This window comes from Cupriavidus sp. CER-90 (assembly GCF_057652055.1).
On sequence record NZ_JBYGYM010000002.1, the window covers coordinates 2,952,136 to 3,009,806 of the forward strand.

Sequence of the window (57,671 nt, forward strand, 5' to 3'; positions counted from 1 at the left end):
CCAGCAGACCCCTCGCGGTGATCGGTCATGCCCAGCGCACCGCCACGGAGGAGATGGCGCGCGCCGTTCGCATCGATCTCGGTGCCGATCCACATGATCATGCCCCCGGCCCTGATACGACGGACCAAGCCGTTCCCGCTCCACGCGCACTGAGGATACCGAATCGTCCGTTCTACCCTAGTAACGTACTGGGTGAACACGTACGCCATCGGGAGATCTGCGCCTGGCTCCTTGCAGACCTGGTCCGTGAAATCGCATGTGGTCTTTGCGCATTGCCTTCGGGATGCGTACTGGATGTTCGGCTTCGGCTCGCTGCACGTGTTGATCCTGAAGGGACTTGCCGAGAGCTGGAAGCGCTATTGTCGTCAAATGCCCGTGGCTTGATAGTGCGTGTGACACCCTGTGCAGGGAGCTTTGGCATATCGGAGCTGGAGCAATGGCACGACAGCATGGCAGTGAATGAGGCGAAACTTGTTGTTGTGGTTCAACTTCGAGACGCTATAAGCGACGGCATGGAATGTGGGCATTCAGAAGGTGCCGCAGCGGTGCTGCTTCGCCGCATAGATGCATCGGACCGATCAGCGGACCTTAAGTCAGCGTTGCACATTCATCGACCAGGACGCGGAACGGTGGATTCGATGCCTCGGACAGTGGAACTGGCCGCGAAGTGGGGACGAACTGCCGTGGACCAAGTCGAGACGATATGGATGCAAGGACTTTCGACAGAAGCATGTCATCAGCTCAATAAGATGCTTGGGGACGGCGTAAGGCTAAGGGATCTCGACGCGATGCTGGGGGATTGCGGTGACGCTAGTTCCTGGCTCGCCGCCATTCATGCATTGGAAAACGCTGGGCGCATGGCGCTACCGCAACTTATCGTTGCTCAACATGGGAGCGGCATTATCTCCCTCGTTTGCAGGAATCAAAAATGAGGGAGAAACCGCAAGGGAAGCTCGCGATGCTATATCTCGGCGTCGCTCTATTCATTCTGTATATCGTTGTAGCGTTCACGGCTGGGGCGGTCTTGCTGCGCCATGAAAAACCAGCTGAACAGATAGCGATCATCGAGCTATGCCTGTTCAGTGGTTTTCTGGTCGGGCTGATTTTCTTGAAGCATCTGCAAGCGGTCGTCCTTTTGATAGCCAGATTGAAGTCCACGGTATTTTCGCCGGGGCCAGAGATTTTGACGTCGTCGAACGCGGAAGTGGGCGAAGCATCGGGGCCGACACCGTGGACGGAACTTCGATCCGTGCAAAGGGCCTTGCGAAGGAGGCACGGAAGAGGTTGGCGACGTCGCGCGCCGTGGTTACTCGTGTGTGGCGACGACAAGACCATCAACACAATTGCGCCGGGACTAGATGCAGTCGGCATTGTCGATGCAAAGGAAACGGTTCTAGTCCATGCAACGCCAATCGGTGTTGATGCGATTCTGTGGCGGAAGGAGATCCTGACGGCGCGCCCGCGTCGGCCGATCGATGCACTGGTATATGTGGTTGCCGAGGGTGACGGTCTAGACAAAGAGAGTGATGTGCTACGCAGGTTGGCTACGATGGAGGAAGAATTTCGTTGGAGCTTCCCGGTTGTTCTGCTGTGTCCGTCGGTAGCGCCGGGTCAGTCGGGGCAATGCGAGCTTGCCGGCGTCTTTTTTCGCGGGCCGTTGCAAGATAGTACCGAGGAGGCCAACCATCTGGTTGTCGGTGCGCTGGATTCGCTCGAACGTCGGCAGGCACTTGACGCCATCTATGCGCGGAGCATCATCGACCGATCAGGGGCTGTCAAGCTCTCGGCTGTCGTCGGCTCGATGCGCGGAATGCTTGTGCACGTTTCCAAAATCTGGCAAGCGTCAGACTGGATGAAAGGGCGTTTGAGCGGTGCGGTGTTCGCCCTGGCACGGCAGCCTGGGTCGAGTCATGCGGATTCCGATAACGGCTGGAAGTGTTCGTCTTACTTGTCACAGGTATGGCGGGAGATTGGTGCGCAGTCAAGGGCGTTTTGTGTTCGCCCAATAGGCGTACGTCGAGCAGACGTTTTTCTTGCGATTGCGATCGCAGGTATTTGTGCCTGGACTTCTGTGATGCTTGTCTCAGGCATGCAAAGTTCAAGAAGTGTGAGTACGGCCTCAGGTGCGATGCAAGGCATTCATCGCTCCACAAGTCCTGCGGACAAGCTCCGATCTTTGGTTTTGCTCCAACACCAAATTGATCTTTACGAGCAGCGGATATCTAAGCACTCGAATTGGTTGGCCCGCGCCACCCTCAACCGCGACGCCGAAATCCTTGCTGCGCTACGGAAACCCTACAGCCAAGCTGCTCGTCAGCTTCTGATCACTCCCGTCCAGCACGACCTCGAGGCCTCTCTCGCGGACCTGTCCCAACTTCGGACTACACAACTCGACGACCAGACCACTCGCTGGGCGATGGCGGGGCGCGACACGCTCAAGGCGTATCTGATGATGGCGAATCCCGCGCGCGTCGAGCCCGATTTCCTTGCGGCGCAGATGGCGGCACACTGGACCCCCGGTGCGCGCCTGACGCCGGGTGAAAGGATGGACATGGCCGAGCGCCTGGCCAACTTCTATGCGCGGCACCTGAAAACGAACGAAGCCTGGAAGATTGACGCGCGGACGGATCTGGTCGCCGGCGCCCGCAGGACCTTGCTGGCCGTCATTGGGCAGACCAATGCGCAGGACACGCTCTACCGGGGCATCCTCGACGGTGTCGGCAGCAAGTATCCGGACCTGACGTTGGCGCAACTTGCCGGCGGCACTGATACGCGCGGCCTGTTGCGATCGTCGGCGGTGGTGCCGGGCGTCTTTACGCGACAGGCGTATGAAGGTGATGTCGCGGACGCGATCGATGCGGCCGCCAGGCGGCGGGATATTGCCGCGGACTGGGTGTTGTCCGACGATGGGGTAGACGGTCAGGCTGGCTTCGGCGAGACGGAGGGGCGGGACTCCGCGGGTTCGATGCGTGTCGCGCTGACTGCGCAATACTTCGCCGACTATGCCGAGCAGTGGCAGGCCTTCATGAACGCGTTGCAATGGGAGGCGGCCCCGACGTTGCCGGCGTCGATTGCCCAACTCAAGCAGCTGACCGATGCGCGTCAGTCGCCCGTCGTTGCGTTGATGAAGTCGCTGGCGTACCAGGGCGGGGCCGGGGTGCAGAAGGCTTCGTTGGCCGAGGCGCTGGTGGACAAGACCAAGGCCATCCTTGGCGGGAAGGCAGACGGGGCGAGCGCCGAGAGCGCGAACGGGCCGCTGGATGCGGCGTTTGGGCCGGTGTTGCGACTTGCGGGTCAGCCGGGGCCGGGCGGGCCGGGCGGGTCGAGTGTGCCGGTTGGCAGTGGCGATCTGAGCCTGCAGCGATACTTCGATCGCGCGACGGCGTTGCGCCTGCGCCTGCAGCAGATCACGCAAAGCGGCGATGGCGATGGTCAGGCACGGCAGCTGGCGCAGGCGCTATTTCAGGGCAAGGGGTCGGAACTGGGTGACACCCAGGCCTATGCGCAGTTGATGGCCGCCAGCCTTGGCGCCGAATGGGCCGGCATGGGCGAGGCGCTGTTCGTGCGGCCCGTTGCGCAGGCCGCGCAGGCTGTCCTGCGGCCGGCCCAGGCCAGTTTGAACGAGGCCTGGCGTCAACACATCGCGATGGCCTGGGGGAGGGCATTCGCCGGGCGCTATCCATTTGCGTCGACCGAGAATGACGCGTCGCTGCCTGAACTGGCGCGCTTTCTGCGGCCGCGGGACGGGTTGATCCATGCCTTCCTGGGCAGTCAGCTTGCCGGCGTGCTGGAACTGCAGGGCGACCAATGGGTGCCGGTCGCGGCGGGGGCGGAAGGGCTGACATTCGATCCGAATTTCCTCAAGGGGATCAATGCTCTGCAGCGGATTGGGGCCCGACTGCTGGTGCAAGGCGAACCGCAGTTTCAATTTGCGCTAAAGCCGATCCCGACGCCGGGCCTGACTGACACCCTGATGACCGTGGAAGGCCAGACGCTTCACTATTTCAACCAGCGCGAAGCGTGGCATGCCACACGGTGGCCGGCCAACAATCTTCAGGCGCCGGGCACGCGCCTGCAGTGGCAGACCGAGACGGCCGGGACGAACAAGCACTATGAATTCGACGGACGCTGGGGATGGATCAGGATGCTGGAGCGCGCGGATGTCGAGCCCATCGACAGCGCAACGTTCCAGCTGACATGGCAGGGGGCGCCGGATACGGGCGCTGCGGGCAAGCAGACAGTGACTGCCGACCCCGATAGCCTGACCGCGCGCGAAGCCCATACGCCGGTGTCGGCCGCGATGGCGTATCCCATCCGCTACCAGATGCGGACCGAGGCAGGTCATGGGCCGCTTGAGTTACTGGCCTTGCGAGGCTTTGTGCTGCCGTCTCGGATCTTTGCCGATTCCGGGCGGCATTCGCTGGCGCAGGCCAGTGCGACGGTATCCCACTGACGAATCCGACTCGCCGTATGTTCAATCAACTACTCAAGGCGCTGTTTGGCGCCGACACGCCCTTGGCGCTCGTACCCTCCACGCAGGCGCAATGGGGGCCATGGCTGCAGGACATTCGCCCGGAAATGCCGGTTGGCGACGATCCAGGCTATGAGGACGAATTCCTTGCGATCAAGGACGAGGTGGCCAAGCTGTCTGGCGTCGACGACGCCCTGATCGTGGAGTTGTCCGAGCGGCTGCTGAAAACCCATGCCAAGGATGTACGGCTGGCGGTCTACTACCTGTACGGTCGCATGCGTCGCGATGGCGCGGAGGGCGTAGCGGCAGGATTCGAACTGTTGTCGGCGCTGATCGATCGCTTCGGCAGCCAGCTGCTGCCCGCCCGCGAGGAATCGCGCAAGGCGGCGCTCGAATGGCTGGCGGGCACGACGTTCGCCGACAGGCTGGACCGTGTGCATGGACTGACCGGCGACACCCTGGCGCGTACGCTGTCGGCGCTGGCCTTGATCCAGGCGCGGACCGCGCAATGGTCCGATGCCGGCCGTCCGGCGCTGGAGGGTCTGTGCCGGCGCTTCGAGAGTCGGATCGAAAACCCGTTACCGGCGGCAAGCGACGACCGGCCGGTCAAGCCAGTGGAGGCACCCGAGTCGCTGACATACGGCGCGGTGACGTCGGCACGGGAACTGTTGGACCGTGCCCGCCAGATGGCGCGTTTCCTGCGCGAGCAGCCTGATGGGTATCTGGCCGCTTACCGGCTGATACGGTGTGTGCGCTGGGATGTCCTGGTCGAGGTGCCGCCTCACGATGCCAGTGGGCGCACCCGGCTGGCGGCGCCGCGCGCGGAGTTGCGCGCGCATCTGAAGCGGCTGTCCCTGCAGAAGCAATGGCCGGAATTGCTCGAACGCGTGGAGCAGGCCTTCGCGGAAGGCGCGAACCATTGCTGGCTGGATCTGCAGTGCTACGCGTTTGTTGCCCAGGAGCAGGCCGCCGGGCCATACGCGGCCGTGCGAGACCTGCTGGCCACGGACTGTGCCTTGTTGCTGGAGCGCCTGCCGGGGCTGGACCAGCTGTCTTTCTCCGATGGCACACCGTTCGCGGACGATGCCACACTGGAATGGATCGGTCGCCATGCCACGGTACGTGATCTGGAGCGCGGTGGGCCGATCGCGCCCGCCGTGGTGTCCGAGGCGAGGACCGACTGGACCGAAATGGAGGCGCAGGCGAACGACATGGCCGCGGAGCGGGGCATCGAAGCCGCCTTGTCGTGGTTGCAGGGCTTGCCGGCGCGCGGCGGCGAGCGTGAACGCTTTGTCCGGCAGCTGGTCATGGCAAGGGTTGCCGAACGGGCCGATCGCGCGGATATCGCCGCGCACCTGCTGACCGTACTGGACCAGGACGCGCAGCGGTTCCAGCTGGCGGCCTGGGAACCGGCGCTGGCCTTCGACGTCAAGCAGCAGCGGCTGCGGCTGCTCAAGTCGCGCATTCTGCGCAAGGACGCGAACAAGCCGGTGCTGGCGCATCGCATCGACGTGCTGCTGGGCGAACTGACCGCCATCGACCCGGCACGGACCCTGACCCTGGCATGACGACTACGCTGAAACGATGAGCCAATCCGCCCACGACAATGACATCCTGCGTTACTACGAAGCCGAGATGCGCTATCTGCGCGATGCCGGCAAGGAGTTTGCGCAGGCGTTTCCGGACCGCGCCCGCATGCTCAACATCGATCGCGTCGGGGAGCGCGATCCCCATGTCGAGCGCCTGTTCGAGGGATTCGCGTTCCTGATGGGGCGGCTACGGCAAAAGCTCGACGACGAATTGCCCGAGATGACGGAGGGCCTGGTCAGCATGCTGTGGCCGCATTACCTGCGCATGATCCCGTCGCTTTCGATCCTGGAACTGGCGCCAGAGCCGGCCGGGCTGCATCGCCACGAAGTGCTGCCTGCCGGGCTGGAGGTGCTGTCCGATCCGATTGCCGTGGAGGACGGCCGCGACGGCACGGGCCAGGTCGAGTGCATCTACCGGACCACGCAGGCCGTCGATCTGTATCCGCTGCGCCTGACCGATGCCGGGATCGATACGCGCGAGGACGGACGCTCGGTCGTCCGGTTGCGGATGGCGTTTGAGGGGCCGGCCACGCGGGAGCCGTTCGCGGTGCCGCGCCTGCGGATATACCTGCATGCCGACCGGCCACTGGCGTTGGCGATGCGGGCCGCGCTGACGGCGCCACCGGTAGCGGTCCAGGTACGCGTCCCGGGGTTCCCCGCAGACCGGCCCGGTGCCGCGCAGCCCATGGCGGGGCTGCGCATCGAACCGGCGGGACTGGGTGCGGGCGAACGGCTCTGGCCGAAGCCGGACAATGCGTTCGGCGGCTACCAGCTGCTGCTGGAGTATTTCACGTTCCCCGAGAAGTTCATGTTCGTGGATCTGGTCGGCCTGGACTTGACGGCGATCCCGCCCGGTGTCGATCACTTCGATGTCGAGGTCGTCCAGGAGAAGGCGTTGCCCGCCGACCTGCGGGTATCGGCCGACAACTTCCGGCTGTACTGCACGCCGGTCATCAACCTGTTCGAACTGGAGGCGGACCCCGTTTCCGTGACCCACCGGGAATCCGAGTATCGCGTGCGGGCCACCGAGCGGCACGGCTGGCATGTCGAGGTCTATTCGGTGGACACCGTGCGCGGCTTCGAGGCGGCGACGGGCGGGCGATTCGAGTATGCGCCGTTCGCCGCGTTCCGTCATCGCGGGGGCATGTTACGTCACGAGATGCCGGAACGGTACTTCCACACCCGCGTGCGACGCGGGCCATCGGGCCGCTTCGATACGTGGCTCGTGCTGGGCGGCCATGCGTGGGAACAGCACGACAGCCTGCCCGAGGAGACGCTGTCGCTGTCGGTGACGGGCACCAATGGCATGCTGCCGCGCAAGGCGCTTGGACAGGCCGGCATCCGGCGTATGCGCAGCGGCTTCGCCCACGTCAGCGCGGTCCGGAACCTGACCGCCCCGACCTTGCCGGTCTATCCGCCGACGCGCGACAGGTTCCACTGGCGCGTGCTGTCGCATCTGGCGCCGAACTACCTGTCGCTGCTCGATGCCGAGATGCTGCGCGGGTCGCTGGCGCTCTATGACTGGACCGATGGCGAAATGAACCGGCGCCGGATCGGCGCGATCACCGCTGTGCAGCACCGGCCGCTGCGCAAGCTGGTCAAGGGCGGTTTGCTGCGTGGCGTCGACATCGCGGTCACGGTTGACCGGACCCGCTTTGCCGGCGATGGCGATCTGGCGCTGTTTGGCGACATGCTGAATGCGTTCCTGTCGCTCTACGCCACGCTGAACCTGTATACGCGCCTGACCATCATCGCCCAGCCGGATGGCGCCCGGCTGGTTTGGCCCGATAGCAAGGCCGAAGGAGCGCCATTTTGAGGGAGGTCAAATACGGCACGAAAGCCGGTGGACGGCTGCTGGCTGCGTTGCTGGCCAATGCGCCGCGGATGAATTTCCTGCGCTTTTGCGAACTGATCGAGCTTGCGGCCCCCGCTCGTCCCCCTTTGGGCTCCACGAACCGGCTTGCCGATGATCCGGTGCGGTTCCGGTCCGCGGCGCAGCTTGGCTTTCCGGGGCGCGAGATGGCGGCGGTCGAGCAGGATGCCGGTGGGCTCGGTGACGTGCCCACAGTGCGGACGACCTTTATCGGGCTATACGGCGTGGATGCGTTCATGCCATCGTATTTCGTCGATGAAATCGCGCAGCGTCGCGATGGGGCCGAGCCGCTGGCCGCGTTTCTGGACCTGTTCCATCACCGGATGGTCACGCAGTTCTACCGTGTGGCAAGCAAGTACCGGTATCCGGTTGGCTTCCGGCGCGAGGGGCGCGACAAGATATCGCAATGTCTGTTAAGCCTGGTGGGCCTGGGCATCGGCGAGCCGGACGTACGACGCATCGTAGAAACGCCAAAACTGTTGTCGATGCTGGGCCTCGCCGGCCAGCGCACACGTACGGCCGAGGGGTTGGCTGGCGTATTACGGCACGCGGTGCCGGACGCCTGTATCACGGTGGAGGAGTTTCACCCGGTGTGGGTTCGACTCGATGACCCCCGCGACCAGGACGCGCAGCGCGCCCAGCCGCTTGGCGACCACTGCGTGCTGGGGCGCGGTTTCGTGGATCGGACCAATACCGTTCGCGTCGTGCTGGTGCCGCAGACCGGCGAGGCGGTGCTCGGGCTGCTGCCGGGCGGCGCGATGCATCGTGCGGTGCTGGCGCTGCTGGGCTTCTATCTTGGCTACACGGTCCAGGCGTGCCTGGAAATGCACGTGCGGCCCGCACTGATGCCCGCGCCCCGCCTCAATGCCGGGGATGCCCGGCTGGGCTACTCGATTCAGCTTCAGCCCGTCGAAGACGCGCAGCGGCCCGCTACGGCTGCAGGCAGGCTGACTCGCGTGCAGCTTGGAACGTGGACGGGTCACCGGACCACGCACCATGGCATGCGCCCCTCGCAAGCAATTTCTTAACGTATGGGATAGGAGGCAGGGCACGATGCGATGTCTGAAGCGCAGTGCAATGGTCGCGCTGGCCAGCGCCGGGCTGGTTGGATGCGGAGTGGGGCAGGCGGTCAAGGACGGCACCGTGGACGCGGCGAAATGGGCGTTTACGAGCCAGGTGAAGACCATGAACATCGACCTCGCGGGCCGGTCGTCCGTGAATCCCGACGCCGCCGGCAAGTCGCTGTCGACGGTCGTGCGGTTCTATCAGCTCAAGGACGCGCAGCGGTTCGAGCAATCGAGCTACGAGCAACTGCAGGCCAATGACCTGGAATGGCTGAAGCCGGACCTGCTGGCCACGGGGGACGTGGTGCTGCGCCCGGGCGCGGCCGCCAGCATCAGCGAGCCGATGAAGGACGGCAGCGAATACGTTGGCGTGGTGGCGTTCTTCCGCGACACCGGCGGCGATGCGGTGTGGAAACTCGTCATCCCGCGAAAACAATGGAAGAAAAGCGATCCGGTCAGGATCGAGGTGCGCGGCAATACGCTCGAAATGACTTAGCAGCCGCCGAAACAGTGGGACAATGGCGGCCGATTTCCCCACCCGCACTGCCTCATGACCCCACCCCTGCCCGGGAGCTGGATTCCCGTCCGCAAGGATTTTGTCGATCCGTCCGCCACCCGCTGCCACGCGCGCAGTGCCCTGGGTGGCCGGCACCATGGCTTTCCGGAAGGCCATGCCTGGATTCTGCGCGGTCCCGACGGCCAGGAATACCCATTTGGTCTGGAATGCGCACGCGCCGCGCTTGCCGTGCCGGGCATGCTCGACCAGGTGCCGGACTACACCGAACGCGACGCCGTCAAGCGCGTGGACGCCGCGTTTGCCGATCTGCCGCGCCGCAAGCCCACGGCGGCCGAACTGGAGCTGCAGCGACGCAACTTCGCCACGCGCTATGTGGTGCTGCGGATGGAAAAGGTGGCCGGCGTGCCGCGCGTGCAGCCGACCGTGCGGTTTCCCGCGCTGGAAGACCTGTACCAGCAGATCCTGGCCGGCCGGCCGCTGACGCATGCCCAGGTGCAGCGCGTGCTGGGGATCGAGCGCAGCGCCGCCACGCCGCCCAAGCTCAAGGCGCTGAACCTGCTCGATGTCTACACCGCGCACACCAAGCTGGAATGGCTGACGGCCAGCGCCAATCGGCAGGATCGCATACGTTTTCTGCGCAGCCTGCATGACTGGCTGGCCAGACATCTGGTGCTGTCCGCCGCGCAGATCGAGGCGGCCGGCATCGTCATGCATCCGCATGCGTTCCGTTCCGCCTGGCCGAAGGAAGGCGAGCCCGGCGGGCCGGGCGAACTGTTCTGAAGCCGTCCTGAAGCCGGCCTGAAGCCGTTCCGAGGCCGTTCCAGACCCCGCATGCAAGACGCTGGCATCGGACGGCCGATTGGCGTTACATTGGGCGTACCTTCACCCGGCCTAGGCCAACTCCCCGCCATGCCTGCCAGTCCGATGTCGCCCGTTGCGCGCCAGTTCGCGCGCAGCTATGCCGAAGCCCGCCAGAAGTTTCTCGATGCCGCCCGGGGTTGCGGCGCCACCCTGACCGAATTCCCCCATCCGACCGAAGTTGGCCGTGACGGCGAAGCACTGGCCATGGATGTCGCATGGCTCGGGGCCTCCGACGCGACCCACGTGCTGCTGGTGACATCGGGCACGCACGGCGCCGAAGGCTACTGCGGATCGGGCGCCCAGGTGGCGATGCTGCACGATACCGCGCTGCATGCCGATTGCCGCCGCGCCGGCTGGGCGCTGATGTTCGTGCATGCCGTGAACCCCTATGGGTTCTCGCATCTGCGCCGCGTCAACGAGGACAACGTCGATCTGAATCGCAATTTCATGGATTTCGACCGGCCGCTGCCGTTGAACCCGGCCTATGCCGAAGTGGCGCCGCTGCTGTTGCCGGCGCAATGGCCGCCGTCCTGCGACGCGCAGACGGCGTTGATGACGACCGTGGCCCAGAAGGGGATGGACTGGTATCAGGCCGCGGTCAGCGCGGGACAGTACCAGGACGCCGCCGGCATGTTCTTCGGCGGCCACAAGGCCACATGGAGCAATTACACGCTGCGGCGCATCCTGGCCCGGTTTGGCGCGGGCCGCACGGTGCTGCGCTGGATCGACGTGCATACCGGCCTGGGCCCGTGGGGCTATGGCGAACCGATCTACATGGGGCCGGACGCGCCCGAGCCGCTGGCCAGGACCCGTGCCATCTGGGGCCGCAGCGTCACATCGATCTACGACGGTTCCTCGACCTCGGCCAACCTGACGGGCCTGGCGTGGCAGGCGGTGCCACAGACCCTGCCGTCCATCGACTATGCCGGCATTGCGCTCGAATTCGGCACGCTGCCGCTGGCCGAAGTGCTGGACGCACTGCGCGGCGATCACTGGCTGTACTTGCATCCAGAGGCCGACGAGAACCAGCGCGCCCTGATCAAGCAGACGGTATGGAACGCGTTCTATGGCGATACCGATGACTGGCGCGAGGGCGTGGTGGCGCAGGTGACGGACGCCGTGCGCAAGGCTCTCGCTTCCGCCCCGTAGCCGCCACCTTCAGGCGCGGCGTCCGTCCGTCCCCGGAACATGCCGATGCCCGACCGGACCTAGGCGCCGGGGTCGCTTTCCTCGATCAGCCATTGACGGAACGCACGCGCCGCCGCCGGTTCGGCCCGGTCGCGCGGCCAGACCACGTAGTACCCGCCGCCCAGCGACGCACTGGCGTCGCAGGCGCGCACCAGCAGGCCCGCCGCCAGGCATCGGTCGATCATATGGCGCCACGCCAGCACGATGCCTTGGCCTTCAATGGCCATCTGCACCAGCACGGGGTAGGTATTGGCCACCAGCTCGCGCTCGAAGCGGGTTTCACGCAAGCCGTTGCGCGCGAACCAGGCCGGCCACGACATCCAGATGCGCTGGGCATCCTCCAGCACCAGCAGCGATTCCCTGGGCAGGTCCGACACCTTCAGCGTCCGTCCGCCCAGGTACGACGGCGCGCAGACCGGAAACACTTCCTCGTCATAGAGACGCTGCGCGGCAATGCCGCTGGGCGCGCCTTCGCGCAGGTAATACAGGCCGACATCGAAATCGGTGCCCGACAGCGACGCCAGGCTGTCGTTGACCACCAGCCGCACATGAAAGTCCGGATGCCGCGCCCGGAAGGCCGCCAGGCGCGGCGTGAGCCAGAGCACGGCCACGCCGGAGGAGCAGGCCACGGTCAGCTCGACCTGGCCCTTGCGCTTCATCACATCCTCGGTGGCTTCCGCGCAGCGCACCAGCAGGCGCTGCACCTGCTCGGCGTACTGCTGGCCGCTGACGGTCAGCCGTAACGCGCGCGGCTCGCGCACGAACAGCTTCTTGCCCAGGAACCGCTCAAGCTGGGCCACCTGGCGGCTGATGGCACTTTGCGTGAGATGGAGCTCGGCCGCGGCCTTGGTGAAACTGCCGTGCCGCATCGCGGATTCGAACGCGACCAGGCAGGGCAATGGGGGAAGGGGGGTGATGCGCATCGGGGGCTTGTCATGGGCAGGTGACGATGCCAATGATAGTCGCAAGCCTTGTGCCAGCGGGTGGCAGGATGGGGGTGTCTCGAGAGGCGAGGGGTTCGATTTGTAATGCCGTGCCCTCTCCCCCGGCCCCTCTCCCGCTCTGCGGGAGAGGGGAGACAACCCGCAGGCATCGCAGCCCCAACGGTTTGCTCCCCTCTCCCGCGCGCGGGAGAGGGGCAGGGGGAGAGGGCAAGCCTGTCGTAGCCTCAAGCGTGATGGATCTTGCCCGCCTGCATCACCAGTTCGATGCGCGACGCCGGGCCGGCCAGTACCTCGATGTCCTGCAGCGGGTCGCCATCGACCACCAGCACGTCGGCGATCGCGCCGGCCTTGATCACGCCAAGCTCGCCGTCGCGCTGCAGGATCTCGGCGGCGATCGATGTGGCCGAGCGTACCGCCTCGGCGTTGCCCAGCAGTTCGGCGCGGATGCGAAATTCCTCGGACTGGTACTGGTGCATTTCGCCCAGCAGGTCGGAGCCGAAGCCCATCGGTACGCCGGCTTCGGCGTAGATGGCCAGCGAATCGCGGCCGGCCTGGCGCACCGTCTCGATCTTGGCCACGGAGTCGGCTGGCAGGCCCAGGCGCGCGCCGTCGCGGGCCAGGGCGTCGTAGGTGATCAGCGTCGGCACCACGTAGGCACCGTGCTCGCGCATCACGCGGGCGGCCGCCGCATCGACAAGGTTGCCGTGCTCGATGGTGCGCACGCCGCAGCGAATCGCGCGGGTGATCGCCCGGCCCGTGTAGGCGTGGGCCATCACGTAGGTCTGCGCGGCCTCGGCCTCGGCCACGATGGCGCGGATCTCGTCTTCGCTGTACTGGGTGTTGCCGATGGGGTCGGTGGGCGATGCCACGCCGCCCGACGCCATGATCTTGATCTGCGTGGCGCCTTTCTGGATTTCCTCGCGCACGGCCAGCCGCACGGCGTCCACGCCGTCGGCCACGCGGGCGATGGCGCCGGCCCGGAACGCGCACGAGCACGGCTCCAGCGTGTCCGAGCGCGGGCGGAAGTCGCCGTGGCCGCCGGTCTGCGACAGCGCCTTGCCCGACGGGAAGATGCGCGGGCCGGGGATCAGCCCCGTGGCCACGGCCTGCGACAGGCCCCAGTCGGCGCCGCCGGCATCGCGCACGGTGGTGAAGCCGCGTTCGAGCATGCCGCGCATGATCGGCATGGCGCGGAACGCCACCAGCACGTTCGGCTGCACCGCATTCAGGCCCAGGTTGGCCAGCGATGCCAGCACGTGTACATGCAGGTCGATCAGGCCCGGCATCACGGTCTTGCCGGCGACGTCGATCACGCGGGCCTGGGGCGCGTGGATCGGCGTGGCGCTGACGTCGACGATGCGCTCGCCGTCGATCAGCACATCATGGCGCGGCAGCAGCGCGCCGCGCACGGGGTCGAGGACGTTGCCGCCCTGAAGCAGAGTCTGGGTCATCTTCAATTACTTCGATTGCAGGTAGGCGGGCTCGCGCACCAGGCGCGTGCCGCAGAAGCTGATGGCCGCCGCGATCATCACGTAGATGGCCGGGGCCATGGTGCTGCCGGTGCTGGCGATCAGCCATGTGATGAAGAACGACGCGAAGCCGCCGAAGATCGTCACGGCCAGGTTGTAGGCCACCGACAGGCCGGTGGACAGCACCTTGGCCGGGAACAGTTCGGCAAACGCGGCCAGGATGGGGCCCGTGTAGGCGGCAATGAGCACGCCGAAGACGATCTGGAACACCAGCAGCGAAGCCAGCCCCGGCGCGTGGTTGATGTAGGCGAACATCGGCCAGGCCAGTACGAAGATCAGCGCGGCGGCGCCCGACAGCAGGCCGCGGCGGCCCAGCCGGTCGGCCATCATGCCGACGATGGGCGCGAACACCATGATCGCCATGCCCCCGGCCATGCCGGCGACAAAGCCGGTCGATTGCGGCACCTTGAGCACCTTGACCGCGTAGGTCGGCATGTAGAACAGCAGCACGTAGGTACACACCGTCCACAGGATCACCATCGAGAAGCTGGCGGCGGTCTCGCGCGGATAGTCGCGCAGCACTTCCTTCAGCGGCGAGTCGGTCTTGTCGGTGGTCGCCTGGAACGTGGGCGTCTCTTCAAGGTTGTGACGGATATAGAAGCCGACCGGGCCGATGATCATGCCGATCAGGAACGGCAGGCGCCAGCCCCAGCTGTTGAGCGCCTCGGGGCTCAGCGTGGCGGTGACGAAGGTGCCCACGGCGGCACCCAGCAGCACGGCCACGCCGATGCTGGCCTGGATCCAGCTCGAATAGTAGGCACGCTGGCGTTCGGGCGCGTACTCGGTCAGGAACGCCGTGGCGCCGCCCATCTCGCCGCCGGCCGAGAAACCCTGCATCAGGCGCGCGATGACGATGAGCAGCGGGGCGAACACGCCGATCTGGTCGTAGGTGGGCGCGATGCCGATCAGCGTGGTGCCGGCGGCCATCAGCAGGATGGTCAGCGACAGCGCCGCCTTGCGGCCCACACGGTCGGCGTAGACGCCCAGGATGATGCCGCCCACGGGCCGCATGAAGAACCCGACGCCGAACGTGGCCACGGCCAGCAGCAGCGATGACAGGTCATTTCCGGTGGGGAAGAACAGTTTGGCGATGATCACGGCGAAGAAGCTGTACACCGTGAAGTCGAACCATTCGAGGCCGTTGCCAATCACCGTGGCGATGATGGCGCGGCGGCGTTGACTGGCCCCGATCTGGGGCGCGGTCTCCGCAAAGGCGGGGGCGCTGGCTTGCATGTCTCTCTCTCCCTGTTTGGCAGAACGCTGGGAAGCCCTGTTATGACAGGCTCTGGCCGATGGTAGGGGCGCCGCGGCAAGAGGGAGAAACGATATCTGCGCATGCTGGCATGACGCCAGCGCATGCGTGGCCTGCGCTGGCGTCGGGCTAGGCGGTGCTGTTGACGCGCGTCAGGGCACCCGTCACGCCGTGCGCGCACAGCAGTTCGAGCTGCGTGGCCACGCTGTCGACAAATACCGCCGACTGCGCCAGGTCGCCAAACACCGGTGCAAAGCCGGCAATGGTCCGCACGCGCGTCTGCTCGCGTGTGCGGGCATCGAACAGTGTTTCGGTCCGGCGCGCGGCGTCGGCCATCACGGCGGCCAGCGGCTGCGCCAGCGGGTCTTCGATCGGGAAGGCGTTGCCGGCCTCGTCGTAGCCGCGCAGGAAGTGCAGCCACGCGGCCACACCCAGCGCCAGGCGCGGAAACGGCTGGCCGGCGGCAAGGCGGTCGCGGATCGGCGCCAGCAGCCGCTGCGGGATCTTCTGCGACCCGTCCATGGCGATCTGGCGCGTGCGATGCCCCAGCGCCGGGTTGGTGAAGCGCGGCAGCAGGCTGGCGCGATAGGCGTCCACGTCGAGCCCCGGCAGCGGCGGCAGCGTGGGCTGGGTTTCGCGCGCCATGGCGTCGGAAATGAACGCATGCACGGGGGGCTGGGCGATCACGCGGTCGGTGGTGGCCCAGCCGGCCAGCACGCCCAGGTACGCCATCATCGACTGGCTGCCGTTGACCAGCCGGTGCTTGAGCACCTCGAACGGGCGGGCCTCGGCGACGAACTGGGCGCCGCCGGCTTCCCATGCGGGGCGGCCCGCCGCAAAGCGGTCCTCGATCACCCACTGGAAGAACGGCTCGCCCACCACGGGCCACGCGTCGTACAGGCCCAGCGCCGACGAGACGTGCGCCACGTCGTCGATGGTGGTCTTGGGCACGATGCGGTCCACCATCGTGTTGGGGAACGTGCAGCGCGCCGCTACCCAGTCGTGCAGCGTGGGGTCGATCTCGGCGCAGAAGGCCAGCAGCACGCGGCGCAGCGTATCGCCATTGCTGGCCAGGTTGTCGCACGACAGCAGCGTGACCGGGCCCAGGCCCCGCTGCATGCGCCGCTGCAGCCCCAGCGCCAGGTAGCCGATGGCGGTCACGGGGTGCGATACGGCGGACAGATCCTCGACGATGTCGCGGTCGGCCCGGTTCAACTCGCCGGTGGCGGGGTCGTGGCAATAGCCTTTCTCGGTGACGGTCAGGCTGACGATGCGGGTGTCGCGATGGGCGATGCGGTCCAGCACGATCTCGGGGTCTTCCTCGGCCACCAGCACGCCGAGCACGGCCCCGATGACCTGCAGCGTTTCGGCGGTGGCGCTGCGCAGGGCCAGCGTGTACAGGCCTTCCTGCGGGTTGAGCGCGTCGCGCGTGTCGGGCCGGCGCAGCGACACGCCGATGATGCCCCAGCGCAGTCCGTCTTCCCCCATGGCCGCGATGGCCGCTTCGGTGATCTCGGCCTGGTGGCCGCGATGGAAGGCGCCGATCCCCAGGTGAACGATGCCCGCCCGCAGGGCGTCGCGCGCATAGCCGGGACGCCGCACGTCGGGCGGCAGCGCGCCGAGCCGGGCAGGATGCAGGCGCGGCAGCTGTTCGATATCGCTCATCGTGGTCTCCTTGTCAGGCCTTGCGCGCAACGCCGATCGCCACCCGCCGCGCTACCAGTGCCACAGCGTGCCGTCGTGCGCCAGCCGGTTCACCGGCAGGTAGGCGCGCTGGTACGGGTACTTCGCGGCCAGCGTCTCGTCGATGTCCACGCCGTGGCCCGGTGCGTCGCCGGGGTACATCATGCCGTCCTGAAACGTATACGCGTGCGGGAATACGGCGTCGGTCTCCTCCGTATGGCGCATGTATTCCTGGATGCCGAAGTTGGGCACCCAGATATCGAAATGCAGTGCCGCCCCCATGCAGGCCGGGGACAGGTCGGTCGCGCCATGGCAGCCCGTGCGCACCTGGTGCAGTGCCGCGAAGTCGGCAATACGGCGCAAATGGGTGATGCCGCCGGCATGCACGACCGTGGCTCGAATATAGTCGATCAACTGTTCCTCCAGCAGGGCCTTGCAGTCCCAGATGCTGTTGAAAATCTCGCCCACGGCCAGCGGCGTGACCGTGTGCTGGCGGATCAGCCGGAACGCGCGCTGGTCTTCGGCGGGCGTGGCGTCTTCCATCCAGAACAGCCGGAACGGCTCCAGCGACTTGCCCAGCCGGCCCGCTTCGATCGGCGTCAGCCGGTGGTGCACGTCGTGCAGCAGGTGGATGTCGGGGCCCACGGCTTCGCGCACCTTGTCGAACAGCTTCGGCGTGTGGTCCAGGTAGCGTTCGGTGCTCCAGTCGTGTTCGGAGGGTAGGTTGGCGTCGGCCGGCTCGTAGAACAGCCGGTCGCGCGACACCCCATACACCTTGTTCAGCCCCGGCACGCCGGACTGCGCGCGAATCGCCTTGTAGCCCATTTCCTTGTAGCGCAGCACCTCTTCCACGGTGTGGCCGATGTCGCTGCCGTTGGCGTGGCCGTAGACCATCACCCCGGTCCGGCTCTTGCCGCCCAGCAGCTGGTACAGCGGCAGATTGGCGGCCTTGGCCTTGATGTCCCACAGCGCCGTGTCCACGGCGGCAATCGCACTCATCGTCACCGGGCCGCGCCGCCAGTAGGCGCCGCGGTACAGGTATTGCCAGATGTCCTCGATCTGGTGCGCGTCGCGCCCGATCAGGCATGGGACGACGTGGTCTTCCAGATAGCTGGCCACGGCCAGTTCGCGCCCGTTGAGCGTGGCGTCGCCGATGCCGGTCAGCCCCTCGTCGGTTTCGATCTTGAGCGTGACGAAGTTGCGTCCCGGGCAGCAGACGATAACGCGTGCGTTGGTGATCTTCATGCGGGTCTCCGGCAATGCGGGGGGTGGGTTACATCACGGCGCCAAGCGCCCAGGGCACGAATTCGTTCTGGCCGTAGCCGTGCTGCTCGCTGCGGGTGCGGCGGCCCGACGCGGTTTCCAGCATCAGCCGGAAGATGGCCGCGCCCTTGTCGGCGATGGTCGATTCGCCGTCCAGGATGTCGCCGCAGTTGATGTCGATATCCTCCGACTGGCGTTGCCACAGCGCAGTGTTGGTGGACAGCTTCAGTGACGGCGACGGCGCGCAGCCATAGGCCGACCCCCGGCCCGTGGTGAAGCAGATCAGGTTGGCGCCGCCCGCCACCTGGCCCGTGGCCGACACGGGGTCGTAGCCCGGGGTGTCCATGAAGACCAGCCCGTGCGCGCGCACCGGTTCGGCAAATTCGTAGACATCCACCAGATTGGTGGTGCCGCTCTTGGCCACGGCGCCCAGCGACTTTTCCAGGATGGTGGTCAGCCCGCCGGCCTTGTTGCCGGCGGACGGGTTGTTGTCCATGCTGCCGGCGTTGCGGGCGGTATAGGCCTCCCACCAGCGGATGCGGGCAATCAGCCGGTCGGCCACCGCGGCCGACACCGCGCGGCGCGTCAGCAGGTGCTCGGCGCCGTAGATCTCGGGCGTTTCCGACAGGATCGCCGTGCCACCCTGCGCCACAAGCAGGTCCACGGCCGCCCCAAGCGCCGGATTGGCGGTAATGCCCGAATAGCCGTCGGAGCCGCCGCACTGCAGCCCCACCATCAGGTGGCTGGCCGGCACCGGCTGGCGCGTGACGCGGTGGGCGTCTTCCAGCAGCGCCTGCACCACGCCCACGCCGCGCGCCACGGTCCTGGCCGTGCCGCCGGTGTCCTGGATGTTGAAGCTGTGAAATCGCGGCCCCTCGGCCAGCGCCGACAGGCCGGGCTCGGCCAGCAGCGCATCGATCTGGTTGGTCTCGCAGCCCAGGCCCACCACCAGCACCGCCGCAAAGTTCGGATGGCGGGCGTAGCCGGCCAGGGTGCGGCGCAGCACGCGCAGGTTTTCGCCGTCGCTGTCGGTGGCGCAGCCCGCGCCGTGCGTCAGCGCCACCACGCCATCCACGTTGGGATAGGGCGCCAGCGCCTCGGGGTGAATCTCGCGCCGGAAATGGTCCGCAATGGCGCGTGCCACGGTGGCCGAGCAGTTCACCGAGGTCAGGATGCCGATGTAGTTGCGCGTGGCGATGCGGCCATCGGCCCGCACGATGCCGTCGAACGTGGCCGGGGCGGTGGCCTTCGCCGTGTCGTGGACGTCGCTGCCGGCCGCGTAGTCGCGCGCGAAGTCGCCCATGGCCAGGTTGTGGGTATGCACATGCTGGCCCGGCGCGATGGCCTGCCGCGCGAAGCCGATGATCTGGTTGTAGCGCCGCACGGGGGCGCCTTCGGCAATGGCGCGCACGGCCACCTTGTGGCCCGGCGGCACCAGGCTGGCCACGGTGACGCCCTCCTGGTGCAGCACCGTGCCGGGCAACAGCTGGCGGCACGCGATGACGATATCGTCGGCGGGATGGATCCGGATGACGGCCGGTGCGGACATGCGTGCGCCTCCCGTGGGTCAGTTGGACCAGCCGCCGTCGATCACCTGGGCGGTGCCGGTGGTGAAGGCCGATTCGTCCGATGCCAGATACACGGCCAGCGCGGCGATCTCGGCAGCCGTGCCGATGCGGCCCATCGGCTGGCGCGCAATGAAATCGGCTTCCACCTGCGCCAGCGTGCGGCCGCTGGCGGCGGCCTGGTTGCCGATACGCTGGCGCAGCGACGGCGATTCCACGGTGCCAGGACAGATCGCATTGCAGCGGATGCCGCGCGTGATGTAGTCGGCGGCCACGGCCTTGGTCATGCCGATTACGGCAGCCTTGGAGGCGCCGTAGACAAAGCGGTTGGGCGCGCCCTTGATGCTGCCGGCCACCGAGGCCATGTTGATGATCGACCCGCCGCCCGCGTCGAGCATGGCCGGCAGGAAGGCGCGCATCATGCGATACATGGCGCGGACGTTCAGGTTCATCGAGAAGTCGAAGGCGGCCTCGTCGCAGTCCAGGATGGTGCCGTGGTGGACAAAGCCGGCGCCATTGAACAGCACGTGGATGCGGCCGATCTCGCGTGCGGCGGCGTCCACGGCCGCGCCATCGGTGACGTCGAGCCGCAGCGTCCGGCAGCCGGGCAGGGCGGACAGCGCCGCCAGCGGTTCGGGATTGATGTCGGCGGCGATGACCTGGGCGCCTTCGCGCAGGAACGCTTCGGCCGTGGCCCGGCCTATGCCCTGGCCGGCGGCCGTGACCAGCGCGATCTTGCCGGTGAGTCGTTGCGACATGGATGGCTCCTTATCGGTTCAAGCGGGTTTGTGTTGTCAGTCTTGTCGGCCAGGTCAGGAAACGGTGGCACGCGCCGTGGCGCGGCGGTCGATGGCGGCCCAGTCCCAGTCGATGCCAAGCCCCGGCGACGTGGGCGGCACGGCGTGGCCATCGGCAAACGCCACGCGGCTGTGCGTGATGGCATCGAGCTGCGGGATGTACTCGACCCACGGGGCATTCGGTACCGCCGCGCAGAGCGACACATGCAGCTCCATCAGGAAGTGCGGGCAGATCGGGACGTTGCAGGCCTCGGCCAGGTGCGCCACCTTGAGCGACGGCGTGATGCCGCCCACGCGCGCCACATCGGCCTGCACGACCGAACAGGCACCCTGGCGCAGGTAGTCGGCAAACTGGCCGGCGGAATAGAGCGATTCGCCCACGGCAATCGGCAGGGGCGTGGCGGCGGCAAGCCGGACGTGGCCGGACAGGTCGTCGGCGGGCAGCGGTTCCTCGAACCATGACAGGCCCAGGCCTTCATAGTGGGACGCGCGCCGGATGGCCTCGGCCGACGTGAAGCACTGGTTGGCGTCGATCATCAGCGCGAAATGGTTGCCCACCGCTTCGCGCACCGCGTAAAGACGGTCCAGATCCTCGGCCAGATGCGGCTTGCCAACCTTGAGCTTGACCCCCTGGAAGCCCGCCTGCCTTGCCGCCAGCGTGGCCTGGACCAGTTCGGTGGGCGACAGGTGCAGCCAGCCGCCTTCGGTGGAGTACATCGGCACGCGCGGCTGCGCACCGCCGGCGGCGAGCCACAGCGGCTGGCCGTCGCGGCGGCAGCGCCAGTCCCACAGCGCCGTGTCGATGGCCGCCAGCGCCAGGCTGGTGATGGCGCCCACCGAGGTGGCGTGGGTGCTGAACAGCAGGTCGCGCCAGATCTGCTCGATGCGGGCCGGGTCGCGGCCGATCAGCTGCGGCGCCAGGTGGTCGCGCAGCAGCGCCATGACCGACGAGCCGCCTGTGCCGATCGTATAGCTGTAGCCCGTGCCCTCGCTGCCGTCGTCGCAGCGCACGCGCACCATCGGCGTTTCCTGGGTAACGAACGACTGGATCGCATCGGAGCGCGCAACGGGGGGTGGCAGATCGACCTGCAGCAGTTCAACGTGCGTGATCGTCGTCATTTGCTGCCTACCAGGTTGGGCAGCCACAGCGTGATCTCGGGCACGTAGGTAATGGCGATCAGCGTCAGGAACAGCGGGATCAGCCACGGCAGGATGGCCACCGTGGTGCGCTCCACCGACAGCCTGGCCACGCGCGCCAGCACGAACAGCACCATGCCCAGCGGCGGGTGCAGCAGGCCGATCATCAGGTTCAGGGTCATGATCAGGCCGAAATGGATCGGGTCGATGCCGAGCTTGAGCACGATGGGCAGCAGGATCGGCACCAGGATCGTGATGGCCGCCGTGGTGTCGATAAAGCAGCCGACGATCAGGATCAGCACGTTGGCCAGCAGCAGGAATACCCACTTGTTGTGCGTGAAGCCCAGGATGGCGTCGGTCAGCGCCTGCGCGGCCTGGCTCGTGGTCAGCAGCCAGGCGAAGATCGACGCCGCCGTGACGATGAACAGCACCGACGCGGTGGTTTCCACCGTATCGAGCGTGGCGCGGGCCAGCGCCCGCATCGTCATCGACCGGTAGCGCACCAGGCCCAGGAACAGGGCCCAGATGACCGCGGCCACGGCCGCCTCGGTGGGCGTGAACCAGCCCAGCGTCATGCCGCCGATCAGGATCACGGGCGCCATCAGCGCCATCACGGCCGAGAAGTCGAAGTACCAGTCCAGCGCCAGCAGCACCACCAGGGCAATCATCGCCGCCATGTTGGTCGACACGCCGGCCGACACGGCCAGCCAGATCGCCATCGGAAAGGCCAGCACCACGATGATCTCCACCGTGGCCGAGCCGAGCAGTTTCCACGAGAACGCCGTGTCGCCGCCCCAGCCGCGCCGGTGCGCGATCCACGCCACGGTGGCCATCATGAACAGCGTCAGCACCAGCCCAGGGACGATGCCGGCCAGGAACAGCGAGCCGATGGACACGTTGGCCATCATGCCGTAGATCACGAACGGCAGCGACGGCGGGATGATCGGGCCCAGCGTGGCCGATGCCGCCGTCACGCCCACGGCGAACTCGGTCTCGTAGCCGTGGTCCTTCATCGCCTTGATCTCGATGGTGCCCAGGCCGGCCGCATCGGCAATGGCCGTGCCGCTCATGCCCGAGAAGATCACCGAGCCGATGATGTTGACGTGGCCCAGGCCGCCGCGCATCCAGCCCACCAGCGCCACCGCGAAGTTGTAGATGCGGCCCGTGATGCCGGCCACGTTCATCAGGTTGCCGGCCAGGATGAAGAACGGCACGGCCAGCAGCGGAAAACTCTCCACGCCGGCGATCATGCGCTGGGCCAGGATCACGTCGGGCACGGTGCCGCTGGCCCAGATATAGAACAGCGACGCCAGCGCCATCGACACGGCCACCGGCATGCCCACCAGCATCAGCAGCAGGAACGAAGCAATCAGGATCCACATGCCCGGGCTCCTTAGTCGTCAAACGATTCGAAGGCTTCCGGGCGTTCCAGAATCGAATAGCCGTTTCGCCAGTTTTGCCAGGTCACCTGGATCGAGCGTCCCAGCATCAGCACAAAGCCGAGCAGCGCCGCCCAGTACACATAGTTCTTGTTCCATTCGATGGTGGTCATCGGCTCGTCGCCCACGATGCCGATGTACTTCCAGACCAGCCACGCGGCGTAGCCCAGGAACGCCGTGCGCAGCACGTCGACCAGCGTGGACAGCACGCGCGCCGGGCCATGCGGCAGGTAGCGATAGATCAGGTCCACCTGGATATGCCGGCTCTTGCGCACGCACATCGACGCGCCGATGAAGACCACGCCGATCAGGCAGTAGGTGGCCAGTTCCTCGGTCCAGGCCAGCGAATCGTTCATCACGTAGCGCGTGAAGAACTGCATGAAGACCAGCAGCGTCATGATCCAGAACAGGCCCACGGTGAACCAGTCCTCGGCGGCGTAGCCGGACAGGTCCACCGGTTGCGCATCGGCGGCCTCGAAGGTGTGGACGATTTCCTCGACCGAGGTCATGTGCGGGGCGCCGTCGGCGGGCGGGGTGTCCGTGGCCCGGTCGGGCAAGGCTTGGGAGCGCAATTCCATTGGAAGTCTCCGGTTCCTGTGGTGTTTTTCTCCCCTCCCGCTGGCGGGAGAGGGGCGGGGGAGAGGGCAGGCGTTTCCGATGAGACAGATCGCAATGTGAGCGGCCTTACCCTCTCCCCCAACCCCTCTCCCGTGTACGGGAGAGGGGAGCGGGATTGCGAGTCGGGCTTATTTCACCGCCTGGATCTTTTCCCAGTCCGCCTTGCGATAGCCCTGCGACTCGACGCTGACGTTCTTGAGCACGGCGTCGCGATACTCGGGGATGCTGACCTCTGTCACCGTGATGCCCTTTTGCTTGAACACCGCCACGAGTTCCTTCTCGCGCGCCACCACGTCGGCCGTGGCCTTGGCGGCGGCTTCCTGCGCCACGTCGAGGAACATCTTGCGCTCGGGCTCGGACAGCTTCTTCCAGAGCGCGCCCGAGACAATGGTGTTCAGGTGATCGACGATATGGCCGGTCAGCACGATGTACTTCTGTACCTCGTAGAACTTCTTCGCCTCGATGGTGGTCAGCGGATTCTCCTGGGCTTCCACGGTGCCGTTCTGCAGCGCCAGGTAGACCTCGGCAAACGCGATCGGCGACGTGTTCACGCCGCAAGCCCGGGGCATGGCCAGGTAGGCCGGCACGTCAGGCACGCGCATCTTCAGGCCCTTCATCTCGGCGCAGTGCGAGAACGGCTTGTTCGACGTGGACTGGCGCGTGCCGTAGTACGTGGTGGCCACGATATGGTTGCCGGTCTTCTGCTCGTAGCCCGCCGTCAGTTCCTTGTAGATGTCGCTCTTCGTGTAGGCCAGCAGGTGGTCGGGGCCCCGGAAGATGTACGGGTAGTACGTCACGCCGATGCGCGGGAACGACTTGGCCGCGAAGCTGGAGCCCGAGATGATGATGTCCACCGTGCCCATCGCCAGGCCCTGGTTGATATCGTTCTCCTTGCCCAGTTGCGACGCCGGGAACACGTCGATCTGATACTTGCCGTTGGTGCGCTTCCTGATCTCGTCCGCGGCCCAGACCGACCATTTGTGGAACGGCTCCGAGGTTTCATAGACGTGCGCCCATTTGAGCTTGATCGGGGCAGCCTGCTGGGCCAGCGCGGGGGTGGTCAGGGTGGCGGCGAACAGCAGGGCCGCACCGAGCATGGACGAGAACTGCCGGCGACGTAGCATCATGGGTCTCCTTTTTCGGTGAAAGATCCGCCGGTCTTATAGGGGTGACCAGTCGGCATGCGAGGGCAAAACCTTATCCGGTCAACTGCACCTTGGTACTGCGGGATTTGTCGGCGGCCAGCTGGAACGCCTCGACCGCCTGTGCCAGCGGCAACTGCGCGGACAGCAGCGGCCGCACGTCGAGCCGCCGGCTGGTCAGGTACTGCACCGCCCAGTCGAATTCGCGGCCAAAGCGGAACGCGCCCACGTAGTCGAGTTCGCGCGCCATGATGCTGTTGGCCGGAAAATGCAGCCCTTCGGCCGGCAGGGTACCCACCTGTACGATGCGGCCGCCCCGGCGCGTGGCCGTCAGGCACGTGCCCAGCGCGGCGACGCTGCCGGCGGCTTCCAGGCTCACGTCGGCAATGTCCTGCAGTTCGCTGGCGGGCACCTGCGTGGTCAGGATGGTGCGGTCGGCGCCCACCGCCGCCGCCACGTCGAGCGGCCGCTGGGCGATATCGCACACGATGATCTGCGCCGCGCCGGCCAGGCGCGCGGCCATCACGGTCAGGCTGCCGATGGTGCCGCCGCCGGTCACCAGCACGGTCTTGCCAAGCAGTTCGCCAGCCCGGTTCACGCCGTGCAGCGCCACCGACAGCGGTTCGGCAAAGGCCAGTTCGCCCAGCGAGATATCGGCGTGCACCGGCGTCAACTGCCGCTCATGCATCGGGAAGTGCTGGCGGAACATGCCCTGCACATGCGGAAACACGCTGGCGCTACCCAGGAAGCGCATGTTGCGGCACAGGTTGTCGCGGCCGGCGCGGCAGTAGTCGCACTGGCCGCACGCGTGCGACGGATTGATCGCCACCTTCATGCCCGGCGCCACACGTGTGACGGCGCTGCCCACCGCCTCGACGATGCCGGACGCCTCGTGCCCCGGCGTCAGCGGTTCCTGGATGACGAACGCGCCGACCTTGCCGTGGAAGTAGTAGTGCAGGTCCGACCCGCAGATGCCGGCCGCGCCCAGGCGCACCAGCACATCGTGGGCGCCCGGGGCGGCCGGTTCCACTTCGGTAAAGCGCAGGTCTTCGCTGGCATGGATATGGCAGGTCAGGGACATCACGACTCCTCGCTGTGGACTTTCACGTCTTTGCCATGGCCCGGCCACGCCGCATAGAAGCGGTGATGCGACAGTTCCAGGTGGTCGCACATCGCGGCCCGCGCCGCATCGGGCGAGCCGGAATCGATGGCATTCACCACGGCACGGTGTTCGGCAATGGCGGCGGCCCAGCTTTCGGCGTTCTCGAAATGGTTGCCAAACTGCGCGAACAGCGGGTTATGGCGCTCGTCGAACAGTTCGGCCACCAGGCGCAGCAGCACGGCGTTTTCCGATACCTCGGCAATGCGCAGATGAAACATGCGGTCGCCGCGCACGGGGATATGGCCGCTGCCGGCTTCCTCTTCCATCAGCGCGATCGATTCGGCCAGCGCCTCCAGCAGTGCCGGCGTGCAGTGGCGCGCGGCGCCGGCGGCCATTTCGCCTTCGATCACCTGGCGGGCGCGGATCACGTCCAGCGGCGTCGCCGCCACGATGCCGCCCCCGTGCGCGGCCGGGGGTGTGGCATCGGCCGCGCAGGCATAGATGCCCGATCCCATGCGGACCTCGACCAGGCCTTCCACCTCCAGCGCAATCAGCGCCTCACGTACCGACGGACGCGACACGCCCAGTTGCACCGCCAGGTCGCGCTCGGGCGGCAACCGCGCGCCAACGGGAAACTCCCCGCTTTCGATCAACCGGCGCAGCTGGTCGGCAATCTGGCGGTACAGGCGACGCGGTTCGATCTGCTGAAGCGGCATGGGGTATCCCGGGCAGGCAGCGGACAAATGGTCAAGCGGTCTGACCAATTTCTAGGAGACTTTGCGCGCCGCTTCAAGAAAATGTTATGGCGCGCCGCAGCAGGGCATCGCTCGGGAAAGCGGGAGCTGCCAGGAGAGGCCGCGCGGGCAGATATGACACGGCTGCATGCCAAAACTACCTGCCATCGACGCCCATCTGCGCGATTTCTTCCGTTAGGGCATCCGCCGCACACGCGTCCCAAGTCCCTGAAATCATTGGGGAAAGCCGGCTGGAGCGGCGCGCGGTCGACATCGGGTCGTCATGCGGGCCCTGCATTTGCTACTAAGCTTTCTTGGGACTGCCCTGGTTCTGGGACAGTCTGCCGTGTTCCGTCTGTGAGGAGATCACGATGCAAACAAAGACGTTAATACCCGCTGTACTGGTCGCCGCCGGCCTGCTGTCCGTGCCGCTCGCCCAGGCCCAGCAACAACAACCGATGCCCGGCCAGACCCAGCCGTCGGGTCCCACCCCCATGCCATCCCCCGGCCAGGCAGGCGCGATGCCACCCAATGCGACCCCGATGCCGCCGGCCACCAGCGGCAGGCAGCCGCAAGGCATGTCGAACAAGGGACAAAGCTCTGGCTCCCAAGGCGGCATGTCTCAGGGCGGCATGTCCTCGGGCGGGTCCCAAGGCGGTATGTCGCAGGGCGGCATGTCCTCCGGCCAGTCTGGCTCGGCGCCGATGGGCGCCCAGTCGCCTTACTCGCCCAAGAAGTGGAACAAGGGCGAAAAGCTGCCGGCAGAATTCCGCGACCGGCAGTACGTGATCGACAAGTACAAGGACTACAACCTGCCCGCGCCCAAGAAGGGGTATCACTGGGTAGGCGTCGGCGCCGACTACTATCAGGTGTCGTCGAACGGCACGATCTATTCGGTCGGGCCGGGAAGCTGATCCGGGTAGGAGTTTTCCTAAGAAAAACGCCGCGGGGTCGCGGCGTTTTTTTTGTTTAGCGGTGCGTATCGGCGTCGTCGGCCTCCGCAAAAAACACGGCCTGGACGGCATGTTCGATGGCGTCGAACGTTTCAGGCCGGACCCGTGTGCCAAGCTGCTTGCGCCAGCGATTCGATATCCGGCCTTTTTCACGGAAGCAGCTCGATATCAGCGTGGCCAGATCGTGATTGCGGATGTCGAACTCGGCTTCCACGCGGCTGACAACTTCGTCATAGCCAAGCAGGAATTGCGTTTCCGCCTGCAGGTCATGTTCCAGCGCCTCCTTGACCATGCGCACGCTGAATTCGACGCACTGCGTCGCGTCCCAGTAGCGGTACGGCGTGGCGCCCGCCGAGGTCTGGCAATCGAACTCATGATCGCCGACGGCCCAGACGCGCCACAGCGCACGTACCGGTTTCGAAAAACTCTCCAGCGCCGCCAGATAGTCGGCTTCGTTCCGCTTGATGGCCACCGAGACCGGCAGCAAAAAGCCTTTCGCCATCTTGCCCGAACGGCAAAGTGCGTGATGAATAAGAAACCGCGACAGTCGCCCATTGCCGTCCATGAACGGATGGATGAACACGAACCAGAACGAGACGACGCTGGCCACGATCAGCGGGTCGAGATTGCGCGGAGGCGCGTTGGCAAACGACTCAAGGCCCTGCATCAGCCCCGGCACGTCGTCGGGGTGCGGCGGGACATAGGTAACCGATGCGGCGCCATGGCCGCCGCGCCGCAGCCAGTTTTGCTCGTTGCGGTACTGCACGGCCTGGTCGTACGGATTGGCGATGATGTCGTTCTGCAGCTCGGTCAGGTATTCCTCATCGAGCGGCCGCCGTTCGTGAGCGTGCTGCAGCAGCCGGACGAAGCGTTCGGACTTGTCGAGCGTCGGCCGTTCACGCTCGATTTCGAACGACTTCTCGGTCTCGCTCAGGTAGGCCCAGTTCAGCGCGCGATCGAGAAGGTCTTTGCCCACCGTGGCGATGAACGTATCCATGCGGGCAAAGACGTCCATGTCCAGCACGGCCTGTATGGCATTGGTGCGCTGGACATTGACGCATTGGTCCAGTGAGCCCAGGCCGTTGAACCGAACGCGCCAGCGTGGAAACAGCTGCCCGGGTTCGGCCGTGTAATAGCGTGCGGGATCGAACAGGTCCACATAGGGCACCTTGGTCGATTGCCGTGGCGTCAGGATCTTGCCTGTGAAGTGTTCCCAGAGCAGGGCCGCGATGCGGACGTAGCGGCTGTTTGGCTGTGCGTCGATTTCGGCCTGGAGATCGGCGTGTTCGATCTTTGGAAGGGCGCCAGCCAGGATAGCCAGGTTGACGCCCTCATGCTTGAGCGCAAACAGCACATGCGCCAGTGGCGACGCGCCTTCAGGCGGCGCAACCTTGCGCGGGAACAGCACGGCATCGGCGGTTGCCAATATGCGCGTCGTGGCGCCCGCGCGGGCTTCGCGGACGACGGGAACAGCGGGAAGGTCCAGCTGTTCACGCAGCCGGGCATATCCAACCAATCGCATACTGTGCATGGCGACCCCTTAAAGTGATGTTAGGGGCGCAACTTTTTATTAGGCAGACGAAGAATTTTTATATTTTTCCGCCTACTCGTCTACTTTTTATTAGGCAGTGATGCTTGCATCACTCAAAATGCACGGTGGACCGCCATACGCCACACCAAATTGGCGCTGGCCGAACTTTTTATATATTTCGACCCCAAACCACGCACCAAATCTTGGTGGGTCTGGGGCCCTGGCCCTGACTTGCCCTCAATCCGGCAACGCGTCGTACGTCACCAGAAACACCTGGTCATCGCCCGCGCTGACCGACAGCCAGACGATATCGAGATCGGGGAAGGCCGCTTCCACGTTGTCGTGTTCGTTGCCGATTTCCACCACCAGCACGCCGCCCGGGTTCAGGCGCTTTTTGGCGCCAGCGATGATACGGCGCACCACGTCCATGCCGTCGTCGCCGCCGGCCAGTGCCAGGCGCGGTTCGGCCAGGTACTCGGCCGGCAGTTCGCGCATCGACTGCTCGTTGACATAGGGCGGATTGGTCAGAATCACGTCGTACGTGGCGCCCGAAGGCAGCGGCGCGTACAGGTCGCCCTCGAACAGCGCGATGCGGTTCTCCATCTTGTAGTCCGCCACGTTGCGGCGGGCCACGGCCAGTGCGTCGGACGAAATGTCCACGGCGTCGATGCGCGCATTGGGCCAGACATGCGCGGCGATGATCGGCAGGCAGCCCGAGCCGGTGCACAGTTCCAGCACCGGGCCGATCTGCCCGATGTCGCCCAGCCATGGCTCCAGGCCGTCCTGTAGCAATTCGCCGATAAAGCTGCGCGGCACGATCACGCGCGAATCCACGTAGAAGCGCAGGCCGTGCATGAACGCCTCATGCGTGATGTACGCCGCCGGCACGCGTTCCGTGACGCGGCGGTCGATCACCTTGAGCACGGCGTCGACTTCCTCGGGCAGCAGGCGCGCGTCGAGGAACGGATCGAGCGTGTCCAGCGGCAGGTTCAGCGTGTGCAGCACCAGGTAGGCCGCTTCGTCATAGGCATTGGCGCTGCCGTGGCCGAACGACAGCCGGGCGGCCGTAAATCGGGAAACGGCCAGCCGCAGCAGGTCGCGGACGGTCTTCAGGGGGGAGGGGGTAGCCATGGCGGTGGGTCGTTCCAATGGTAAGTCGATCAGCCGATCAGGCGATCAGGCGTTCCAGCACGCCCCGGTAAACGTTCTTGAGCGGCTCGATGAAGCGCACTTCCACGTGTTCGTCGATCTTGTGGATGCTGGCGTTCGGCGGGCCGAATTCAATGACCTGCGGGCAGATCTTGGCGATGAAGCGGCCGTCGGACGTGCCGCCCGTGGTCGACAGCTCGGTCGTCACCCCGCACTCGGCGGCGATGGCGGCCGCCAGCGCGTCGGAAAGATCGCCGCGCGGCGTCAGGAATGGCTCGCCGCCCAGCGTCCAGTCCAGCGTGTATTCCAGGCCGTGCTGGTCCAGGATCGCATGCACGCGCTGCTTCAGGCCGTCCAACGTGCTGGCCGTCGAGAAGCGGAAATTGAAGTCGATGGTCACGTGGCCCGGAATCACGTTGGTGGCGCCGGTGCCCGCATGGATATTCGACATCTGCCACGTGGTGGGCGGGAAATACTCGTTGCCCTGGTCCCACGTCTCGGCCACCAGCGCGGTCAGCGCCGGCGCGGCCAGGTGGATCGGGTTGCGCGCCAGGTGCGGGTAGGCGATATGGCCCTGCACGCCCTTGACCGTGAGCTTGCCCGACAGCGACCCGCGGCGGCCGTTCTTGACCATGTCGCCCAGCGTATCGACCGAGGTCGGCTCGCCCACCACGCAGTAGTCCAGCCGTTCGCCGCGTGCCTTCAGGGCTTCCACCACCTTCACGGTGCCGTCGTGCGCGGGGCCTTCTTCGTCGCTGGTGATCAGGAACGCGATGGAACCGGCGTGGTCCGGGTGCCGGGCGACGAATTCCTCGCAGGCCACCACGAAGCCGGCAATCGACGTTTTCATGTCGGCCGCGCCACGGCCGTAGAGCTTGCCGTCGCGCTGGGTCGGTTCGAACGGGTCGGACGACCACTGGTCGAGCGGGCCGGTCGGTACCACGTCGGTGTGGCCGGCAAAGGCCAGCAGCTTGCCCGCCGTGCCCTGCGTGCCGCGCCGGACCGCCCACAGGTTGGTCACGCGGAAGCTGTCAGGGCCGCTGACGATGTTCTCGCAGGTAAAGCCAAGCGCGGTCAGGCGCGCTTCCAGCACGGACTGGCAGCCTTCGTCGGCAGGGGTGACCGAGCGGCGGCGCATCAGGTCTTCGGTCAGGGCAAGGGTCGGATTCATGGTGCGGGGGGTGCGACGAATGGTGCGAAATGCGGGTCTTCAGAACAGCGAGGCGTACGTGTCGGCGGAAAACCCCACGCTGACCTTGCCATCGCGATCCAGTACCGGGCGCTTGATCAGCGACGGGCTGGTCTGCATCAGGGCCACGGCGCCAGCTTCGTTGTCCGCCTTGGCCTTGTCGGCGTCGGACAGCGCGCGGTACGTCGTGCCTTTCTTGTTCAGCAGCGTGGCCAGCGGCACGTGCTTGAGCCAGGCGCGCAACATCTGCTCGTCGACGCCTTGCTTCCTGAAATCGTGGAACGTGTAATCGACACCGTTCGATTCCAGCCAGGTGCGGGCCTTCTTGACGGTGTCGCAGTTGGGAATGCCGTAGAGCAGGACGGTCATGGTGCGCGGAATCGGGGTGAAATTAACGGAACAGCAGGTTGATCGCGATGATCAGCCCGCCCAGGCCAAATGCCACGCCAGCCATGGCCACGGCCGTCATCAGGCGCAGCCGGCGGTCCAGCCGCGCGGCCTCGCGGCGCAGCGCCTCGATCGTGATCGCGTGCTGTTCGGCCAGCAGCTTGACCGCCTCGGCCTGCTGCACGGCGGCCGCTTCCAGTTCCGCGATGCGCGCGGCCGGGTCGCGCGGCGGCTCGGCGTCGGGCTGCGTGCTGTCGCTGCCGTCCTTGCGCTTGCCCTTCTTGAGCTTCTCGAGGGTCTTGTTGGCCTGTTCGAGGATGGTGGGCAGCAGGGATAGCACGGTACTGACGGTGGCGGGGTCAAGGGCCATGAATCGCTTGGCAGAGGATGGCATCGGCGGGGATGTAATCCGCCGCCGGGACGCGCCCGGCGGCAGGGTGCGGCGCGAAAGATCCGTCGGATCAGTCGCGCAGCAGGTCGTTCAGGCTGGTCTTGGCGCGGGTTTGGGCGTCCACCTTCTTCACGATCACGGCGCAGTACAGGCTGTACTTGCCATCCTTGGACGGCAGGTTGCCCGCCACCACCACCGAACCGGCGGGCACGCGGCCATAGTGGATCTCGCCCGTTTCGCGGTCGTAGATCTTGGTCGACTGGCCCAGGTACACGCCCATCGAGATCACCGAATTTTCTTCGACGATCACGCCTTCCACGACTTCCGAACGGGCACCGATGAAGCAGTTGTCCTCGATGATGACCGGGTTGGCCTGCAGCGGCTCCAGCACGCCGCCAATGCCCACGCCACCCGACAGGTGAACGTTCTTGCCGATCTGGGCGCACGAACCGACGGTGGCCCAGGTGTCGACCATCGTGCCTTCGTCCACGTAGGCGCCGATGTTCACGTACGACGGCATCAGCACGGCATTCCTGGCGATGAACGAGCCACGGCGGGCCACGGCCGGCGGCACCACGCGGAAGCCGGCCTTGGCGAAGTCGTCCTGGCTCCAGTTGGCGAACTTGGTCGGCACCTTGTCGTAGAACTGGGCAAAGCCGCCGGCGCTCATCGGCGCGTTGTCTTCCAGGCGGAACGACAGCAGCACGGCCTTCTTGACCCACTGGTTGACGATCCAGTCCTGGCCTTGCTTCTCGGCCACGCGCAGCGTGCCGGCGTCCAGCTGCGAGATCACGTTGGCCACGGCTTCGCGGATATCGTTCGGCGCGGACTTCGGCGACAGGCTGGTGCGGTCTTCCCAGGCCTGGTCGATCAGGGCTTGCAGAGCTTGCGTCATGATGGTGTTCTCAGTGGTGATTTGTGTAAGAGGCGGCGCCGGTGGCAGGTGCCCCGGCGCCAGGGCATTCGATCGGTGAAGCAGGGTGAAGCGGGGCGCCGGGTCTGTCAGGCCAGCGACTTGCAGAATTCGACAATCCGGCGCGCACCTTCCAGGCACTCGTCGGGCGTGGCCACCAGCGCCATGCGCACGCGGTTCTTGCCGGGATTGGCACCGTGCGCATCGCGTGCCAGGTAGCTGCCCGGCAGCACGGCCACGTTCTGCTCGGCCAGCAGGCGAACGGCGAACTCGGTGTCGCTCAGGCCCGTGCGCGACACATCGGCCCACAGGTAGAACGCCGCGTCGGGCAGCGCCACGTCCAGCACCTGGGCCAGCAGCGGGGTGACTTCGGCAAACTTGCGCACATAGGCGGCGCGGTTGTCGCGCACGTGTGCCTCGTCGCCCCAGGCGGCCACGCTGGCGGCCTGCACGGCCGGGTTCAGCGCGGCACCGTGGTAGGTCCGGTACAGCAGGAATTTCTTCAGGATGGCCGCGTCGCCGGCCACGAAACCCGAGCGCAGGCCCGGCACGTTCGATCGCTTGGACAGGCTCGAGAACATCACCAGGCGCTCGAAGCCACGACCCAGCTTGTGGGCGGCCTCCAGCGCGCCCAGCGGCGGCGTGGCTTCGTCGAAATAGATCTCGGAATAGCACTCGTCCGACGCAATCACGAACCCGTAGCGGTCCGACAGTTCGAACAGCTGCTTCCAGTCCTCCAGCGACAGCACGGCGCCCGTGGGATTGCCCGGGGAGCATACGTAAAGCAACTGGACCTTCGGCCAGACATCGGCATCGATCTGGTCGAACGCCGGGGCGAAATTGCGCGCCGGATCGCTGTTGGCGAAAACCGGACGGGCACCGGCCAGCAGGGCCGCGCCTTCATAGATCTGATAGAACGGGTTCGGGCACAGCACCAGCGGATCGGGCCGGCTGGCATCGATCACGGTCTGCGCGAAGGCAAACAGCGCCTCGCGCGATCCGCTGACCGGCAGCACCTCGGTGGCGGCATCGACGTTCGGCAGGTGGTAGCGGCGCTCCAGCCAGCCGGCGATGGTCTGGCGCAGCGCGTCGGTGCCGGCCGTGGCCGGGTATGTGGCCAGCCCGGACAGCGACGCGGTCATCGCGTCTTTGATGAACTGCGGCGTCGGATGCTTGGGCTCGCCAATGCCGAAACTGATGGCCGGCTTGTCGGCCGGTTTCACATCGGCCACCAGCACGCGCAGTTTCTCGAAAGGGTAGGTCTGGAGCAGGTCGAGGCGCGGATTCACGGTGGCAGGGCGGCGGGGCGGTTGAAACGCAGAAGTATATCGCGCCGGGCACATGACCGGAAAGCGCGCGCGGGCGCAGGTACCCCGTACAGCCGCCTGTCAATACAGCATCACCCGCGACACCATGGCGACGATGGGCCGGCGCACCAGGTCTTCCAGGCGCGCATGCAGGTGCAGGGGGCGCAACAGCATCTTGACCGTCATCTCGATCGGCAGGTGGCGCCGGATTACGGCGCTGCAGCGCGAATTCAGGGCGCGGACCTCGCGATCCGGCACGTCTTCGCGATTCTGCTCGATGCGCAGCACGTTCCGGAGCGCGATTTCGGCGTCCTCGTTCTTGATTTCCAGCAGCCGGCGCGCCAGGGCGGCCAGCACCTTGGCCCGGCCAAGCCGCTCGTCGTGGCTCAAGTCATTGAAATAACGGAAGAAATGCTTGTAGTGACGCACTTCGTCATTGGCGATGCGGCGCGTCAGGTTGCGCAGCACGGGCTCGTCGCTGGCTTGTTCCAGTGCACGGTAATAGGTGGCGGTGCCGGTTTCCACCACGCAGCGCGCGGCCATTTCCAGTGCCGGCGTACGCTCGAAATTGTCGACGGAACAGGTCTTGCTGTACTCGTCGAAGAAGCGCCGGTACCCGCGTTCCCAGTCGAATTCGGGCCAGACATGCTCGACATAGCGGCGCAGCGCCAGGCCGTGCTGCAGTTCCTCGGATTCCCAGTGCTGCGACAGCCACTTGGCCGCGTCGGGCACGTCGGCGTAGTACTGCGCCAGATTGCCGGCGTAGGTGTCCGACCCGCTCTCGATGAACGAGGCGCCGGTCAGCAGATAGAAGAGCGTGCGATCGTCTCGGACTTTTGCGACGTCGATGGCGTTGTAGTCGATCTCGGCGATGGACCACGGCAGGTCACCCGGCGTCTCGGCCGGTGGGGTTGGGGTCATGCTCAGTCCTCCAAAACTGCTGCGCTGCAGGCAATCAAGCTTCAGACTGGCCGCGTGCGCCATGAGGACAACGGCAGGCATGGCGGAGCGGCGGGCCCGGCGCATGGGGAGTGGGGCCCCGGGATCACGCCGGCATCTCCAGAGACTAGCACTAACCCTAAGAAGTTTCCGGGCGCTTTGCCAGCGTGACGTTTTCATGAAACAACGGCAGGGGCTAGAAAGTGCATGCAGCATCGCCCGCAAGTCTTGGAAATACAACGAATTTTCAAGTCAGGCAACGGCCGCTTCGTGGGGGCGGCAACGGTGGCGAAAACGGCCGGTCAATGGATTGGCGATGGTATGATGAGCGCCAATCTATCGGGTACCGGGGGCAGTTTGCGGCGCAGGCGTCACGTCTTGCCGTGTGCTCCGGCGTGGGCCCGGCGTTTCCCATTTCGTATCGCCCAAACCACACGACAACCGTGCGACTGTCCTCGATCAAACTGGCGGGCTTCAAGTCCTTCGTCGACCCCACCAATTTTCAAGTGCCGGGCCAACTGGTCGGCATCGTAGGTCCTAACGGCTGCGGTAAATCCAACATCATCGACGCGGTGCGCTGGGTGCTCGGCGAATCACGCGCGTCGGAACTGCGTGGCGAATCCATGCAGGACGTGATCTTCAACGGCTCCACCGCGCGCAAGCAGGCGGGCCGGGCCAGCGTGGAGCTGGTGTTCGACAACGCCGAGGGGCGTGCCGCCGGGCAATGGAGCCAGTACGCCGAAGTGGCGGTCAAGCGTGTGCTGACCCGCGACGGCACGTCTTCGTACTACATCAACAACCAGCCGGTGCGGCGCAAGGACATCCAGGACATCTTCCTGGGCACCGGCCTGGGGCCGCGCGCCTACGCCATCATCGGGCAGGGCATGATCTCGCGCATCATCGAGGCCAAGCCCGACGACATGCGGATCTTCCTGGAGGAAGCCGCCGGCGTGTCCAAGTACAAGGAGCGCCGCCGCGAGACCGAAAACCGGCTGGGCGACACGCGCGAGAACCTGACCCGCGTGGAAGACATCCTGCGCGAACTGGGCAACAACCTCGACAAGCTGGAAGGCCAGGCCGAGGTGGCGCAACGCTTCCGGCAACTGCAGTCCGAAGGCGAGGAAAAGCAGCACCTGCTGTGGCTGCTGCGCAAGCGCGAAGCCCAGGCCGAGCAGGAACGCCATGCCCGCGCCATCGAGCAGGCGCAGATCGACCTGGAAGCCCAGACCGCGCAATTGCGCCATGTCGAGGCCGAACTGGAGACCATGCGCGCGGCGCACTATGCCGCATCCGATGGCATGCACGCCGCGCAGGGCGCCCTGTACGAGGCCAACGCGGAAGTCAGCAAGCTCGAAGCCGAAATCCGCTATGTGGTCGAGTCGCGCAACCGGCTGCAGGCGCAGATCGCCGCGCTGACCGCCCAGCGCGAGCAGTGGCAGGGCAAGGCCGACCAGGCCAACGACGACATCGCGCAGGCCGAGGAAGACCTGGCGCTGGCCGAGGCCCGCACGATCGAGGCCCAGGACGCCGTGGCCCAGAAGAGCGAAGAGCTGCCCACCCTGGAAGCCCAGTGGCGCGACGCCCAGCAGAAGCTCAACGACCAGCGCAGCGCCATCATGCAGGCCGAGCAGGCACTGAAGCTCGAAGCCGCGCACCAGCGCAACGCCAACCAGATGCTGCAGCAGCTGGAGCAGCGCAAGGAACGCCTGAAGGCCGAGGAGCAAGGGCTCGACCGGCCCGACGAAGTGCGGCTTGAAGAGCTGCGCATGGACCTGGCCGAGCAGGAAGCCACGCTCGAGGAAGCCCAGGCGTCGCTGATGGATGCCGAGGAAGCGGTGCCGCGCCTGGACGCCGAGCGCCGCGCGGCGCAGGAGCGCGTACAGCGCGAGACGGCCGCGATTGCATCGCTGGACGCCCGCCTGGCCGCGCTGCGCCAGCTACAGGAAAGCGTGCAGACCGATGGCAAGGTCCAGCCCTGGCTGGAGCGCCATGGCTTGGCCGAACTGCCACGCCTGTGGAAGAAGGTCCATATCGAGCCGGGCTGGGAAAACGCGCTCGAATCGGTGCTGCGCGAAAAGCTCGCGGCACTGGAAGTGTCGAACCTGGACTGGGTCAAGGGTTTCCTGTCCGACGCCCCGCCGTCCAAGCTCGCGTTCTACACGCCGCCGCCCGCCGCGCGTCCGGTGGACGCCCCGGCCGGGCTGCGTCCGCTGATGTCGCTGGTGCAGATCACCGAGCCCGGCATCCGCGCGGTGATGCAGGACTGGCTGGCCGACATCTACACGGCCACCGACATGTCGCAGGCCCTGGCGGCACGCGGCACGCTGCCCGAAGGCGCCCAGTTCGTGGTGGCCGAAGGCCATCTGGTGGGCCGCAACGCGATCCAGATCTACGCGGCCGATTCCGAGCAGGCCGGCATGCTGGCCCGCGAGCAGGAGATCGAGAACCTGCAGAAGCAGTCGCGCGCGCAGATGCTGCTGTCCGACGAGGCCAGGTCCAATGCCGTGCGCGCCGAGACCGCGTACACGCATGCCAGCACGACGCTGATCGAGGCGCGGGCACGGGCCGAGCAGGCCACGCGCCGCGTGCATGCGCTGCAGATGGACGTGCTGAAGCTGTCGCAGGCGATGGAGCGGTTTTCGGCGCGTAGCAACCAGATCCGCGAGGAACTGGGCGAAATCGACGCGCAGATCGACGAGCAGCGCGCCATCCGTGCCGAATCCGAAGCCAGCTTCGAGCAGCACGATACAAGCCTGGCCGAACTGCAGGCGGCGCACGAAGACCAGCAGATGGCCTTCGATGCCCTGGATACCCAGCTGACCCACGCGCGGCAGCAGTTGCGCGACCTGGAGCGCGGCGCCCAGGAAGCGGTCTTTGCCGAGCGCAATCTGGCCGGCCGGATCGACGAACTGCGCCGCAATATCCAGATGGCCGCCGACCAGCGCGAGCGCGTGGCGGAATCGCTGGAAAACGCCCGCGCCGAGCTTGAAACGATCAACGAGCAGACCGCCAATACCGGCCTGCAGGAAGCCCTGGAAGTGCGCGCCGAGAAGGAGCAGAAGCTGTCCGCCGCGCGCATCGAGCTCGATGCCCTGTCGGCGCAGCTGCGCCAGTTCGACGAACAGCGCCTGGCGGCCGAACGCAGCCTGCAGCCGCTGCGCGACCGCATCACCGAATGCCAGCTCAAGGAACAGGCCGCCCGCCTGAACCAGGAGCAGTTCACCGAGCAGCTGGCCACGGCCGAGGTCGACGAAGTGGCGCTGGCCGAAAAGCTGACCGGCGACCTCAAGCCGTCGTACCTGCAGGGCGAGGTGACGCGCCTGAACAATGCCATCAACGCACTGGGCCCGGTCAACATGGCCGCGCTGGACGAGCTGGCCGCCGCCCGCGAACGCAAGACGTTCCTCGATGCGCAGTCGGCCGACCTGACCGACGCCATCAACACGCTCGAAGACGCGATCAACAAGATCGACCAGGAAACGCGGGCGCTGCTGCAAGGCACGTTCGACCAGGTCAACCATCACTTCGGCGAGCTGTTCCCGGCGCTGTTTGGGGGTGGCCAGGCCAGGCTGATCATGACCGGCGAGGAAATCCTGGACGCCGGCGTCCAGGTGATGGCGCAGCCGCCGGGCAAGAAGAACTCGACGATTCACCTGCTGTCCGGTGGCGAAAAGGCCCTGACGGCGATTGCGCTGGTGTTCGCGATGTTCCAGCTGAACCCGGCCCCGTTCTGCTTGCTGGACGAGGTGGACGCGCCGCTGGACGACGCCAACACCGAGCGTTACGCCAACATGGTGGCGCGTATGTCCGACAAGACACAGTTCGTATTTATTTCTCACAACAAGATTGCGATGGAGATGGCCCACCAACTGATTGGCGTGACGATGCAGGAGCAGGGTGTCTCGCGGATCGTGGCAGTGGACATGGATGCAGCCGTATCGATGGCGGAGGCCGCTTAAGATGGAACTGCAGAACGCACTGATCATCGCGGGTGTTGTATTGCTGCTGTTGCTGGTGGCCTATAACCGCTGGCAGATCCACAAGGCGCGCCGCGTGCGGCCGCTGATGCCCGAGGATGACCTGCCGCCGATGCGCGAGCCGGTGGTGGGCAAGACCACGCAGCCCGAAACGCAGGCCAAGCTCACGGAAGCGCCGCCCGAGCACGTGAGCCGGCGCGAGCCGACGCTGGGCGAGGCGGGCAAGGGCCTGAAGCGTGACGCGCCGGCCGACGTTGCCATGGCCACCGCCGCCGCCCATGCCGCCGCCAGTTCGGCCGATGCCGACGACATCGTGGCTGACGAGGTGGCCGTGGCAGCCGCCCCGGCTGCCGGGCATGCCGACGCTGACGCCCAAGCCCACACCGAAACGCACGCCGAAGCGCACGCGCAAGCCCATGCCGGGACCGATGCCGACGCACTGGCGGACGCCGGGCGCGAAGCCGGCGGCCAGGTCGCCGGGGAACCCGTCGCCAAGGCGGCCCCGGCGGCCCCCGCGGCCCCGGCCACCGTATCCGTCCCGGACGGCCAGCCCGCCGCCGCCGTCATCGATCCGCTGATCGACTGCATCGTGCCGATGCACCTGGAACGCAAGGCGTCCGGTGATCGCATCCTGCCGCTGACGGGCCGTCTGCGCCGCGCTGGCACGAAGCAGGTGCATATCGAAGGGCTGCGCGTCGAAGCCAATGCCTGGGAGCCGGTCACCGCCGGTCATCAGTACGAAGACCTGCAGGTGGCCGTGCAGCTGGCCAACCGCAGCGGCCCGCTCAATGCGCTGGAATTCTCCGAATTCGTCAACGCGGTGGAAGCGCTGGCCGAGGCGCTGGATGCATCGGCCGACCTGCCCGACATGACCGAGACCGTGGCCAACGCACGCGAACTGGACGGCTTTGCGGCCGGCGCCGACGTGCAGCTCGGCGTCAACGTGATTTCGGACGGCGCGCCGTGGTCGGCCGCCTATGTGCAGACCGTGGCCACGCAGGACGGCCTGGTGCTGTCGCGCGACGGCACGCGGTTCATCCGCTACGAACCGGGCGCCGATGGCGTGCAGAAGCCGCTGTTCACGCTGCAGTTCGGCGACACGAACTTCCTGCGCGACGACCTGACGCTGAACGCGGGCCGCCAGATCACGCTGCTGCTCGACGTGCCGCAGGCCGCGCAGACGATCAAGCCGTTCAAGACGGTTTGCGAGTACGGCTACAGCCTGGCCCAGCGGATGGGCGCCCAGCTGGTGGACGACAATATGCGTCCGCTGACCGAAGCGTCGTTCGTGGCGATCTTCAACCAGCTCGAAAAGCTCTACGAAAAGCTCGAAGCGCGCGGCATGCCGGCCGGATCGCCGGTGGCCCAGCGCCTGTTCAGCGTATAACGACGGAGCCCCCATGACCGCCAAGCATCCAGGCGCGCGGGCTCCGGCCCCCGCGCCCGCCGCCCCGTTGCCGGCCCATGCGTCCCCCGCCGAGCGCGTGCAGTGGCTGCGCGCCGAACTGGAGCGCCACAGCTACCAGTATTACGTGCTCGATGCGCCGACCATTCCCGATGCGGAATATGACGCGCTGTTCAGCGAGCTGCAGGCGCTGGAAACCGAGCATCCCGACCTGCTGACCGACGACTCGCCGACGCAACGCGTGGGCGGGGCGCCGCTGGCCGCGTTCGACACGGTGCGCCACCGCGTGCCCATGCTGTCGCTGAACAACGGCTTCGAGGACGAGGATGTGGTCAGTTTCGACCGCCGCTGCGCACAGGGGCTGGGCAAGGCCGCCGTCGCGGCGCCAGCCGATGACCTGTTCGGTGCCGCCGAAGCGGCCGAAAGCGCTGTCGAATACGCGTGCGAACTGAAGTTCGACGGCCTGGCCATGTCGCTGCGCTACGAGGACGGCAAACTCGTCCAGGCCGCCACGCGCGGCGATGGCGAGACCGGCGAGGATGTGACCGCCAATGTGCGCACCATCAAGGCCATTCCGCTGAAGCTGCGCGGCAAGGCGCCGGCCGTGCTGGAAGTGCGCGGCGAGGTGTTCATGTACCGCGCCGATTTCGACCGTCTCAACGCGCGCCAGGCCGAGGCCGGCGAAAAGACGTTCGTCAATCCGCGCAATGCCGCGGCGGGCAGCCTGCGCCAGCTGGACCCGCGGATCACAGCCAGGCGGCCGCTGTCTTTCTTTGCCTACGGCCTGGGCGAGCTGCAGGGCGCCGACCGTCCGGCCACGCACAGCGTGATGATGGACGGCTTCGCCGCGCTGGGTTTGCCGGTCTGCGACGAACGCCGCGTGGTCAAGGGCGCGCAGGGGCTGCTGTCGTTCTATCGCGATATCGGCGAGCGCCGCGACCAGTTGCCGTACGACATCGACGGCGTGGTCTACAAGGTCAATGCCATCGCCGAGCAGGAACAGCTGGGTTTTGTCTCGCGCGCCCCGCGCTTTGCGCTGGCGCACAAGTTCCCGGCGCAGGAGATGACCACCACGGTCGAGGACATCGAGGTGCAGGTGGGCCGGACCGGCGCCATCACCCCCGTGGCGCGGCTGGCGCCAGTGTTCGTCGGCGGGGTGACGGTCACCAACGCCACGCTGCATAACGAGGACGAGATCCGCCGCAAGGATGTGCATATTGGCGATACGGTGATTGTTCGCCGTGCCGGGGACGTGATTCCCGAGGTGGTGGCCGTGGTGCTGGAACGCCGGCCTGCCGACGCCCGCGCCTTTGTGATGCCTACGGCGTGCCCGGTATGCGGGTCGCATGTGGAAAAGCTCGAGGGCGAGGCCATCGCCCGCTGCACGGGCGGCCTGATCTGCGCGGCGCAGCGCAAGCAGGCGCTGATCCACTTTGCCCAACGGCGCGCGATGGATGTGGATGGCCTGGGCGACAAGATCGTCGAACAGCTGGTGGATATGGGCATCGTCCGCACGCCGGCCGATCTTTACAAGCTGGGCGTGGCCAAGCTGGCCGCGCTGGACCGCATGGCCGACAAGTCGGCCACGAACCTGGTGGCGGCCATCGACAAGTCGCGCGAGACCACGCTGAACCGGTTTATCTTTGCGCTGGGCATCCGCCACGTGGGCGAGGCCACGGCCAAGGACCTGGCCAAGCACTTCGGCAAGCTCGACAACTTGCTGGCCGCCGACGAGGCCGCGCTGCTGGAAGTCAACGACGTAGGCCCGGTGGTGGCGCAATCGATCGCCAATTTCTTCGCCGAGCCACACAACGTGGAGGTGATCGAGCAGTTGCGTGCCGCAGGCGTACACTGGGTCGAATCGGAACCCACGGCACGGGCGCCGCTGCCGCTGGCCGGCAAGACCATCGTGCTGACCGGCACGCTGCCGACGCTGTCGCGCGAGGACGCCAAGGAAAAACTCGAAGCCGCCGGCGCCAAGGTGGCTGGCTCGGTATCGAAGAAAACCGATTACGTGGTGGCTGGCGCCGAAGCCGGCAGCAAGCTGGAAAAGGCGCAGGCGCTGGGTGTGCCGGTGCTGGACGAGGACGGCATGCTCAAGCTGCTGGCCGACGCCGGGGCCGATGCCCCCGACAACGGAGAACCGCAATGATCCGCGAGATTCTGAAGATGGGCGATGCGCGGCTGCTGCAGAAGGCGCGGCCGGTGATCGAGTTCAACACGCCGGAACTGCGGCTGCTGGTCGACGACATGTTCGACACGATGGAGCATGCCAACGGCGCCGGCCTGGCCGCGCCGCAGATCGGCGTGGACCTCCAGGTGGTGATCTTCGGCTTCGATCGCAACCCGCGCTATCCCGATGCGCCGACGGTGCCCAAGACCGTGCTGATCAATCCGGTGCTGGAGCCGCTGTCCGACGACATGGAAGACGGCTGGGAGGGTTGCCTGTCGGTGCCGGGCCTGCGCGGCGTGGTGCCGCGCCACACCCGCCTGAAATACTCGGGCTTCGACATGCTCGGCAACCCGATCGAGCGCGTGGCGGATGGCTTTCACGCGCGCGTGGTGCAGCACGAGTGCGATCACCTGATCGGCGTGCTGTATCCGATGCGGGTCAAGGATTTCACGCGCTTCGGCTTCACGGAAGTGCTGTTCCCCGAACTGCCGCCCAACTACGACGACTGAGCGGGCGGCGGGCGGGGCCGGGCCCGCCCGGTTCCGTCATGCGGTACCCGTGGCCAGTACCGGCTGGCCGTGGCGGGCGTGATAGATCGCGGCCGCCGCGACCAGCATCGTCATCAGGATCAGCTCGGCCGCCAAGCTCGTGAGCGTGGCATCGAGGTAGCTGCCGCCGTGGTGAATGCGTTGGGCGAACACCGTGCCCAGCAGCGCCGAACCGAGACCCAGCGACGCCTGCTGTACCGTGGCCAGCGCCGCGCTGCCTGCGCCGGCGTGATCGGGCGGAATATCGGCCAGCCCGATGCGATAGAAGCAGCCCACCACCAGCGCGTTGCCAATGCCGATCAGCATGGTCGGCGCGGCCAGCGTGAGCAGGTCGGGATGTGGCCAGACATGGCGCAGCGTCCAGGCCAGCGCCGCCATGCCTGCCATCTGGATCAGGCAGCCCATCAGCAGCACGCGCGTACGGCCCCAGAGACTCACCACACGCGGGCTCAGCAGCGAGGCCACCGAGAACGCCACGCCCAGCGGAATGAACGCGTTGCCGGCCATCGTCGGGGTCATGCCGCCACCGCCCTGCAGGGCCAGCGCCAGCACGAACATGAAGCCGCTCCAGCACGCGTAGAACAGGATGGCCACCACAAAGCCGAAGCGCACGCTCGGCAGCCGCAACAGCGACGGCGGCAGCAGCGGATGCACGCCGCGCCGTTCCTGGCGCTTTTCAACCTGCCACAGCCACAGCGTCAGCGGGCCCGCCGCCGCCAGCGTGGCCAGCACGGGCCAGGACCAGTGGAACATCGGCCCCATCGCCACGGGCAGCAGCACGGCCAGGATCACCATCGCCAGCAGCGCCGTGCCGGGGACATCCACATCGGCCGGATTGTCCCGCCGCGTTTCCGGGATCACGCGCGGCGACAGCCACAGGATGGCCGCGCAGACGGGCAGGTTGATCAGGAACGCATTGCGCCAGCCCAGGCCGCCGATATCGGCATCCACCAGGAAGCCGCCCAGCACCTGCCCGATGATGAAGGCCACACCGCCCACCGACGCGAACAGCGCCAGCGCGCGGGAGTGCGCGTGCCCGCGCAGGCCCACGTGGATGGTGGCCAGGATCTGCGGCACCAGCAGCGCGGCGGCCGCGCCCTGCAGCAACCGGGCGCCCAGCAGCACCAGCATCGACCCAGCCACGCCGCACAGCAACGAGGCAATGCCGAACAGCAGCACGCCGGCGTTGAATACGCGGCGGCGCCCGAAGTTGTCGCCCAGCCGGCCGCCCATGGCCAGGCAAACGGCGAATGCCACGCCGTAGACGGCCACCATCAGTTCCAGTTCGGCCGGCGAGGCGCCAAGCGAATGTTCAATGGGGTGCAGCGCCACGTTGACGATGGAGAAGTCGATCTGCGGCAGCAACTGGCCGGCCAGCAGCACGTACAGGCCGGTACGGCCCAGTGACGGTGTGGAATCCGGTACGGAAGTGTGGATGGAAGGTGCGGGGGCTTTCATGGCATGCGGACCTCGACAAGGCGTGAGGCTGGGAGTATGGTCATGCATTCAGACTGGTACAAGAGTCCAGTTTAGACTGGTATAAACAGTGTCAGGCTACGCAGGAGTGATCGATCATGAACGCCCGTCAGGAACCGAGTGTGCTGTTGAACCCGGAAACCGGCCTGCCAACGGACAGCGAAGCGCCTGAGTTCGCCGCCCCATGCCGGCACCGGCAGGGAGGCCGAACTGGGCGCCTTCCTGCGTGCGCGCCGCGAAAATCTCGATCCGGCGCGGATCGGCCTGTCCCGCGCCGGCCGACGCCGCACGCCGGGCCTGCGGCGCGAGGAAGTGGCCGCGATGGCCGATATCGGCATCACCTGGTACACCAAGCTGGAGCAGGGCAGGCCGATCCGCGTGTCGCCGAAGGTGCTCAATGCGGTGGCCGCCGCGCTGCAATGCTCGCCGACCGAGACCGAGCACCTGTTCACGCTGGCCGGCCTGCAACGGCCCGCCGCCCTGGCCGGCACGTCGGTTTGCGAAACGGTGTCGGTGACCACGCAGCGCATGCTTGACCAGCTCGACCCGATCCCGGCGCTGGTCCAGAACGCCCGTTTCGACATCGTGGCGCACAACGACGCCTATTGCCGGCTGCTGGGGATGAATGTCCCGAGCCTGCCGCCGGAAGACCGCAATTGCATCTATCTGGCACTGACGCACCCGGGCTGGCGCAAGGCCGTGCCCGACTGGGAAAGCATGGTCTGCAACATGGTGGCGATGTATCGGGCGGCGATGGCCGAGCACGTCGACGATCCGCTGTGGGAAGCGCAGCTGGCGCGCTATATGGCCGTGTCCCAGACCTTCCAGCAGCTCTGGCAGCGATACCAGGTGCGCGGCATCCAGAACCACGTCAAGCGTTTCACCCATCCGGAAACCGGGGATTTCCAGCTGACGCAGACCAATTTCTGGACCGCGCCGCGCAATGGCGCGCGGTTGCTGGTCTATGTGCCGGCCGACGAGCAGGCCGAGGCCGCGCTAAGGAAGCTGCCGCCGGTGCATGGGTGAGGGGGGGCAGCCCCCACAGCCCCCCACCCGCTTGCGGGAGAGGGGCCGGCGAATCAAGGCTGCCCGAGCCGCCTCAGAACTTCTCGAACTGCCCGAGGAAGCGCCACTGGCCCGGCGGCAGGTCGCCCAGCGCGATACGGCCCATGCGCACGCGCTTGAGGCCCACCACCTTCAGTCCCACCTGTTCGCACATGCGGCGGATCTGGCGCTTGCGGCCTTCGCGCAGCACGAAGCGCAACTGCTCTTCGTTCTGCCAGCTCACCTTGGCGGGCTTCAGCGCCACGCCGTCCAGCGACAGGCCAAAGCGCAGGCGCTCCAGCTGGTCTTCGGGGAAGACGGCGCTGATGTTGCGGTCAACCAGACCCTGCGGCGATTCCCACTCCACGCGCACCAGGTATTCCTTTTCGACGGTTGAATCGTCGCCGATCAATGCACGCGCCACGCGGCCGTCCTGCGTGAGCACCAGCAGGCCGGTGGAGTCGATATCGAGCCGGCCCGCCGGGGCCAGGTTCTTGCGCTGCCACGGCGCGAAACGCTTGCGCGTGGGGTCTTGCTCCCACTGGTTCTCGGCCGTAAACAGGACGGCGGCGGGCTCGTAGCCATCTTCGGCCTGGCCGGAGACATAGCCGACCGGCTTGTTCAGCAGCACCGTCACGCGCTCGCCTTGCTCCGAGCGCGCTTCCTGCCGGATTTCGATTTCGGCGTCGGGGCGGATGCGGGAGCCGAGTTCGGTCACCGGCTCGCCATCGACCAGCACCCAGCCCAGCGGAATCCATTCGTCGGCTTCACGACGCGAGCACAGGCCCAGTTCGGACATGCGCTTGGACAGACGGACCAGGCCGTCTTCACGCGGCTCGGCCGGGGCCTGCGGGGCCGGGCGTTCCGCGCGCTCGAAGCGTTCACCACGGTCGCCGCGGTCGCCGCGGTCGCCGCGCACAGGGCGGGCGCGGTCCGACGTGTCGCTGAAACGGCGTGCCGGTGCATCGCCACGGCGCGGCGCACCCTCATCGCGGCGCGGACGGTCCGTACGCGCATCGTCGCCAAAACGGCGCGGGCGCTGGCCACCTTCGCCTTCAAAGCGACGCGGACGATCCGAGCCTTGGCCTTCGAAGCGACGCGGACGATCCGAGCCTTCGCCTTCAAAACGGCGCGGACGTTCCGAGCCCTGTCCCTCGAAGCGACGCGGACGATCCGAGCCCTGGCCTTCGAATCGACGCGGACGGTCCGAGCCTTGGCCTTCGAAGCGACGCGGGCGGTCCGAGCCTTCGCCTTCAAAGCGACGCGGGCGGTCCGAGCCTTCGCCTTCAAAACGGCGCGGACGATCGGTGCCCTGGCCTTCAAAGCGACGCGGACGGTCCGACCCTTGGCCCTCGAAGCGACGCGGGCGGTCCGAGCCTTCGCCTTCAAAGCGACGCGGGCGATCCGACCCTTGGCCTTCGAAGCGACGGGGGCGGTCCGAGCCTTCGCCTTCAAAGCGACGCGGACGATCCGACCCTTGGCCTTCGAAGCGACGGGGGCGATCCGACCCTTGGCCTTCGAAGCGACGGGGGCGGTCCGAGCCTTCGCCTTCAAAGCGACGCGGGCGGTCCGAGCCTTCGCCTTCAAAACGGCGCGGACGGTCCGAGCCTTGCCCCTCGAAGCGACGCGGACGCTCGGTACGCTCGCCCTCGAAGCGGCGCGGTGCACCTTCGGCCGGCGCCGGCTTGCGCTTGTCTTTCTCGGCCGCGCGATCCTTGGCCTGCTTGATGCCGGTCACGACATCCTGCACGCGCTTGCGGTTCAGGTCCGACACGCGCACCGGGCGGCTCGCCTTGCGCGGTGCGCCCGTCGTGGAGGTCTTGATGCCCAGCGTCTTGCGGCCGGGGTTGTTGCTATCTGTCATATCTTTCCAAGCGCCCGCGCGCCGGCCATCGGGGAATCAGATGGCCAGTGCGTCGAGCAAATCCTGTTCCACTTGAATCTGCAATCGGTTGTCGGCGGCCAGCGGCGAGCCGTCGACCAGGAACACGTCTTCCACGCGTTCGCCGAGCGTGTTGATGCGCGCCGAATGCACGGACACGCGATATTTGGCCAGTACGCGGGCCAGCGCGTAGAGCAGGCCGGTGCGGTCGTTGGCCGACACCGACAGCAGGTAATACTGGCCGCGTTCGTCGGGACGCAAGTCCACGCGCGGCTTGATCGGGAAGCTGCGCGACTGGCGCGACAGCCGGCCCTGGGTCGGCTCGGGCAGCGGGCACTCCAGCCGCACGCGCTCGGCCAGTTCATGCTCCACCAGCGCGAGGATGTCGCGGTAGCCGCCGTCCAGGCCGGGGTCCGTGATCTGGAAGGTGTCCAGCGCGTAGCCGTCGCGCGTGGTCTCGATCTTGGCGTCCTGGATCGAGAACGCCTTGCGCTCGAAATAGCCGCAGATGCGCGCAAACAGGTCGGGCTGGTCCTTCACGTAGACCACCACCTGCAGCCCTTCGCCCGCAGGCGACACGCGGGCCTTGACCACCGGATCGACGCTGTTCACCTTGTTGAACAGGTGCCGCGTCACCCAGGCGATGTCGCGCGCATCGTGCCGCATGAAGAACGACATGTCCAGCCGGCTCCACAGCGGCTTGGCCAGTTCGGGATCGAACGCCTTCAGGCGCAACTGCGCGATGGTGTCGTCGCGCTTCTGCGCCCAGAGCGAATGCTGGTCGATCTTGGCGCCGCCCAGCACGCGCAGCGTGATGCGGTACAGGTCTTCCAGCAGCTTGCCCTTCCAGGCATTCCACACCTTGGGGCTGGTGCCGCGGATATCGGCAACGGTCAGCAGGTAGAGCGCCGTCAGGTAACGCTCGCTGCCCACCACCTGGGCGAACCCCTTCACCACGTCGGGGTCGGTCAGGTCCTGCTTCTGGGCCACATGGCTCATGGTCAGGTGGTTTTCCACCAGCCAGGCGATCAGGTCGGTGTCCTCGCGCGCAATGCCGTGCTGCTTGCAGAAGCGGCGTGCGTCCACGGTGCCCAGCTTCGAGTGGTCGCCACCGCGCCCCTTGGCGATATCGTGGAACAGCGCCGCCACCCATAGCACCCACGGCCGCTCGAAGCCGGCCATCAGCTGGCTGCAGAACGGGAATTCGTGCGTGTGCTCGACAATCGCGAAGCGGCGCATGTTGCGCACCACCATCAGGATGTGCTGGTCCACCGTGTACACGTGGAACAGGTCGTGCTGCATCTGGCCGACGATGCGGCGGAAGTTGATCAGGTAGCGGCCCAGCACGCTGGTCTGGTTCATCAGCCGCAGCGCGTGCGTGATGCCCTGCGGTTCCTGCACGATGGCCAGAAACAGCTTGCGGTTGACGGGGTCGTTGCGCCAGCTGGCATCCATCACCGTGCGCGCGTTGTAGAGCCCGCGCAGCGTGCGCGGCGACAGGCCCTTCACGCCCGGCGTGCGCTCGTACAGCAGGAACGTTTCCAGGATGGCGTGCGGGTTCTGCTCGTACAGGTCGTCGCTGGTGATCTCCAGCATGCCCTGGCGCTCCACGAAACGGTCGTTGATCACGCGCGTGACCTTGGACTCGCTCGGGAACAGCATCGCCTCGATGTTCAGCAGCAGCACGCTGTTGAGCTGCGTGACCGCCTTGGCGGCCCAGTAGTAGCGCCGCATCAGCTGTTCGCTGGCGCGCTTGTGGGCCGTCTGGCGATAGCCGAACGACTCGGCCAGCGCGGTCTGCAGGTCGAAGACCAGCACGTCCTGGCGGCGGCCCGCCAGCAGGTGCAGGCGCGCACGGATGGTACGCAGCAGACGTTCGTTGCGGGCCAGTTCCTGTGATTCGCGCTCGGTCAGCAGGCCGCGTTCGAACAGTTCCTTCCAGCTGTCGCCCAGGTTCGCCGCCTTGGTCATCCACAGGATGACCTGCAGGTCGCGCAGGCCGCCGGGGCTTTCCTTGCAGTTCGGCTCCAGCGCGTAGGGCGTGTCCTGATACTTGGCATGGCGCTGGCGCAATTCCAGCAGCTTGGCCTGGAAGAAGTCGGCCGCGTCCATGTCGGCCTGGTAGCGTGCCAGCAGTGACGCCAGCAGCGTCTTGCTGCCGGTCAGCAGGCGCGCCTCAAGCAGCGACGTGCGGATGGTGATGTCGGCGGCCGATTCGCGGATGCAGTCGTCCACGGTACGCACCGACGAGCCGATTTCCAGCCCCAGGTCCCAGCACAGGCCGATGAAGCGTTCCAGTTTGGCGGCCGTCTCGCTGTCGGGCTCGGCCGGCAGCAGCAACAGCACATCGACATCGGAATACGGGAACAACTCGCCACGGCCATACCCGCCCACGGCCACCAGCGCGGCGGAGGCCGGCAGTTCCAGGGCGGTCCAGGCCTCGATCAGCGCGGCATCGACGGCGCGACGCAGCTTTGTCACCAGAGGCGTGACCAGATTGTTGGCGTCGAACTCGGCAAACAGCGCCTGCTTGTCGGCCTTGAGCCTGTCGCGAATGCGCTGGCAGAGCAGCAGTTCCGGCGTGGTGTCCATGGGCGGCGGTTCGAGGGTGGGCGTGGGCACGGCTGGAAGAAGAAAGGGCGCCTTGGTGGGCGCCCTGGCGTTCGGTGCGGGATCAGGCCGCCACGGTGTCGGTGATGAACGCGGGCGGTACGGGCGAACCTTCCGACAGCGTCAGCACCTCGTAGCCGGTGTCCGTCACCAGCACCGTGTGCTCCCACTGGGCCGACAGGCTGCGGTCGCGCGTCTTGACCGTCCAGTGATCGGGCATCGTGCGGATATCACGCTTGCCGGCGTTGATCATCGGCTCGACCGTGAAGATCATGCCCGACTTGATTTCCATGCCGGTGTTCGGGCGGCCGTAATGCAGGATCTGCGGGTCCGAGTGGAACACCTTGCCGATGCCGTGGCCGCAGTATTCGCGTACCACGGTGTAGCCGGCGGCTTCGGCGTGGGTCTGGATGGCGTGGCCGATATCGCCCAGACGTGCGCCATTGCGCACTTGCTGGATGCCCTTCCACATGCACTCGTAGGTGATCTGCGCCAGGCGCTTGGCCAGGATCGATGCCTCGCCCACCACGAACATGCGGCTGGTATCGCCGTAGTAGCCTTCCTTGGTGATGACGGTGATGTCCAGGTTGACCACGTCGCCGCCCTTGAGCACGCGGTCGCCCGGGATGCCATGGCAGATCACGTCGTTGACCGACGTGCAGATGGCGCCGGGGAAGGGCGGGTAGCCCGGCGGCGCGTAGTTCAGCGGGGCGGGCACGGTGCCTTGTACATCACGCATGTAGGCGTGGCACAGGCGGTCGAGTTCGCCGGTGGTGACGCCAACCTTGACGAAAGGGGTGATGTAGTCGAGGACTTCGGAGGCAAGGCGGCAAGCCACGCGCATTTGGGCGATGTCTTCGGCGGTATTGATATGGATGCTCATGCTGCTTCGCCTGAAATGTGATGGCCCAGCCGCAGCTGCGCCTTTACTGTTCGCAAAGCGGGATTATCTCACCTTCGTGACGAGAAAGCAGGGAAATACGGTGGCAAGCCGGTCCGGCGCCGGCGGACGGTTCGTTCGCAGGCCCTTGCGAAGGGGCTTGAGGGAAGGGCTGCTTTGTTGCTACAATCGCGGGCTGACTTGCTGATGGGCCGGAAACGGGCCGCTGCGGGTCGGGAATGATCGCTGTTTTTTGTAAATCGCTGGTCCGCTCATCCGGGGTGTTCCTTTTCAGGAATGTCGGGGCGGACTTCAGAACCCAACCCTTTTGGAGTTATTCACATGTCCGTGACCATGCGCGAAATGCTGGAAGCCGGTTGCCACTTTGGCCACCAGACCCGCTTCTGGAACCCGAAGATGGCCCCCTTCATCTTCGGTCATCGCAACAAGATCCACATTATCAACCTCGAAAAGACCCTGCCGATGTTCCAGGACGCGCTGAAGTACGTGCGTCAGCTGGCAGCAAACCGCGGCACCGTGCTTTTCGTGGGTACCAAGCGTCAATCGCGCGAGATCCTGGCCGAGGAAGCCGGCCGCGCTGGCATGCCGTACGTCGACGCCCGCTGGCTCGGCGGCATGATGACGAACTTCAAGACCGTCAAGATCTCGATCAAGCGCCTGAAGGACATGGAGGCCGCCAAGGAAGCCGGCGCGCTGGAAACCATGAGCAAGAAGGAAGCCCTGATGTTCGAGCGCGAGATGGAAAAGCTGGAAAAGTCCATCGGCGGCATCAAGGACATGGGCGGCGTTCCTGACGCCATCTTCGTGGTGGACGTCGGCTACCACAAGATTGCCGTGACCGAAGCCAACAAGCTGGGCATCCCCGTGATCGGCGTGGTCGACACGAACCACTCGCCGGAAGGCATCGACTACGTGATCCCGGGCAACGACGACTCGAGCAAGGCTGTTGCCCTGTACGTGCGCGGCGTGGCCGACGCCATCCTGGAAGGCCGTGCGAACGCGGTGCAGGAAGTGGTGGAAGCCGTGCGTGGCGACGACGAATTCGTCGAAGTCCAGGAAGGCTGATTGCCCGCTGGCGCCTGAGGCCGGGACGCACCGGCCGCCGGCGCCCGCCTGACGGCAACCAAGAAAAGGGGGCACATCTGGCGCCCCCTTTTTTGCAAACAGATTCAGTTGTCATCCGCCGTGGATATGATTCGCCGCGGATGAAGCCAACCAATCAAGGAGTGACAAATGGCGGCAATTACCGCAAGCATGGTTGCAGAACTGCGCGCGAAGACCGACGCGCCGATGATGGAATGCAAGAAGGCCCTGACCGAGGCTGACGGCGACCTGGACAAGGCTGAAGAACTGCTGCGCGTCAAGCTGGGCAACAAGGCCAGCAAGGCCGCTTCGCGCGTGACCGCCGAAGGCATCGTGGCCACGTACATCGACGGCACCACGGGCTCGCTGGTCGAACTGAACTGCGAAACCGACTTCGTGTCGAAGAACGACGACTTCCTGGGCTTTGCCGCCAAGGTTGCCGAACTGATCGCCAAGCAGGCGCCGGCCGACGTGGCAGCCCTGTCGGCCCTGGAAATGGACGGTTCGACGGTTGACGCGGTGCGCTCGGCCCTGATCGGCAAGATCGGCGAGAACATGACGATCCGCCGCTTCGTGCGCTACGCCAACGGTGGCAAGCTGGCTTCGTACCTGCACGGCACCCGCATCGGCGTGATGGTCGAGTTCGATGGCGACGAAACCGCCGCCAAGGACGTTGCCATGCACGTGGCCGCCATGAAGCCGGTGTCGCTGTCGTCGGAGCAGGTGCCGGCCGAGCTGATCGCCAAGGAGCGCAGCATTGCCGAGCAGAAGGCTGCCGAATCGGGCAAGCCGGCCGAAATCGCCGCCAAGATGGTGGGAGGTTCGGTCCAGAAGTACCTGAAGGAAGTGTCGCTGCTGAACCAGCCGTTCGTGAAGAACGACAAGCAGACGGTCGAGCAGATGCTGAAGGCTGCCAACACCAACGTGAAGGGTTTCACCCTGTACGTGGTGGGCGAAGGCATCGAGAAGAAGCAGGACGACTTCGCTGCTGAAGTGGCTGCCCAGGTGGCTGCCGCCCAGAAGGGCTGATGTCCCGGTGGCCGGACGGGTTTCCCTGGCGGGATGCCCGGTCTGCCACCGTATAATGCCGAGGGGCGCCGCAAGGTGCCCCTCTGCACAAGTACGGCTGCCATGTGCGCCGTGCCAGTCAGTTTTCGCAGTCACCTGCAACAAGCGCGCCTTTAGCGGGGTGATGCCGGCAGATGACGGCGAAAACCGGCTTTCCAGCTGTCAAGCAGTCCAAATTCATGCGCGGCCGGTGCGCAGTTGCGTCGTGCCGCCCGCGCCCATCCATCCGTTCAAACGAGCGACTAGAACCTGCCCGAGGGTGAACATGCCAGCCTACAAGCGCGTCCTTCTGAAACTGTCCGGTGAAGCCCTGATGGGCGACGATGCCTTCGGCATCAACCGGGCCACTATCGAAGGCATGGTCAATGACATAGCCGAAATCGTGAAACTGGGCGTCCAGGTGGCGGTTGTCATCGGCGGCGGCAACATTTTCCGCGGCGTTGCCGGCGGCGCGGCCGGCATGGACCGTGCCACGGCCGACTACATGGGCATGCTGGCCACGATGATGAACGCCCTGGCGCTGCAGGACGCCATGCGCCACGCCAATATCGAAGGCCGCGTGCAATCGGCGCTGCGCATGGACCAGGTGGTGGAGCCGTATATCCGCCCGCGTGCCATCCGCCAGCTGGAGGAAGGCAAGGTCGTGATCTTTGCCGCCGGCACCGGCAACCCGTTCTTCACCACCGATACGGCCGCCGCGCTGCGCGGTTCGGAAATCGGCGCGGAAATCGTGCTCAAGGCCACCAAGGTGGACGGCGTCTACACGGCCGATCCCAAGAAGGACCCGAGCGCCACGCGCTACACGACGATCACGTTCGACGAAGCCATTTCGCGCAACCTGCAGGTCATGGATGCCACCGCGTTCGCGCTGTGCCGCGACCAGAAGCTGCCGATCAAGGTGTTCTCGATCGTCAAGCCGGGTGCCCTGAAGCGTGTGATCCTGGGCGAGGACGAAGGTACGCTAGTGCACGTTTAAGCAGTCCGGACCGCATCAAAATGCTGATTCGGTCTGGCCTGAGAGTAGAATGTTCCATTTTCGATCCCGCCTGACGGGATCCTGTCTGGCTGTTTTCCGGAGGTAATCATGACCGTCGCCGACACTAAGAAGAGCGCCGAGCAGAAGATGCAGAAGTCGATCGAAGCCTTCAGGGCCGATCTGGCGAAAATTCGTACCGGCCGTGCGCACACTGGCCTGCTCGACCACGTCCAGGTGGATTACTACGGCTCGCCGGTGCCGATCAGCCAGGTGGCCAACATTGGCCTGGGCGACGCCCGGACGATTACCGTGCAACCGTGGGAAAAGAAGATGGTGCAGGCCGTGGAAAAGGCAATCCGCGACGCCGACCTGGGCCTGAACCCCGCCACGATGGGCGACGTGATCCGCGTACCGATGCCTCCGCTGACCGAAGAGCGCCGCAAGGAGCTGATCAAGGTGGTGAAGAGCGAGGCCGAAGGCGCCAAGGTAGCCGTGCGCAACCTGCGCCGCGACGCCAACGAGCAGTTCAAGAAGCTCGTCAAGGACAAGACCATTTCGGAAGACGACGAGCGCCGCGGTACGGACGACGTCCAGAAGCTGACGGACAAGTATGTCGGCGAGATCGACAAGCTCGTCGCCGAGAAAGAGAAGGAGATCTTGACGGTGTAAGGCCGTCCCGGCGGCCCGTCCGCCGGGGTTGTCCCAGCCCGTCCGCGAATCCATGCAGCATATCAGTTCGACGCTCGGCGTTCCCGATACCACCTATGTGCCACGACACGTTGCCATCATCATGGATGGCAACGGCCGCTGGGCGACAAAGCGTCACCTGCCGCGCGTGGCTGGCCACACTCGGGGTCTGGATACCGTGCGCGAGATCGTGCAGGCCTGCGCCGCACGCGGCGTGCAGTACCTGACCCTGTTCGCATTCAGTTCCGAGAACTGGCGCCGGCCTGCGGACGAAGTCTCGTTCCTGATGCGCCTGTTCATGACCGCCTTGCGCCGCGAGGTGGTCCGGATGCACGCGAACAACATCCGCCTGCGCGTGGTGGGCGACCTGGCGCGCTTCAGCCCGCGTATCCAGCAGATGATCAAGGATGCCGAGGCGCGTACGGCAGGCAACACGGGCCTGACCGTGACCATCGCCGCCAACTACGGCGGCCGCTGGGATCTGCTGCAGGCCATGCGCAAGATGCTGGCGCGCGCGCCGATGCTCGACGCGGAATCGATCGACGAATCGTTGCTGGCTCCGCACCTGGCGATGGCCTATGCGCCGGAACCGGACCTGTTCATCCGTACCGGCGGCGAGCAGCGCATCAGCAATTTCCTGCTTTGGCAGCTCGCCTATACCGAGCTCTATTTCACCGATACGTTCTGGCCCGATTTTGACGCCGCGGAACTCGACAAGGCCTTTGCGTCGTACCGCCAGCGAGAGCGCCGATTCGGCCGGACCAGCGCCCAGGTCGTGGCGCCGGGCCTGTCAGGCACGGCCTGAGACCGGTCGTACCTTCATATCAACGGGAATCGCAGCCGCATGCTTCTGACCCGCGTTATCACCGCCGTATGCCTGTTGCTGTTGATCCTGCCGATCCTGTTCCTGGCGCCCCCCACGGCGCTGGCGGTGCTGGTGGCGGTCATCGTGCTGCTGGGCGGCTGGGAATTCGGTCGCCTGATCGGCCTGCCGCGCCAGTGGCCGTATGTCTATGCCGTGGCATGCCTGGTGGCGTTGCTGGCCTGGCACCTTGCGCCGTCCGGATTCGCCATCGACTGGCTGCTCGAGGCTTCGCTCGTGGCCTGGGGCGTGGCGCTGGTGTTGCTGGCGCGCGGCGTACGGAAGGCAACCCCCGGATTCACCGTACTGGGCGTCGTGCTCGGACTGATCATGCTGCCGGCGTTCGGCCATGCGGTCATGGCGCTGCGCGTGGCCGGCGTGGGTGTGCTGCTGACCGCCGCCGTGCTGGTCTGGGCCGCTGACATCGGCGCCTATTTCGTCGGCAAGGCCATCGGCAAGCGCAAGCTGGCGCCGACCATCAGCCCGGGCAAGTCCTGGGAAGGTGCGATCGGTGGCTGGCTGCTGGCGATGATCGTCGCGCTGGGGCTGGCGGCTAGCCATGCCTTCGCGCCTACCTGGTATTCGCTGATCGCCGACAAGGTGGGCCTGGGCGTGCTGGCCATGCTGACCACGCTGCTGGTGGCGGCTAGCGTGGTGGGCGACCTGTTCGAGTCCTTGCTCAAGCGCCAGGTCGGCATCAAGGACAGCAGCCGGCTGCTGCCGGGCCACGGGGGCGTGCTCGACCGCATCGACGCGCTGATCCCGGTATTTCCGCTGGCGGCGCTGCTGCTGTCCTGGGTCTGATCACAACTGAATTCGTCTGGTTATATGCAACGCATTACGATTCTGGGCGCCACGGGTTCCATCGGCGAAAGCACGCTGGACGTGGTGCGCCGACATCCCGACCGCTACACGGTGCACGCGCTCAGCGCCCATCGTCAGGTGGACAAGCTGGCCGCTGCGTGCGCCGAGTTCCGTCCGGCACGGGCGGTAGTGGGTTCGGCCGAGGCGGCGCGCGAGCTCGAAGGCAAGCTGCGCGCGGCCGGCGTTGCGACCGAAGTCGGCTACGGCCCGGAATCGCTCGAATCGATCGCCGCGGATGCGCAGACCGATGCCGTGATGGCCGCCATCGTCGGCGCGGCGGGCCTGCGCTCGTCGCTGGCGGCGGCGCGCGCGGGCAAGCGCGTGCTGCTGGCCAACAAGGAATCGCTGGTGATGTCGGGCAGCATCTTCATGGATGCGGTGCAGCATCACGGCGCCACGCTGCTGCCGATCGACAGTGAACACAATGCCATCTTCCAGTGTCTGCCGACCAGCGACCCGCGCTATGGCGCGGGGGTATCGAAGGTGCTGCTGACGGCATCGGGCGGCCCGTTCCGCACCCGCGACCCGTCGACACTGCACGACATCACGCCGGACCAGGCCTGCGCGCACCCCAAGTGGGTGATGGGT

Annotated in this window: 46 protein-coding genes (2 of these 46 only partly in view); 20 read left to right on the forward strand and 26 right to left on the reverse strand. The window is 66.3% G+C overall.

Going from position 1 to position 57,671, the window contains the following annotated elements; all coding sequences use genetic code 11:
• On the reverse strand, positions 1-101 hold the start of the coding sequence (locus AC24R4_RS24105) for a hypothetical protein (RefSeq protein ID WP_487523713.1). 145 nt of this gene lie to the left of the window's left edge; 101 of the gene's 246 nt are visible here — the first part of the coding sequence; the start codon lies at positions 99-101; its stop codon lies off the left edge, out of view.
• 827 nt (positions 102-928) lie between these two features.
• Here AC24R4_RS24105 and AC24R4_RS24110 point away from each other — a divergent pair.
• From AC24R4_RS24110 to AC24R4_RS24140, 7 genes are all read left to right on the forward strand, one after another.
• The gene (locus tag AC24R4_RS24110; protein WP_487523714.1) at positions 929-4,453 is read left to right on the forward strand and encodes an ImcF-related family protein; all 3,525 of its coding nucleotides are present in this window, start codon (positions 929-931) and stop codon (positions 4,451-4,453) included.
• Between the two features lie 17 nt (positions 4,454-4,470).
• Positions 4,471-6,039 carry a type VI secretion system protein TssA gene (tssA, locus tag AC24R4_RS24115; RefSeq protein ID WP_487523715.1) on the forward strand — a complete coding sequence of 523 codons (1,569 nt, stop codon included), beginning with the start codon at positions 4,471-4,473 and terminating at the stop codon, positions 6,037-6,039.
• Between the two features lie 16 nt (positions 6,040-6,055).
• Complete coding sequence (gene tssF, locus AC24R4_RS24120; RefSeq protein WP_487523716.1) at positions 6,056-7,876, forward strand: type VI secretion system baseplate subunit TssF; 1,821 nt, start codon at positions 6,056-6,058, stop codon at positions 7,874-7,876.
• 68 nt (positions 7,877-7,944) lie between these two features.
• Entirely contained in the window at positions 7,945-8,961 is a 1,017-nt protein-coding gene (gene tssG / locus AC24R4_RS24125; protein ID WP_487523982.1) for a type VI secretion system baseplate subunit TssG, read from the forward strand.
• A 49-nt stretch (positions 8,962-9,010) separates the two neighbouring features.
• A complete protein-coding gene (gene tssJ, locus AC24R4_RS24130; RefSeq protein WP_487523717.1) occupies positions 9,011-9,493 on the forward strand; it encodes a type VI secretion system lipoprotein TssJ in 483 nt (160 codons plus the stop codon).
• A 54-nt stretch (positions 9,494-9,547) separates the two neighbouring features.
• Positions 9,548-10,294 (forward strand): hypothetical protein, encoded by a 747-nt coding sequence (locus AC24R4_RS24135; RefSeq protein ID WP_487523718.1) that lies wholly within the window; start codon positions 9,548-9,550, stop codon positions 10,292-10,294.
• Between the two features lie 129 nt (positions 10,295-10,423).
• The gene (locus AC24R4_RS24140; RefSeq protein ID WP_487523719.1) at positions 10,424-11,524 is read left to right on the forward strand and encodes a M14 family metallopeptidase; all 1,101 of its coding nucleotides are present in this window, start codon (positions 10,424-10,426) and stop codon (positions 11,522-11,524) included.
• A 59-nt stretch (positions 11,525-11,583) separates the two neighbouring features.
• Here AC24R4_RS24140 and AC24R4_RS24145 read toward each other — a convergent pair whose 3' ends face one another.
• The 13 genes from AC24R4_RS24145 to AC24R4_RS24205 form a co-directional block, all read right to left on the reverse strand.
• Complete coding sequence (locus AC24R4_RS24145; RefSeq protein ID WP_400396618.1) at positions 11,584-12,486, reverse strand: LysR substrate-binding domain-containing protein; 903 nt, start codon at positions 12,484-12,486, stop codon at positions 11,584-11,586.
• 245 nt (positions 12,487-12,731) lie between these two features.
• Entirely contained in the window at positions 12,732-13,958 is a 1,227-nt protein-coding gene (locus AC24R4_RS24150; RefSeq protein ID WP_400396253.1) for a metal-dependent hydrolase family protein, read from the reverse strand.
• Positions 13,959-13,964: 6 nt separating this feature from the next.
• Positions 13,965-15,269, reverse strand: a complete 1,305-nt coding sequence (locus AC24R4_RS24155) for an MFS transporter (protein WP_400396251.1) — start codon at positions 15,267-15,269, stop codon at positions 13,965-13,967.
• A 148-nt stretch (positions 15,270-15,417) separates the two neighbouring features.
• A complete protein-coding gene (locus tag AC24R4_RS24160; protein WP_487523720.1) occupies positions 15,418-16,953 on the reverse strand; it encodes a mannitol dehydrogenase family protein in 1,536 nt (511 codons plus the stop codon).
• A 51-nt stretch (positions 16,954-17,004) separates the two neighbouring features.
• Entirely contained in the window at positions 17,005-18,216 is a 1,212-nt protein-coding gene (manD, locus tag AC24R4_RS24165; RefSeq protein ID WP_400393030.1) for a D-mannonate dehydratase ManD, read from the reverse strand.
• A 28-nt stretch (positions 18,217-18,244) separates the two neighbouring features.
• Positions 18,245-19,783 carry a UxaA family hydrolase gene (locus AC24R4_RS24170; RefSeq protein ID WP_400393028.1) on the reverse strand — a complete coding sequence of 513 codons (1,539 nt, stop codon included), beginning with the start codon at positions 19,781-19,783 and terminating at the stop codon, positions 18,245-18,247.
• Positions 19,784-19,801: 18 nt separating this feature from the next.
• Positions 19,802-20,557 (reverse strand): SDR family oxidoreductase, encoded by a 756-nt coding sequence (locus tag AC24R4_RS24175; protein ID WP_400393026.1) that lies wholly within the window; start codon positions 20,555-20,557, stop codon positions 19,802-19,804.
• 54 nt (positions 20,558-20,611) lie between these two features.
• A complete protein-coding gene (locus AC24R4_RS24180; protein WP_400393024.1) occupies positions 20,612-21,715 on the reverse strand; it encodes a mandelate racemase/muconate lactonizing enzyme family protein in 1,104 nt (367 codons plus the stop codon).
• Positions 21,712-23,115, reverse strand: coding sequence for a TRAP transporter large permease (locus tag AC24R4_RS24185; protein ID WP_400393022.1), 1,404 nt, complete (start codon positions 23,113-23,115; stop codon positions 21,712-21,714). Before AC24R4_RS24185 ends, AC24R4_RS24180 begins: the two co-directional genes overlap by 4 nt.
• A gap of 11 nt (positions 23,116-23,126) precedes the next feature.
• Positions 23,127-23,750: a TRAP transporter small permease gene (locus tag AC24R4_RS24190; protein WP_400393020.1), complete on the reverse strand. Its 624-nt coding sequence runs from the start codon at positions 23,748-23,750 to the stop codon at positions 23,127-23,129.
• 168 nt (positions 23,751-23,918) lie between these two features.
• Positions 23,919-24,914 carry a sialic acid TRAP transporter substrate-binding protein SiaP gene (locus tag AC24R4_RS24195; RefSeq protein WP_400396083.1) on the reverse strand — a complete coding sequence of 332 codons (996 nt, stop codon included), beginning with the start codon at positions 24,912-24,914 and terminating at the stop codon, positions 23,919-23,921.
• Between the two features lie 73 nt (positions 24,915-24,987).
• On the reverse strand, positions 24,988-26,013 hold the full coding sequence (locus AC24R4_RS24200) for an L-idonate 5-dehydrogenase (protein WP_400396079.1): 1,026 nt from the start codon (positions 26,011-26,013) through the stop codon (positions 24,988-24,990).
• Positions 26,013-26,750: a FadR/GntR family transcriptional regulator gene (locus AC24R4_RS24205; protein WP_400396081.1), complete on the reverse strand. Its 738-nt coding sequence runs from the start codon at positions 26,748-26,750 to the stop codon at positions 26,013-26,015. The genes AC24R4_RS24200 and AC24R4_RS24205 overlap by 1 nt, the downstream gene beginning before the upstream one ends.
• Before the next feature lie 389 nt (positions 26,751-27,139).
• On the opposite strand from AC24R4_RS24205, the gene AC24R4_RS24210 reads away from it, so the two are divergent.
• On the forward strand, positions 27,140-27,682 hold the full coding sequence (locus tag AC24R4_RS24210; RefSeq protein ID WP_487523721.1) for an RcnB family protein: 543 nt from the start codon (positions 27,140-27,142) through the stop codon (positions 27,680-27,682).
• Between the two features lie 55 nt (positions 27,683-27,737).
• Here the strand turns inward: AC24R4_RS24210 and AC24R4_RS24215 are convergent, their stop codons facing one another.
• The 8 genes from AC24R4_RS24215 to AC24R4_RS24250 all read right to left on the reverse strand — a co-directional run bounded on the left by AC24R4_RS24215 (position 27,738) and on the right by AC24R4_RS24250 (position 35,509).
• Positions 27,738-29,252, reverse strand: coding sequence for a Fic family protein (locus tag AC24R4_RS24215; protein ID WP_487523722.1), 1,515 nt, complete (start codon positions 29,250-29,252; stop codon positions 27,738-27,740).
• A gap of 237 nt (positions 29,253-29,489) precedes the next feature.
• A complete protein-coding gene (gene prmB, locus AC24R4_RS24220) occupies positions 29,490-30,383 on the reverse strand; it encodes a 50S ribosomal protein L3 N(5)-glutamine methyltransferase (protein ID WP_400392751.1) in 894 nt (297 codons plus the stop codon).
• Between the two features lie 37 nt (positions 30,384-30,420).
• On the reverse strand, positions 30,421-31,572 hold the full coding sequence (gene dapE, locus AC24R4_RS24225; RefSeq protein WP_400392753.1) for a succinyl-diaminopimelate desuccinylase: 1,152 nt from the start codon (positions 31,570-31,572) through the stop codon (positions 30,421-30,423).
• 39 nt (positions 31,573-31,611) lie between these two features.
• Positions 31,612-31,959 carry an ArsC family reductase gene (locus AC24R4_RS24230; RefSeq protein WP_400392759.1) on the reverse strand — a complete coding sequence of 116 codons (348 nt, stop codon included), beginning with the start codon at positions 31,957-31,959 and terminating at the stop codon, positions 31,612-31,614.
• Positions 31,960-31,981: 22 nt separating this feature from the next.
• On the reverse strand, positions 31,982-32,371 hold the full coding sequence (locus AC24R4_RS24235) for a hypothetical protein (protein WP_400392761.1): 390 nt from the start codon (positions 32,369-32,371) through the stop codon (positions 31,982-31,984).
• A gap of 67 nt (positions 32,372-32,438) precedes the next feature.
• Positions 32,439-33,263, reverse strand: a complete 825-nt coding sequence (dapD, locus tag AC24R4_RS24240; protein ID WP_101684181.1) for a 2,3,4,5-tetrahydropyridine-2,6-dicarboxylate N-succinyltransferase — start codon at positions 33,261-33,263, stop codon at positions 32,439-32,441.
• Between the two features lie 107 nt (positions 33,264-33,370).
• Entirely contained in the window at positions 33,371-34,570 is a 1,200-nt protein-coding gene (gene dapC, locus AC24R4_RS24245) for a succinyldiaminopimelate transaminase (protein ID WP_400392763.1), read from the reverse strand.
• Positions 34,571-34,669: 99 nt separating this feature from the next.
• Positions 34,670-35,509, reverse strand: coding sequence for a ferritin-like domain-containing protein (locus AC24R4_RS24250; protein WP_400392765.1), 840 nt, complete (start codon positions 35,507-35,509; stop codon positions 34,670-34,672).
• 461 nt (positions 35,510-35,970) lie between these two features.
• Here AC24R4_RS24250 and smc point away from each other — a divergent pair, with 461 nt between their 5' ends.
• The 4 genes from smc to def are packed head-to-tail and all read left to right on the forward strand — an operon-like array spanning position 35,971 to position 43,591.
• Positions 35,971-39,486, forward strand: a complete 3,516-nt coding sequence (gene smc, locus AC24R4_RS24255) for a chromosome segregation protein SMC (RefSeq protein WP_400392767.1) — start codon at positions 35,971-35,973, stop codon at positions 39,484-39,486.
• Between the two features lies 1 nt (position 39,487).
• Entirely contained in the window at positions 39,488-40,891 is a 1,404-nt protein-coding gene (locus tag AC24R4_RS24260; protein WP_400392769.1) for a cell division protein ZipA C-terminal FtsZ-binding domain-containing protein, read from the forward strand.
• Between the two features lie 13 nt (positions 40,892-40,904).
• Positions 40,905-43,061 (forward strand): NAD-dependent DNA ligase LigA, encoded by a 2,157-nt coding sequence (gene ligA, locus AC24R4_RS24265; RefSeq protein ID WP_400392771.1) that lies wholly within the window; start codon positions 40,905-40,907, stop codon positions 43,059-43,061.
• Positions 43,058-43,591, forward strand: a complete 534-nt coding sequence (gene def, locus AC24R4_RS24270) for a peptide deformylase (protein ID WP_153947798.1) — start codon at positions 43,058-43,060, stop codon at positions 43,589-43,591. The genes ligA and def overlap by 4 nt, the downstream gene beginning before the upstream one ends.
• 36 nt (positions 43,592-43,627) lie before the next feature.
• Here def and AC24R4_RS24275 read toward each other — a convergent pair whose 3' ends face one another.
• On the reverse strand, positions 43,628-45,088 hold the full coding sequence (locus AC24R4_RS24275) for an MFS transporter (protein WP_487523723.1): 1,461 nt from the start codon (positions 45,086-45,088) through the stop codon (positions 43,628-43,630).
• Between the two features lie 282 nt (positions 45,089-45,370).
• Here AC24R4_RS24275 and AC24R4_RS24280 point away from each other — a divergent pair, with 282 nt between their 5' ends.
• The gene (locus AC24R4_RS24280; RefSeq protein ID WP_400396038.1) at positions 45,371-46,132 is read left to right on the forward strand and encodes a helix-turn-helix transcriptional regulator; all 762 of its coding nucleotides are present in this window, start codon (positions 45,371-45,373) and stop codon (positions 46,130-46,132) included.
• Positions 46,133-46,205: 73 nt separating this feature from the next.
• Here the strand turns inward: AC24R4_RS24280 and AC24R4_RS24285 are convergent, their stop codons facing one another.
• The 3 genes from AC24R4_RS24285 to map all read right to left on the reverse strand — a co-directional run bounded on the left by AC24R4_RS24285 (position 46,206) and on the right by map (position 51,525).
• Positions 46,206-48,014: a pseudouridine synthase gene (locus tag AC24R4_RS24285; RefSeq protein ID WP_487523724.1), complete on the reverse strand. Its 1,809-nt coding sequence runs from the start codon at positions 48,012-48,014 to the stop codon at positions 46,206-46,208.
• A gap of 36 nt (positions 48,015-48,050) precedes the next feature.
• Positions 48,051-50,624 carry a [protein-PII] uridylyltransferase gene (locus AC24R4_RS24290; RefSeq protein WP_400393335.1) on the reverse strand — a complete coding sequence of 858 codons (2,574 nt, stop codon included), beginning with the start codon at positions 50,622-50,624 and terminating at the stop codon, positions 48,051-48,053.
• Between the two features lie 82 nt (positions 50,625-50,706).
• Entirely contained in the window at positions 50,707-51,525 is an 819-nt protein-coding gene (gene map / locus AC24R4_RS24295) for a type I methionyl aminopeptidase (protein ID WP_092600042.1), read from the reverse strand.
• A gap of 339 nt (positions 51,526-51,864) precedes the next feature.
• Between map and rpsB the strand changes: the two genes are divergently transcribed.
• From rpsB to ispC, 7 genes are all read left to right on the forward strand, one after another.
• Positions 51,865-52,608, forward strand: a complete 744-nt coding sequence (gene rpsB / locus AC24R4_RS24300; RefSeq protein WP_092600039.1) for a 30S ribosomal protein S2 — start codon at positions 51,865-51,867, stop codon at positions 52,606-52,608.
• A 168-nt stretch (positions 52,609-52,776) separates the two neighbouring features.
• Entirely contained in the window at positions 52,777-53,655 is an 879-nt protein-coding gene (tsf, locus tag AC24R4_RS24305) for a translation elongation factor Ts (protein WP_400393333.1), read from the forward strand.
• A gap of 304 nt (positions 53,656-53,959) precedes the next feature.
• On the forward strand, positions 53,960-54,670 hold the full coding sequence (gene pyrH / locus AC24R4_RS24310; RefSeq protein ID WP_066735314.1) for a UMP kinase: 711 nt from the start codon (positions 53,960-53,962) through the stop codon (positions 54,668-54,670).
• A 108-nt stretch (positions 54,671-54,778) separates the two neighbouring features.
• Positions 54,779-55,339 (forward strand): ribosome recycling factor, encoded by a 561-nt coding sequence (gene frr, locus AC24R4_RS24315; RefSeq protein WP_400393331.1) that lies wholly within the window; start codon positions 54,779-54,781, stop codon positions 55,337-55,339.
• Between the two features lie 52 nt (positions 55,340-55,391).
• Entirely contained in the window at positions 55,392-56,162 is a 771-nt protein-coding gene (gene uppS / locus AC24R4_RS24320) for an undecaprenyl pyrophosphate synthase (protein WP_400393329.1), read from the forward strand.
• 39 nt (positions 56,163-56,201) lie between these two features.
• Positions 56,202-57,023 (forward strand): phosphatidate cytidylyltransferase, encoded by an 822-nt coding sequence (locus AC24R4_RS24325; RefSeq protein ID WP_400393328.1) that lies wholly within the window; start codon positions 56,202-56,204, stop codon positions 57,021-57,023.
• Positions 57,024-57,047: 24 nt separating this feature from the next.
• On the forward strand, positions 57,048-57,671 hold the 5' portion of the coding sequence (ispC, locus tag AC24R4_RS24330) for a 1-deoxy-D-xylulose-5-phosphate reductoisomerase (RefSeq protein WP_400393326.1). 555 nt of this gene lie beyond the right edge of the window; 624 of the gene's 1,179 nt are visible here — the first part of the coding sequence; its start codon is at positions 57,048-57,050; its stop codon lies off the right edge, out of view.

Excerpts from the sequence above, each read along its gene's own strand:
- AC24R4_RS24110 (WP_487523714.1), top strand. The coding sequence starts at position 929 with ATGAGGGAGAAACCGCAAGGGAAGCTCGCGATGCTATATCTCGGCGTC.
- tssA (WP_487523715.1), top strand. The coding sequence starts at position 4,471 with ATGTTCAATCAACTACTCAAGGCGCTGTTTGGCGCCGACACGCCCTTG.
- tssF (WP_487523716.1), top strand. The coding sequence starts at position 6,056 with ATGAGCCAATCCGCCCACGACAATGACATCCTGCGTTACTACGAAGCC.
- tssG (WP_487523982.1), top strand. The coding sequence starts at position 7,945 with ATGAATTTCCTGCGCTTTTGCGAACTGATCGAGCTTGCGGCCCCCGCT.
- tssJ (WP_487523717.1), top strand. The coding sequence starts at position 9,011 with ATGGTCGCGCTGGCCAGCGCCGGGCTGGTTGGATGCGGAGTGGGGCAG.
- AC24R4_RS24135 (WP_487523718.1), top strand. The coding sequence starts at position 9,548 with ATGACCCCACCCCTGCCCGGGAGCTGGATTCCCGTCCGCAAGGATTTT.
- AC24R4_RS24140 (WP_487523719.1), top strand. The coding sequence starts at position 10,424 with ATGCCTGCCAGTCCGATGTCGCCCGTTGCGCGCCAGTTCGCGCGCAGC.
- AC24R4_RS24145 (WP_400396618.1), bottom strand. The coding sequence starts at position 12,486 with ATGCGCATCACCCCCCTTCCCCCATTGCCCTGCCTGGTCGCGTTCGAA.
- AC24R4_RS24150 (WP_400396253.1), bottom strand. The coding sequence starts at position 13,958 with ATGACCCAGACTCTGCTTCAGGGCGGCAACGTCCTCGACCCCGTGCGC.
- AC24R4_RS24155 (WP_400396251.1), bottom strand. The coding sequence starts at position 15,269 with ATGCAAGCCAGCGCCCCCGCCTTTGCGGAGACCGCGCCCCAGATCGGG.
- AC24R4_RS24160 (WP_487523720.1), bottom strand. The coding sequence starts at position 16,953 with ATGAGCGATATCGAACAGCTGCCGCGCCTGCATCCTGCCCGGCTCGGC.
- manD (WP_400393030.1), bottom strand. The coding sequence starts at position 18,216 with ATGAAGATCACCAACGCACGCGTTATCGTCTGCTGCCCGGGACGCAAC.
- AC24R4_RS24170 (WP_400393028.1), bottom strand. The coding sequence starts at position 19,783 with ATGTCCGCACCGGCCGTCATCCGGATCCATCCCGCCGACGATATCGTC.
- AC24R4_RS24175 (WP_400393026.1), bottom strand. The coding sequence starts at position 20,557 with ATGTCGCAACGACTCACCGGCAAGATCGCGCTGGTCACGGCCGCCGGC.
- AC24R4_RS24180 (WP_400393024.1), bottom strand. The coding sequence starts at position 21,715 with ATGACGACGATCACGCACGTTGAACTGCTGCAGGTCGATCTGCCACCC.
- AC24R4_RS24185 (WP_400393022.1), bottom strand. The coding sequence starts at position 23,115 with ATGTGGATCCTGATTGCTTCGTTCCTGCTGCTGATGCTGGTGGGCATG.
- AC24R4_RS24190 (WP_400393020.1), bottom strand. The coding sequence starts at position 23,750 with ATGGAATTGCGCTCCCAAGCCTTGCCCGACCGGGCCACGGACACCCCG.
- AC24R4_RS24195 (WP_400396083.1), bottom strand. The coding sequence starts at position 24,914 with ATGCTACGTCGCCGGCAGTTCTCGTCCATGCTCGGTGCGGCCCTGCTG.
- AC24R4_RS24200 (WP_400396079.1), bottom strand. The coding sequence starts at position 26,013 with ATGTCCCTGACCTGCCATATCCATGCCAGCGAAGACCTGCGCTTTACC.
- AC24R4_RS24205 (WP_400396081.1), bottom strand. The coding sequence starts at position 26,750 with ATGCCGCTTCAGCAGATCGAACCGCGTCGCCTGTACCGCCAGATTGCC.
- AC24R4_RS24210 (WP_487523721.1), top strand. The coding sequence starts at position 27,140 with ATGCAAACAAAGACGTTAATACCCGCTGTACTGGTCGCCGCCGGCCTG.
- AC24R4_RS24215 (WP_487523722.1), bottom strand. The coding sequence starts at position 29,252 with ATGCACAGTATGCGATTGGTTGGATATGCCCGGCTGCGTGAACAGCTG.
- prmB (WP_400392751.1), bottom strand. The coding sequence starts at position 30,383 with ATGGCTACCCCCTCCCCCCTGAAGACCGTCCGCGACCTGCTGCGGCTG.
- dapE (WP_400392753.1), bottom strand. The coding sequence starts at position 31,572 with ATGAATCCGACCCTTGCCCTGACCGAAGACCTGATGCGCCGCCGCTCG.
- AC24R4_RS24230 (WP_400392759.1), bottom strand. The coding sequence starts at position 31,959 with ATGACCGTCCTGCTCTACGGCATTCCCAACTGCGACACCGTCAAGAAG.
- AC24R4_RS24235 (WP_400392761.1), bottom strand. The coding sequence starts at position 32,371 with ATGCCATCCTCTGCCAAGCGATTCATGGCCCTTGACCCCGCCACCGTC.
- dapD (WP_101684181.1), bottom strand. The coding sequence starts at position 33,263 with ATGACGCAAGCTCTGCAAGCCCTGATCGACCAGGCCTGGGAAGACCGC.
- AC24R4_RS24250 (WP_400392765.1), bottom strand. The coding sequence starts at position 35,509 with ATGACCCCAACCCCACCGGCCGAGACGCCGGGTGACCTGCCGTGGTCC.
- AC24R4_RS24260 (WP_400392769.1), top strand. The coding sequence starts at position 39,488 with ATGGAACTGCAGAACGCACTGATCATCGCGGGTGTTGTATTGCTGCTG.
- ligA (WP_400392771.1), top strand. The coding sequence starts at position 40,905 with ATGACCGCCAAGCATCCAGGCGCGCGGGCTCCGGCCCCCGCGCCCGCC.
- def (WP_153947798.1), top strand. The coding sequence starts at position 43,058 with ATGATCCGCGAGATTCTGAAGATGGGCGATGCGCGGCTGCTGCAGAAG.
- AC24R4_RS24275 (WP_487523723.1), bottom strand. The coding sequence starts at position 45,088 with ATGAAAGCCCCCGCACCTTCCATCCACACTTCCGTACCGGATTCCACA.
- AC24R4_RS24285 (WP_487523724.1), bottom strand. The coding sequence starts at position 48,014 with ATGACAGATAGCAACAACCCCGGCCGCAAGACGCTGGGCATCAAGACC.
- AC24R4_RS24290 (WP_400393335.1), bottom strand. The coding sequence starts at position 50,624 with ATGGACACCACGCCGGAACTGCTGCTCTGCCAGCGCATTCGCGACAGG.
- map (WP_092600042.1), bottom strand. The coding sequence starts at position 51,525 with ATGAGCATCCATATCAATACCGCCGAAGACATCGCCCAAATGCGCGTG.
- rpsB (WP_092600039.1), top strand. The coding sequence starts at position 51,865 with ATGTCCGTGACCATGCGCGAAATGCTGGAAGCCGGTTGCCACTTTGGC.
- tsf (WP_400393333.1), top strand. The coding sequence starts at position 52,777 with ATGGCGGCAATTACCGCAAGCATGGTTGCAGAACTGCGCGCGAAGACC.
- pyrH (WP_066735314.1), top strand. The coding sequence starts at position 53,960 with ATGCCAGCCTACAAGCGCGTCCTTCTGAAACTGTCCGGTGAAGCCCTG.
- frr (WP_400393331.1), top strand. The coding sequence starts at position 54,779 with ATGACCGTCGCCGACACTAAGAAGAGCGCCGAGCAGAAGATGCAGAAG.
- uppS (WP_400393329.1), top strand. The coding sequence starts at position 55,392 with ATGCAGCATATCAGTTCGACGCTCGGCGTTCCCGATACCACCTATGTG.
- AC24R4_RS24325 (WP_400393328.1), top strand. The coding sequence starts at position 56,202 with ATGCTTCTGACCCGCGTTATCACCGCCGTATGCCTGTTGCTGTTGATC.